Raw genomic sequence first — 57,671 nt, 5'->3', positions numbered from 1 at the left:
AAGTACCGAAGCTTTGCGGAGGAGGGTCTTTTGCAAACTCAGGTTTTCTCTCTTCCAGCTGGAATGAATCCAGTATAGTAAGCCCATCCCGGCATAAGCTCCGAATATAAGTATGATAACGTAGGCGTTTTCCTTTGCAGTTACGGCAATGGCAAGGGAGGAAGCTGTCAGGATAAGGTAAGGGTACCGCTTTGAGCTGTGAATATTGTCGAGATAGCGGAATACACCTGCAACAGCAGCCAGAGTGCAAAACACAATTATCATATCATTTCTGAAGAACCTTGAGAAGTAGACCATGCTTGGAGAAAATGCAAGCAGAAACATTGCCCAGAGCACTCCGCTTTTTCCCAATTCTTTCTTCAGCAAAAAGAGCAACAGAATAGTTGCCACTCCGAAAAAGACCGGGACCAGGCGAGCTGTTGTATCGTTTATTCCCAGGAAATGGAAGACAGCTGCAGTAGAATGGAAAAGAAAGGGGCCGTGGTAGGCTGGATTATAACTGTACTCCCCGGTTTCAAGCAGTTTGAGGGTAAAACTGCCGTGTACGCTTTCATCATGATGAAAAACCCTCTCTCCAAGCTCAAATAGTCTGAGGGCGAGGGCAAAAAAAACGATCAGAAGCCCGAAAAGCCTGTACTTTTTATCAGAGAGCTTCGGTGAATTTACGGGGTCAGAATCTGGACTTTGCTGCATTGTTTCCCAAACCTGCCGGTGATGGCTGTTCCTTATAAGGCATAGGTATATTTAAGGAATAGGATGAAATAGTCTTTCTCATGGCTGAAGTAAAAATTAAGTTATTTGCAAATCTGCGTGAGGCAGCAGGCACACCGGAACTCCTGCTTTCCGGAGAAAAGGTCATTGATGTCCTGTTATCCCTCACCGACAAACATCCGGAGTTAAAAAACCTTATTTTTGAAAAAAGCGATGACAAAAGTGATGAAAAAAGCGAGACCCCGGTCCTTTGCGGCTCAATTAATGTCCTGGTCAACGGAAACAATGTCCGGCACCTGGAAGGGCTTGATACTCTTCTAAAGGACTCGGATGAAATTGGGGTTCTACCTCCCGTTTCAGGAGGCTAATTTTTTAAGGGGTGAGTATATGGGCAGGATATTTAAAGAACGCACTTCAGTTGATGAAGCTTTACGGCTTTTCCTTGAAAGTATTTCCCCTCTCAGGCACACAGAAGAAGTACCACTTGAAGCCTGTGCAGGCAGGGTACTTGCAGAAGCTGTAGTTTCCGGAAGAGATGTACCTCATTACAGGCGTGCTGCCATGGATGGATACGCTGTCAGGGCATCCGATACTCCAGGTGCTTCCCCTGCAAATCCCGTGCTCTTACAGCTTTCTGACAGTATAGAGGAAGGGACTTCTATGTGGGTTCATACCGGAGCCGTTATGCCGGAAGGAGCCGATGCGGTTGTAATGGTTGAGGACACTGTTGCAGCAGGGGACATGGTTGAGATCAGGGCTCAGGTTTATCCGGGAAGGAACGTCGGGCAGATTGGAGAGGACATAAAAAGAGAAGATCTGGTTTTTGAGGAGGGGCATCTCCTTCGCCCCTGTGACGCTGCAGTACTTGCATCCCTCGGACTGGACAGGACGAAGGTCTTCCGAAAACCGGTGGTTGCAGTCATCCCCACTGGCGATGAGCTGGTAAGTCGTGAGACTGCCGGAGAAGTCCCTCCACCGGGAATGGTGCTTGAGACCAACGGGCTTATGACTGCCCTTTATGTGGACAGATGGGGCGGAATTCCCAGATTTACAGGGATCGTGCCTGACCGTCCTGAGAGCATAAAAGAAGCGGTGGAAGCAAACCTGGACGCCGATATGATCCTTCTCTCAGGCGGGACTTCGGTTGGTAAAAGAGACCATTCCCCTGAGGTTGTAGCGTCCCTGGGAAAACTGCTTGTGCACGGGGTCGGCCTCAGCCCTGGAAAGCCTGTAGCCCTTGGGATCATAGGTAAAACTCCTGTGGTTTGCCTTCCGGGCTACCCGGTTGCCGGGCTTGTTGCTCTATACTTTTTTGTCCGCCATGGAATCCGAAAGCTGGGTTCTATACCAGAAGTACCGGAATTTGTCCTTAGAAAGCGCCTGGCTGCAAAAATAAGTTCAAAAATAGGATATGTTAATTTCATCCGCGTCGTTTTTGAAGGGGACATGATACGCCCGCTTACGGGAAAGGCAGGAGTCCTGAGTTCGGTTGCGAAGGCTGACGGATATGTGCTCGTGCCTGAGCACGTGGAAGGCTATGAGGAAGGACAGGAAGTGAATGTTTTCCTGATCGAGTGAAATTGATATACAGAACGGATAAGGCTAGCTTTTTGTATTTTTTCACTCTCTGAAAATGAATAAAATTTTATACTACCACGGGCTATTGGGACTGGAAAAAACTGTCCCTTACTCCAATTTTTAGATAATATAAGTGAAAAAAATGCCCTCTCCAGATAAAGAAATGGATAAGATTTTTCTAATAGGAGCCGGCGGCTTTCTTGGAGCCATTTGCCGATTTTTGCTCTGCGAACTTGTGGAAGGGCAGCTTGGCATCCTATCTGTAAACGTACTTGGGAGTTTCATGCTGGGCATGATAATGTACGACACTGAGTACCTGGGTTTCATAGGTCCTAAAGGAAGGATTGCATTTGGCACAGGGTTTATGGGAGCATTTACAACTTTTTCCACATTTGCGGTCCAGTCTTTCAGCATGCCTTTCATTCCAGCCCTTGGAAATATCAGTGCCAATATCTTTCTTACCCTTACAGGCGTATTCTTCGGCAGGAGTGTTATAAAAGCCCTCTCAAGCAGGGAGATCTGAGAAATGTTTCCAGTTTCGGGTATCGGAGAACTCTTTTTAATAGGCACTGGAGGTTTTATAGGGGCATCTCTCCGCTATACGGTTTCAAGCCGCGTGCCAAAAATCCGGAATATTCCGGCAGGGACCCTGACAGTAAACCTTCTGGGCAGCATAGTGCTTGCGCTCTTAACTTTTTCCTCTGAGCCCGAATCCATGGTATATCTGTTAAACATAGGAATTCTTGGCTCCTTTACAACCTTCTCCACCTTTGCCTACGAGACTTTCAAGCTACTTGAGGATGGGCAAAACGTTTCATTTTTTCTCAATATTTGTCTAAATGTTATGCTCTGCCTTCTGGGTGTAAGCATCGCATATCTTGCCCTCAGGCTTTGATTTTGAAGATATCCCCTGGAAGAGGTTACTTAGGGCAGATTATAAAGATTGTTTTATGGTTGTTTCAGGGATTTTCTCGGCTTTAAGTTATTTGTTTAAAGCATCAGCTGTTAGAGCAGCGAATTTAAAACACCATTTAGAAATCTGGCTACCTGGAGTAAAATAGCCCGGATAAACGGATTTAAAAAAGAATATGAAGTAACTTAAAATATATAACTAAAAAAAAATGGTAAAATAGAAAAGCCCTTAAAATCACTTTACAAGGGCTTTTGCAGATCTTCTTATGAAGCGCCTTTTATGACCTGAAGAGGTGAAGCGCTGTGAAGGTCCGGGGTGTGCTTTCTGAGCTTTCGATTTCTGAACCTTAATTACTCTGCCTTTTCTGCCTTTTACCTTTACCCAATCAATGCTGCCGGTTTTGCCCATTATCATTCCTCGTTAATTTTGATTTAAATATATTCTGAATTTGCTTAAATTTATAAGTGATTTATTCACATACCATATTTGCCTTATCGCTGACCACTGCTGTTTGCCGCGGATTTTTTCCTTCAGCAGTGTTTCAGCAAAAAGGTATTTTGATTCGAGAATCTGTCAAATCGGTAATATTTCAATGATCTTAATTGGAATGTTTGATATTCCTTGAAGCCTGAAAGTAAGAAATTATGAGTTTCATCAAGCCTTGGGTTTATCATAAAGAGAAATGCTAGTAATTAAATGTTACGGACATTGGCCGAAATCCAGGCATAAAATGTGGAGATATGCGTAAGATATAAATAATTCGACCTCTGGAAAATGCGTATAGATCCATTTTATAAGTGATTTATTCACATACCACATTTGCCTTATCGCCGACCACTGCTGTTTGCCGCAGCTTTTTCCTTCCACAATGTTTCAGCAAAAAGGTATTTTGATTCGAGGATCTGTCAAATCGTAATATTTCAATGATCTTAATTGGAATGTTTGATATTCCTTAAAGCATGAAAGTAAGAAATTATGAGTTTCATCAAGCCTTGAGTTTGTTATAGAGAGAAATGCTAGTAATTAAATGTTATGGACATTGACCGAAATCCAGGCATAAAATGTGGAGATATGCGTAAGATATAAATAATTCAACCTCTGGAAAATGCGTATAGATCCACTTAAAAATGTACAGGTACCTTAGATGATACCAGAAAAAGAGTCAACTACCCCTGAACTAAAGACCCTGGGGTTTCCTGCTGAGGTTTTATGAATAGCAGGAATAGATAAATAGAAGGAATTGACGAATAAAAGGAATTGACGAATAAAAGGACAAATGCCTCATTATTCTTTTCTGAAAAGGTGATTTCCGTAAAAAATAATCCTATTGAAACCAGGCTTGCCGAAGTGCGAGAAGAACTTAGGGACTTAAAAAGCTTCCCGGACTCTGAATTTGTCGGCATAATCAAAGAACTGGGATTCAGGTGTGAACTCTGCGCCCGCTGCTGCACTAAAGAGTTTAACGACCATGTATTTCTGCTTGATTCAGACCTGGAAATAATAAAGCAAATCGATCCGGATGCCATCACTCCTGCCCCATATTACGAGTTTTGCGACCAGAACGGCAGGTTCTACGTTTCAGGCTATGCCCTGAAAACAAAACCTGATGGTTCCTGCATTTTCCTGGAAAATAAGAGGTGCAGAATTTATGAGAGCCGCCCTTCAATCTGCAGGGTATATCCCCACATGCTTCACAGGGAAGCCGATGAAACAGGAAAAGTAGACTGGCGGCAGATAAGCGGCTTAAACGAGCATGGGAGCTATAATTCAGAACTCGGCAATTTGACGTGTGAAGCAATTGGAAGGGAGACCAGGGTTTATGAAGAAGCTTATCTCAAACAGATGATTGACTTTTTCGAAGTTGTGGGAACTCATTTCAGGAAGAACCGCTTAAAACACGTCCAGAGTATATATGACCGCAGAATGCGGGAATTCCTTAAAGGGGAATGCGAACTGGAAGTTTTTGTATACTGCAGCAGCGGGCTTGAAATGAAAAAACTCAGATATGAATCGGACAGGTAACCAGCAGAACTGCTTTAATCCGGGGAACGAGCTCGTCAAGGTAATAGAATTAAAAAAGAAATTAAAATGGCTAAAAAATTCATTTTTAGATAAAAAGACAACATGTTGTTAAAATCGTAATGGAAGGGAAATAAAGGAGAGGAAAGGAAAGGAAAAATTTCAGTTTCTTTTACCTTTGACCTTCCACTTAAGAAGTATACCTTCTTCAATATTTTCAGCCGAAAGCAATTCAAGTCCAAAGAGTTCGGCTTCTGTGAAACCTTCCCCATCCGTAAAAGTCGGAGCTGTTTTTCCTCCTATGATGAGGTTTCCAACGAAAGTATAGACCTCATCAACAAGGCCTGCGGAGATCATACCCCAGTTCAGGGTCGCGCCTCCTTCGACCATGAGGGTGTTTATGCCCATTTCCTTTAATTTTGCCGCCAGCTCTCCAAGGTCAACTTTAAGGGCTCCTGTTTTAATGACCAGAGCTTTTTCTTCGAGGCTTTTGATATTATCTGCAGAGGCTGAATTTGAAACAGCAATTATCCTGAGCCCGTCTCCTTTTTTGAATATATCGGCATCCAGAGGAGTTCTTGCGGCACTGTCCACAATAATCCTTACCGGATTTTCGTTTTTTCCGGCGGTTTTTCTGGCGGCTTTCCGTTCAGGAGATTTTACAGTCAGGCTGGGGTCATCGGCAAGTACGGTTCCTATCCCTACCATGATTGCATCTGCCTGAGCTCTTAGTTCATCCACTCGCTCAAAATCGAGTTTTCCGGAGATCTTTACTTGCTTCCTCTCCTTTGTTGAGAGCTTGCCGTCGGCTGACATAGCAGAGTTTATAAAAATGAAGGGCCTGTCCATGTTATGGTTCCTGAAAAAAGTATTAAATTGAGAGGCACTTTGTCTAAAAGTAGCCTTTCCGCATTAGAATTATGGAATAGACCTGGCACTTTACTTTAAGTCTGTTTTTCTTACCGGATTTTCCAGTCTGTGTTTATTTTTTGACTGGAATAAGTTTGAGCAGGAGCTTGAACTATTTCTGACCTGGCTCAAAACTGTTTTCAGTCCGGTATTTTAACCTGGCTTATTCCGAGTCGATCAGGGGCTTCAGGAGATCGTGGTCTCTTAAGAGGCCCTGAAGCTTGCGGTTTGAATTAATGATTGGTATCTGGTCGATCCTGTTACGTTTCATTTTTCTTGCGCAGTCGCTGACAGATGCAATGTAGGTAGCTGTGATCGGTTCCCGGATCATGACATCACTTCCAATCAGATTTGGGACCTTGATCCTGGAAACGCTGTAGTAGATGCTCATGGTATCCCGCATTGACTCCCAGGTCCACGCATCATCATCCTGGCCTGCGGACATATCAGACATCTCCACACTGTCTTCAATAACGCTTGCAGAGATAACGTCCCTGTCCGAGATTATCCCTATGAGTTCCAGGGCAGCATCGAGCACCGGAACGGCTTTGACACTGGCAAGTTCCATGATCCTGGCTACAACAGGTAAAGGCGTTTCACTGTAGATTGCAACTACTTCCTTTTCCACATAGTCCTTGATAGGAATATCGATATTCATATCCGCAATTGTGCCCACGACGTCTGCAACCGTAACAAGCCCCACGAGTTTTCCATCATCGACGACCGGAAGTCTTCTGATACCGTGCTGCAGAAGCAGGCGTGCGGCAGTCTGCAGGTCCGATCCAGGGGATATGGTAATCGGATCTCGTGTCATAAGAAGGGCCAGCTGTTCTTCTTCAGGGTTTTGTAACAGGTTTGTCCGGGTCACGATTCCTACTACTTTGGAATCCTTGAGTACCGGGACTCCCGATATATGTTTATTCTTAAGAATTTTAAGAACCTCGTCCCTGGAACCTGGCAAGGTCGCGCATGCGACGTCCCTTACCATTATATCTTCTATGAAGATGTTTTTTGGCATATGATTTACACCTGTGTTGTCCTCTGAATCCTGGATTTTTTTGTTTATCACTTCTTCTTCAAAAGGCTTCCAGTTGATAGCAATATCAGCTTGTTTCTACACTACGAACGACCATTACCGGAACTTTTGAGCCTCTGACCACTTTTTCTGCAACGCTTCCCATGAGGAATCTGTCAAGCCCGGTTTTTCCAAGTGTCCCCATAATTACCAGGTCAGCATTGTTATTCTCTGCGAACTCGAGAATCGCATTACTCGGGTGCCCTTCCTCAAGTACCTCCTTTACATCCACGCCTGCAATCTCTCCTTGTCTCTTCACTTCAGAGACTGCCTTTTCCCCCTCTTTTTTCAGGATTTCGTACATTGCTTCCCATCCGGCATCCATTGGTATTGACGAAAAAGAAGATGTGTCCACTACGTAAAGTGCGTGAACCGTAGCCCCACTGAGTTTTGCAATCTCAATTCCGTAAGAAATTGCCTTCCTGGTATTCTCAGATCCGTCTGTTGCAATTACTATGTTCCGGTAAAATTCGCTCGTCATGTCTCGCTCTCCATTTGCTTTACGAATGAAGCACCGCTAATATATCGTCAGGTCTTGCCCTTTTTGTGATTCCACTTATAGGGTCCTTTATCCCGGCCAGATTATTTGAACTCCCATTCAGGACCATCAAATTAGCTTTATTCCCCTTTTCTATCGACCCCGTGGAGTCTGGCCCCATTACAAAAGAACCATTAAGTGTGCAAATTTTAAATACTTGCCTATCTTCGATCGAAAAGACTTTGGACATAAATTCCATTTCAGCAAACATATTTACAGAGTTTAACATTACATTGTCTGTACCTGCTGCCACCCGGATTCCAGCCTCGAGCATTTCAGCTATCGGTGCCATTCCTACTCCTGTTACGAAGTTTGATCTCGGGCAGACAACAACTGGAACTTCTGTCTGAGCGACTTCATCAAGGTCTTTTTTTGTGGCTTGTGTTAGATGGATCAACAAGTCGGGCTCCAGAGAGAGGGCTTTTTCAATGTCACTTCTGCTCTTTTCCCCTGCATGAATTGCAAAGAGCTTTTTTCGATCTCGTGTGCAGGCTATAATCTCCTGCAAGAGTTCCATATTGAGATCATTTGCTCCGCTCATTCCAAGCCCATCGGAATTCAATAAAACCCTTCTTACTTCGGCAAGCACCACCCCCAGAGGTAGCTGAGGTTCTGTGGGTCTACCAAATATAAGGGAATGTAATTCCAACCCCTCAAGAGCTTTATTCAGGGCTGCAACACCTACAACCCCTCCTTCTCTAAAATCCGCAAAAGCACAGGTCCCTGTCGCAATCATATCTAATAGAGACTTTCTAATGTACTCAATAAGTGTTTTATAAGAAGTTTCCCTGAGAATTCGGTGTTTTAATCCATCCGGCGGCTTTACCAGGGAATCAAGATCTCTCTTAACCCGAAAACCGGTAGTGTTTCCCAGGGGAGGGTCTTTGCAAACTGAATCTCCGAGATGGGTGTGGGCATTGACAAAACAGGGCGCTATTATATTTGCAGAATATGTGTGCTCTTCTCCAATTTCCGTGATAATCCCGTTTCGTACACAGATGTACCCAACTATGGGATCCAGTTCGGGACCTGCAATGATTGTTCCGGGAATTATCTGTTCAGTGCCGTACATATATACGCACCCCTGCTGCTCATCAAACGCCTGTGCTCAATTAATGAAAGACCAAACATATACATCATATATAACTTTTCCTTATGCGCCTTTTGTGCTGCCCGTACATTTTTCTCTGATTGGGAAATGCCAGAATATTTATTCTTATATTTTAAGCGGTTGTCCTCAATTATATATGCATGACGAGGGTCATTCTTACCGGCATATTTATAAGTTAGAAAATATATATAGTCATATGTCGCATTGTATAGGTCCTTGCATGAGATAATGGTAAATCCTAACTGTGAGTGTATAGACAACCCCAATGCGGTACATCAATAGTGTGACACTGCTCGGCACGAGGGTAACTGAAAGGGACTGCGGAAAACCAGAGGATGAACTTTCGGAGTTAGTGCGTCCGGGCTACAGCACTATTTTACACGAATCTATTTTTATAAAACTCATATTTACACAAATCCATTTTTACAAAACTCATATTTACACAAATCTATTTTTATAAAACTCATATTTACACAAATCTATTTTTATAAAACTCACTTTTGATAACTTTAATATATAATATAAGAAGGAATAATTAAAAACGATTCAAATATAATACCAAGGATTTTTGTTGCCAAGAATGATTATTTGGGGAAATGGAACTATAGAGCAATTCCCGAACTGAAAATTTGAAAATATAGTTTAATCATTCCTTAATTAGCTGATTCAGGCTGTCTTTCAGCCCGTTTTGGATTATAGCTTTATTCGTTTCGGGCTATTTTTATTGATCGATGGTTATTGCTACCATTTGTCGGTTGTCTAGTTACTCATTTATATAGATACATTCAAAATGATGACACATATGTCCTTCGAAGAGGCAATAAAAGCTCTGGATTCCGGTATTATTATTGATATTGAAGTTACCCCGGGTTCCAGGTCACTTTCCGTTCCCAGCGGCTATAATGAATGGCGCAAGAGAATCGAAGTAAAACTTACTAAAAACGCCCAGAAAGGAAAAGCAAATGAACAACTTATTGAGAGCCTCGCCAAACTCTTCGGGATCAGCAGTTCGGATATCCAGATAAACAGCGGAGCTACAAGCAGCAAGAAGTCCTTACTGATAAAAGGGGTTTCCCATCAACGGGCAGTTTCGGTTTTTGGAGACCATTTAAAAGGATAAAGACAGGACTGCGGGAAACGGCTTTCAAACTATACCTATTGTTTAACGAAAAGGGTTGCAGAGTAACGTGACTGATATTGAAATATACAGAAAACGACTGGAAAGGATAGAAGAACTGATCGCAGAACTTACAGAGCACTCTGAAAGAGGGGCAGTGATTATTGTTGAAGGAAAAAGAGATATTATTTCCATGAAGCGACTCGGTATTGAAGGCAGCTTTGAGCTTGCAACCCACCAATCTCTTTTTAATTTTTCAGAGAGAATCGCGAAACTCGGCTGCGAGGTAATCATACTCACGGACTGGGATCGGAGAGGTGACCTGCTTGCCGTCAAACTTTCAGAATACTTTGATAACTTTGGAGTAAAGCCTGAACTCCAGATCCGGAATAAACTGAAATTAATAACGCAGAAAGAAATTAAAGATGTGGAAAGCCTGTATACTTACATTTCCAAGCTAAGGTCAAAGACGGGCCCATCTTTCGATCAGGAATATGGAATATGAGACTCGAAACTAATGGACCAACTGAACACTCCAAAAGCATGAACCAATCAAAAAGGGAAAAACTGATCTAAAAGGGAAAACTGTAAAATAAAAATAATAATTAAATGGAATGGAACCTGGGCAAAAATTCTGCAAAAAATCAGCTATATAAAAAAGAGAGTTTCCTTTTTCTCCAGCTATTCCAGAAAATGAAAAAAATAAAAATTAATTTGCATTCTAGCCTTAAGAAGAGGAAGTATTATTCTTTATGCATGGGATTGGATGATTCTGCATTATCCGGAATCAGATCCATACTTTGCGGGTTTTTTTGATGATTGAATGTTCTGTCAAATTCCGGATATTTTTGAAATTTGCCAGCCAGCTCTTCAAACATTTTATGCCTTGGACTGATAATAATTATATGCGCAGGGGGGTGAATCTTCTTCAACCTGCTAATAGCCGCTCCAGCGTGATTATTCAACTCCACAAGGGCTGCAGAGTTGCATTTTGACTTGAGTGATACGCCCATTACATTTACAAGAAGCTCATCAGCATAGTTTGGTTCAATACATTTCGGAGTCGCTGAAAATTGAATATGTCCGTATCGTTCTAGGTCATGTAATGCTATTTTTACTTTATCCGAGTCGTCTGCCCGGACTAACGCGAATGATTTCATTTTTTACACACCACCAATCAACTGAAGTTATCCCCATTTCGATATAGATCTACCCCTATAATAAACTTTGTTTATGAAACGGCTTAGTGGATTACCATGATTTGTCCAGGCGGATATGGCATCCTCATCATATATAATAATGTTAAATAATAATGTTAAAAATGGCCAGTTTCGGGGCCTTAATATTTGTCCGCCTTCCTTCTTATGCAAAATATGCTCAAAAATTACAGGGGGTTCTACAATTTCTTTTTTCAAGATATCGTATGCGCCTCCATGAAATGAAGCCGCATATTTTATAGTTATATGCATCGTATATATATTCGTTTTGAAATAATATTTTGATAACAGGAGAACTTTCCTTAAATCCGATTTAGTTGAGTTATTTAAGAAATGAGTTTTTTATTTATAGTAATATAATATTCTCTTGTTGATCCTGTAAACTACATTTTTTAATTCCCAATTTCAGCATGAATGGAGATATTTCTCCGGGCTAATTATAAAATCAGGAAATATTCCAGCTTCAAGCGGATTTTTATAAACCCCATAAATATCGATATAAATTGAATAAAAGAAGAATGATATAAACATAACTATTTGATTCTGTCACAGGGACCAAAAATTACTTCGCTAAATGGTATCTTTTATTTAGAACCTTGCCATATCATATACCGAGACGGCATACAAAAATATTTATCATAGGACTCTCTTGATTCTTTTTTCATCTCCATGCATGAAAAAAAAATCAAATATTCTATTGATTTAGTTCTTCCTCTTATAATCTCAATAAATTACATTTTAAGTATTATATCTTAAGTAGATCTTTGACCCGGTAAGTCTGGTTCAATAAATTGGATTCGGTTAAAGAGCATGTTACCAGCTTATCCGGTTGAAGCGTTCAGGGTTATTACATAAAGACGGTGAATATATGGCTAAAGATATTGAAACTAAAGTGATTAAGGCAAAAAAAGCTTCAATTGAGCTTTCCGATGTAAGCGAAGAGGTAAAAAACAGGGCTCTTGAGGCTATGGCAGAAGCTCTGGATAGAGAAAGAAAATCTATCCTTGAGGCAAATGTAAAGGACCTTGAATATGCAGCCGGACTAAAAACCGCCGGGAAGCTCACCCAGGCCCTTGTAGATAGGCTTAAGGTCACTGACTCAAAGGTCGACGGGATGATCGCAGGAATCAGGGATGTAATAAGGCTCAAAGACCCTGTAGGGGATACTCTTTCCACACTCGAACTGGACAATGATCTGGTCCTCTATCAGGTTAGCTGCCCTATAGGCCTGATAGGAGTAATTTTTGAATCCCGGCCTGATGTGGTGCCTCAGGTAATGTCTCTTTGTCTGAAGAGCGGAAATGCAACTATTTTCAAAGGCGGAAGTGAAGCCAGGGAGTCAAACCGCACAATTTTCGAAATTCTTGTAAAAGCCATAGAATCCACCGAGGGTATGCCGAAAGGAGCCTTCCAGCTAATGGAAACCAGAGAAGAGATCATGAGCCTTCTAAGCCTTGATGCGTATGTAGATCTCCTGATCCCCAGAGGCTCCAATGAGTTTGTCAAGTTCATTCAGGATAATACAAAAATCCCGGTACTCGGGCACACAAGCGGGATCTGCCATATCTATGTAGATGAGTTTGCAGATCTGGACACAGCCTGGAAGGTATGTTTTGATGCTAAGGTCCAGTACCCTGCAGTATGCAACGCTATTGAAACTCTTCTTATAAACCGCGGGATTGCGGAAGCTTTCCTGCCGAAGATGGCAGAAATGTACATAGAGGCCGGAGTGCAACTGCGCTGTGACGAGGACAGCTATTCTCTGCTTGCAGAAAAGGGGCTTTCTCCTCTCTCAAAGGCTACCGAAGAGGACTGGAGTCTTGAATATAACGACCTTATCCTTTCAATAAAGCTCGTAGATACCATAAAAGAAGCAATTGGCCATATAAACACCTTCGGCTCCCACCACACCGATGGAATAATCACGGAAAATGCATCCAGGAGAAAAGAGTTCATAGGGCTTGTCGACTCTTCAAGCGTTATGGTGAACGCCTCTACCCGTTTTGCAGACGGATACCGTTATGGAAAAGGCGCAGAGGTCGGAATCAGTACAAACAAGATTCACTCCCGTGGACCTGTTGGCATGGAAGGGCTGCTGATTTACAAGTATATTCTTATGGGTAAAGGTCAGGTTGTTGCCGACTATGCAGGAGAAAACGCAAAACCCTATACTCACAGGAAGCTTGACCTTAAGTTCAAGGATGTGAATTAATACATCCTTGAATATTTATGATATGTTTATATATTTGAATTGAAATACCAGCGCAGGTTAAGTGCAAAAACCGGAAATCCCGACTGCAGCTGAGATCATCTGCAGCCATTTTCCAAATAACCTTAAGAGGCACTTCCATTGACAGATAGAGAACAATTCTTCCGTGATGTTAATAAAATCGTTATTAAGATTGGAACTTCTTCGATCACCAGAAAAGGCTGTGACCATACAAAGGAAAACTGCAACATTGACCCGGCCTTCATGGAAAGCATCGCAGCTCAGGTATCCGAGCTGCGAAAACAGGGAAAAGAAGTAATCCTTGTAAGTTCGGGAGCAATAGGCGTCGGGCTTAACGAGATGGGCATAGCCCCTAAACCCCGTGAGATCCCTATAAGACAGGCAGCTGCAGCTGTGGGGCAGAGCATACTGATGCAGGACTGGATCAAGGCTTTTTCCAGGTACGGGATGAAAGTAGCCCAGATACTTCTTACCTACGAATTCTATTCCGATCGCGTAACCTACCTTAACCTGAGAAACAGCATTTCAACCCTTCTGGAGTATGGTGTCGTCCCGATAATAAACGAAAACGACTGTACCTGTACAAACGAGATTGAAGCAATATTCGGGGACAATGACAAACTCTCTGCAATGGTTGCAAGCAAAATTGATGCCGATCTACTGATCATCCTTTCGGACATTGACGGCCTCTTTGACAAGAACCCAAAAACGCATAGTGATGCAAGACTGCTGACCCTCATAAAAAAGATCACGCCTGAAATCGAGAGCTATGGGGGTGACCCTACAAGCTTCAAGGGTGTGGGGGGAATGCGGACCAAGATAAAAGCTGCAAAGATCTGCAGCATGGCAGGCTGCTATGTCGTAATCGCAAACAGTGAAATCGAGAATATTATCCTGAAGATTCTCTCCGGAGAAGATATCGGAACTCTCTTCCTTGCTGAAAGGCATATTCAGAAAAACCGCGCCCGCTGGATTATTCTTGCCAGGGCCTCAGGAACTGTCCGTGTGGACGCCGGGGCGAAAGCTGCTGTTCTGGGAAAAAACAGCCTCCTTCCGGCAGGCATTGTGGGTATTGAGGGAACTTTTGATAGGGGAGACGTCGTGAAACTCGAGTGTGAAGGCAGGGTCTTTGCAAAAGGAATTACAGACTATAACTCCGAAGAACTTATCAAAATCAAAGGAGCCCACACAAATCAGATTGAAAATATTCTGGGCTATAATAATTATGATAATGTTATAAAGAAAGAAAATATCGGCATACTGGAAGAGTTAAACTAAATCCATCGAGCTCAGGAAGATTTCCCGGATCTCCTCTGGTCCTGGAAACCAGTATTATCGATCCAGGGAGTCTAACCGGTGCTATTGAGTTTCCGAAGCTTCAACAGGTAATAAATGCAGGCATGTTTTGAAATTAACCTCTTGCAGGTGAGCTTCGAAACCAGTTCATTTCAAATTTAAAGTTAATTTACAATTATTTTCTGGAAATAAGGAGATTTCATATATGACAGATCAAAAAATAGGATTCATAGGAGCAGGAAAAATGGGCTCTGCTCTCATGCAGGGCATCATTAAAGCCGGAATCGTAAAGCCTGAAAATATAGGTGCAAGTGATGTATACGAGCCCTTTTTGAAAGAGCTGCAGGCAAAACTGGGAATCAGGGTATCAACGAACAACGCTGATATCGTCCGGGATTCGGATATTCTTATCCTTGCAGTAAAACCCCAGACCCTTGGCTCGGTGCTCGCAAATATGAGAAATGATATAACTTCAGAAAAACTCTTAATATCAATTGCTGCAGGAGTACCTATCTCCACCTACGAAGCTGCTCTCCTCGAAGGCACCAGGGTTGTGCGCGTGATGCCAAACATAGCAGCGACAGTTTCTGAAGCCGCTTCAGGAATTTCCCCAGGAAAGAATGCCACTCCTGATGATCTGAAAGCTGCCCTTGAGATATTTTCTGCGGTTGGCACAGCAGTCCAGGTGCCGGAATCTCTGATGGATGCAGTTACAGGACTTTCGGGCAGCGGACCTGCGTTCATTTTCCCGGTTATTGAAGCAATGGCTGATGGGGCTGTCCTTGAGGGGATGGATAGAAAGAGCGCCCTTGCCCTTGCAGCCCAGACTGTGCTCGGAGCCGCAAAAATGGTGCTTGAAACAGGCATGCACCCCGGAGAACTCAAAGATATGGTTACATCTCCTGCCGGAACTACTATTCAGGGGGTTCACGCCCTTGAAGAAGCCGGAATCAGGGCTGCCTTTATGAATGCCGTTATAAGGGCAAGTGAACGCTCAAAGGAACTCGGAAAAAAATAAAATCCGATTCCTTCCTTCTTTTTAATTTTCGATCAGTATTTTTCTTTTGAATAAGTTTTCAAAACGCAAATTTATTAAGATAAAATTAGATTTAGAGCTAATTAATTCCTCTTTTCTGTCTTTGGCCTTTTTTCCTGCTTATTGCTTTTAATTTTTCAGTAATAGTTAATGATCAATTGTGATAAATGCCAGTAAATATTATATATTAGTGGATTCAATATAATCTATATCTAAGAATCAAGCTGAACATGAAAGATTGGGGCTGACGGGGGGTCATACTTCATATTTCATGTCCAGCTTTCAATTGTGATTAATTCAGTTCGCTGACGAATGTCGTTATTAATGGAAAAAATTCGCAGCCCTGGAGAACTTGAATAGAATGTTCTAAAGTTGGAATGTTTACAGGTTAGAAAATCACGATTAATTGAAACCTGAAATAAGCAAAAGCTGAATGAAAAATTGAGATAAATATGGCGAAACGGAGTTTTGGACCTTCTTCGTTCGCCAGAGGGAATCTCTTATGGGGGTAAGAGGTCCCTCTTCAAATTCATCATGTTTAATCCTCACCTAAACCCTTACCCTCTGCGAGATTACTATTGAAAAAAGGAAAAAATAATATGATTTATTGTTTTTAACTTATTTTTGACTGTCTTTTTTAAGGCATATAAACCAGTCAAGGCATGACTTGCCTTCTTCTGTTTTTCCAAGCCTTTCTTTGACTGCTTCCATTGTATTTGGAGGCGGAATGATTACGTCGTCTCCTGGCTGCCAGTTGGCAGGAGTTGCGACTTTCTCGGCTTCATTTTTCTGCAGGGCGGTCACGAGCCTCTTAATTTCCTGCATATTCCTTCCGGTTGACAGTGGATAGTAAAGCATTGCCCTGATTTTTGCATTCGGGTCTATAATAAATACGGCTCTTACAGCCTGCGTGGTTGAGGCATTTGGCTGGAGCATACCATATTTTTTGGCAACGTCCATCTTCAGGTCAGCTATCACCGGGAATTTCACTTCGAGATTTTTCATCCCTTTATATTCTATTTTTTCTTCGATCCGCTTAAGCCAGGCAATATGGGAAAAGACGCTATCTATAGAGAGCCCTATAAGTTCGGTGTTCATTTTTCGGAACTCTTCCTGCATACTGGCAAATGTCATGAATTCTGTCGTGCATACGGGCGTGAAGTCTGCAGGATGACTGAACAGGATGACCCATTTCCCTTTATAGTCCTCGGGGAAATTGAGCATTCCCTGTGTTGTCACTGCAGCAAATGAAGGAGCATCATCCCCAATAAGAGGCATACGTATCTGTTCGGACTCTGTTTCTATTATGTTCTCACCTCAGATTTTAGACAAAAATCATTTTTCGTTATCTAAAGCACGACTTCAGGCCATAGTACTGAATCCTGAAAAGAACTACCTGTTCTCTTAATCGTCCCCAGAAACTACCTTGTTATTATTTTCCATTGGTATATAGCTATTACTAGTACTGCGATTCCAAAGTATGTTCACAAACTTGGACTTTTAAATCTGCCTATAAATCACGAATTTACACTACAAAATAAGAGGCTTATTTTGGAATCGATACATTAGTGAATTACCCTCTAACATTCAGAGTTTAGACACCTATTACCTGGTTTTCGCTAATAAGTTTAAAAGAGAGTTTGTGTTGAAAATCGTGTCTATGATTGCTTATTTTTTTCATGGAGCTTTGAAAGTTTTCGTTTTGCCTTTTCACTATTTATTGAGCCTTTTTGCTTTGGGGCAACTCTTCTCTGTAGTACTTAGAGTCTTTTAAGAGAGTTTTTCAAGTGCAAAGGCCCTCAAAATAACTATGTTGAAGTTGATGCTTATATCCCATAGGCTAAACCGGAGGTTTTACACTTCGCTCCATAAATTAAAGCTCAAAGAAATCATAGATGTGTAAAAACAAACTGTAAAAAACAAAGAAAAAAGTATTGAAAGGTTCCTGTAGAAAGAATTTATTTCAGATGAGGGGAACCTTTTTCAGAGTTTCAGGATTCCCAGGTCAAGGCTCAGGGACAGGGCAATTGCTATTACTGAGAACACTGAAATTACAAGGTAATTTGCACGCTCTTTTGATACGGAAAGGCTCCATAGCAGATATTCCATTCCTTCAAGATCTTTTTCTGAAAGTTTCTGTCTGGCCCTTACCTTTTCAAGCAGACTCAGGTCTTTAACCACACTAAACCTTCGTTTTGCAATATGGTATCTGTGTGTGAAGAACCAGAGGTAACCTGCGACTCCAAGATACCATATTGCCTTTCCCCAGAAAACACTGTAGTGGTCAGCTATGATTATACCTCTTAGCAGGATTGCGGAAACCAGTCCTACCCAGAAATATAAATTAATTACAGACATGCTGTATCCGCGGGGAATCTCAAAGGTAGGAGTTTCGGATTTGAATTCGGTCATCATGGTATCTTGCCTTATTCCTTGAATCGTTTCAGTATTTGAGAATTAATGAGGTTAAAATGGAAAAAAAGAGGTGCCTGGTTAAAGAGCATCTCCATTCCGTTCTCCGGTTCTTATCCGGACTACGGTTTCAATAGGTATTACGAAGATTTTTCCATCTCCTATTTCTCCAGTATAGGCCGTGCTCTGGATCAACTGTATGATTTCTTCGACCTTATCTTCCGCCACAACTACTTCGACTTTGGTTTTTGGAAGAAGGTCCACGCAGTATTTTTTGCCTCTCCATTGCTGCACGATCCCTTTTTGCTGGCCACGCCCTTTAACATCGATAACTGTCAGGCTTGGAAAACCGGCCTCTTCCAGGGCATCCTTTACCTGATGCAGTTTCAGGGGTTTTATGATCGCTTCTACCTTGCATATTTTAGCCATGTTATTCCTCCCTCATCAGGTACTCAGGGTATGCTCTGATTCCGTGTTCGCAAATATCCAGACCCATAATTTCTTCTTCTGCAGATACCCGAAGTCCTATTACGGCATCGAGGATCTTGAAGATTATGAACGAGAGCCCGAAGCCCCAGACAATGGTTGCTATAACTGCTACCAGCTGGATCAGAAGCAAGCTGATTCCTCCTCCGTAGAAGAGTCCGGGAACTGCAGCAGCGTACGAAGCGTCTGCAAGGATTCCGTTTCCAATTCCTATAGAGAAAAGTCCGACCGAAATCAGTCCCCAGCTTCCACAGTATCCGTGTACAGCAATTGCACCTACAGGATCGTCCAGTTTTAGTCTGTTTTCATTGAACATGACACCGGTATAGATAATTACTCCGGCAATGGCTCCGATTAACAGAGCTGCCCAGTTTGAGACCGAACCACAGGGAGCAGTAATTGCTACAAGCCCGCCAAGAAGCCCGTTTGCACTCAGCGAGGGATCTGGTTTTCCGGTCGTCATCCAGGTGATAGCCATGGTCACGACTGCGCCGGCAGCACCTGCCAGGAAGGTGTTGGCTATTACAAGGTTCATGTAAGCATCGTTTCCACTAAGGGTACTTCCACCGTTGAATCCTATCCATCCGAGTGCAAGGATAAGAGTTCCCAGGAAAGCAAAGGTAAGGTTGTGACCCGGAATCGGCACAGCTTTTCCATCTCTGAATTTACCTATCCTTGCACCCACCAGAAGCACACCTGCAAGAGCTGAATATCCTCCAATTGAATGCACAACTCCGGAACCGGCAAAGTCATGATGAGCTACTCCGATTGCTTTTACGATCGGGCTTTCGGCTCCGCTCAGGAGGGCAAGGTCAGAGCCGCTCCATACCCAGTGACCATACACAGGGTAGACTACAGCTACCATCAGGATGCAATATACAAGGTATGCCTTGAAGTTAGTCCTCTCAGCCATTGCTCCAGAAACTATGGTAGCTCCAGTGGCTGCGAAAACCATCTGGAAGAACCAGGAGTTCCACGTTGCATTGTCCGCACCTGCAAGGAAGAACTGGTTCGTTCCTACAAGTCCTGCTGCGTCAGCTCCATACATTACTCCCCAGCCTACAGCCCAGTAGATCAGGATCCCGAGAATTACCGTCATGAAGTTTTTCATCAGGATATTAGCCGTATTTTTACTTCTCGTAAGCCCGGTTTCTACCAGAGAAAAACCTGCGTGCATGAAGAATACCAATCCGCTTGCCAGAAGTAGCCATACGAATGTAAGTGAAGTTTGTAATCCTTCAATAGCTTCTGCATTTTCCTCTGCCGTTGAAGCAAATGCCGGTGAGGACAGCGCTATAAGTATCATACAAGTAATTATCAGTAATTTCCCTATTTTTTGTATATTTTTCAACATACTGTTCTTTTGCCTCCCTGTGTTTTACCGGCTACCGGTAAGTGGTTGTCTACTTTTAGATATTTAAAGATTTCGCCAAGGTATTTAAGTCATAATTTGGCAACTATCCAGCCTACCAAAAATCAGTTGTTTGATATCAATTTAGACGTAACAGACACGTCTGGTAACTAACTAATGAAAAAAGAAAAACCGAATCTATCGCCAACAATTAAAGAAAATAAGCTCACTGAAATTTGCCCATTGAATCGTAATGAAGATGGCTATTGACGTTGCTTTACCCAGGCAGGATAGTTATCATTATTTTGGTAATTAAATACAAGCTGCTTATGCATCTGACTTAAAAATATAATCATAGTTGGATTTTTGGGCCGGCATGAGATTAATAATCAGGCTCTAGTTCAATTATTTCAGTACTAGAATTAGGTTACCGCATAACTATAAGTGCCTGAGTTGGTTACAAGAGAATAAGTATAAAACAAGAAGCAGATCACGATACAGGATACAATGGAATTTCGGTCTCAATTATTCTGGAACTTTCATGAACTTTAAAGTAATTGTTATCGGATTTTTTTAAGAGCAGTTTCTCAAATTTCATTCTAACTTCAGAGTCCAGAATTTATCAGTTGATTCAAAAGAAGTGTACCGGCTTTTGGCAGGTCATGATAATATATAAAGATATCTATTTCGGATTTATAATCTGCATTGAATAAAAATTGTTATGAAAAAAATTAATTTTGAAAAAACAAACTCGGGAAAGTTATTGGCCATTTAATTAACGAAAGAAAGAAAGATTAAACAGGATCTTAGGTATCTCTCAGGCATTGAAAACAGAAAACAAAGAGCTTATGAGAAGATAGTTTCGAATCTATATTTCCTAGTTATATAAGCCATCTGAGAGACAACTACTCGTGTAAAACTATCTTGATATTTATCCGAACTTAATTGATTCAACAAATATCCTGAATCACTTATCACTCAAAATTTGGGGTCAGTCAGAGTGATGGGGTACGTTCAATACAGCAGGGGGAAGGGGGTTGATTTAGAGATGACTGCAAATGTCATAGAAGTAGATAGTCTTGAGCACTCATATGGCTCTGTAAAAGCCGTTGATAATATCAGTTTTACTGTAAAAGAGGGGGAAATATTCTCATTTCTTGGTCCAAACGGAGCTGGCAAGAGTACTGTGATTAATATTCTTACAACGCTTCGGAAGATCCAGAAAGGAGAAGCCAGAGTTAACGGGTATGATGTGGCAAGGGAATCAAAATCCGTAAGAAAGTCAATAGGCATTGTTTTTCAGATGCTTTGCCTTGATCATGAAATGACTGTATGTGAAAATCTGGAATACCACGGTAAGATCTATTCGATGCCAAAAAAAGAAAGAAAAGCACGCATTGAAGAGCTTTTAAAGCTAACAGAGCTGGAGAATAAAAGGGATACCCTGGCAAAAGATCTGAGTGGTGGTATGAAGAGGAGACTTGAGCTTGCAAGGGGATTGATGACAAAACCTGCAGTCCTTTTCCTGGATGAGCCGACAATAGGGTTTGACATCCAGACAAGAATGAGGATGTGGGAGTATTTGAGAGAGATTAAGAGAGAAGGCACTACGATATTCCTGACCACCCACTATATGGAAGAAGCCGATCAGCTTAGTGACAGGATCAGCATAATTGACCACGGAAAAATAATCGTAACCGGAACTGCAAATGAATTAAAAAATAAACTCGGTAAAGACCTGATTTATCTGGAAACCGGCGATAATAAAACTGTTGCAGAGATTTTAAGGGCAATCGGGTCGGTAAAAACCGTAACAGAAGATACAAAGTCTTTGAGAGTCATGATTGGAGAAGATGTTACTCACGTACTTCCCCAAATTATAGAGAAGATCAGACAGGCAGGAATAGAGATTACAACCATAAACATTAAAAAACCTTCAATGGATGATGTTTTTGTTCACTACACAGGGCATGGCTTGAGGGAAGGAGAACCACAGGAAAAATATGAAGGAATAGAACCAATGGGGGTCTCTGAATGAATTTTGAATTTCGGGCCATATACTGGCGAGACATGCTTAAGTTTTTCAGATTTAAATCGATGCTTATCAGTTCATTAATCCAGCCTGTGATGTGGCTGGCATTTTTCGGGCTTGCAATGTCAGAGAGTTTTGACCAGCTGACCTCTATGATCCCGCCCATCGAAGGGGTACAGAATGTTGATTACCTTTCCTATATGGGAGCAGGAATAATTGCTATGGATGTGCTGTTCAGCAGCCTTTTTGGTGGGACTTCTCTTATGTTTGACAAAAAATATAGCCTGCTAAGGGAAACTCTCGCAAGTCCGACACCCAGATTTCACATCATTCTGGGGGTAGGGCTTTCCGGCGTAACAAAAGCATTTATTCAAACTGCCATGATAATAGGATTCGGAAAACTGATAGGAATGGATTTCTTTTTGGGGTATACACTTACTGAAACTCTTATTGCAATCGCAGGCATCTTTTTGCTTGTAGGGATTTTCACTTTGGGTTTCCTTTTCCTCTCCGGTTCTATTGCCATCACCATTGAGAACCCGGAAGGAATGCAGTCTATTCTTACCCTTCTCAGTATGCCCCTGTTTTTCGTAAGCAATGCGTTATATCCCGTTGATGCCTTCCCTGCTGTCCTCAGGTTTCTCTCAATGTTTAACCCGCTGACACTTCTGGCAAACGGAATCCGCTACTTTGCTTTAGGAGATAACTTCTCTGTAATGGGTATTCACTATATGTATACACCAGCTGATATCAGCATATCTTTCCTGGGTCTTCTGTTCTTCGCCCTTACAATGTTAGCCACGTCACTCTGGAGGTTCAACAAGGTGGATGTGTAAGCAAACTGCCAGAATTTATTTTTTCTTCGCTTTTTTATTCTAAATTCGGGCATTGTATGCAATCCAAATGGACTTTGATAAAAATAGCCTTCTAACTCCGTAAAACCGGGTTCAGAAATCGATGGGCTCAAACCGCACAAAATTATAAAACAGGATTTTGCGTTTTTCTCCGGTGGATTTGTATTCGGTTAACAGATAACCACAAGTCTGTGTAGCAAATAAATAGCATTATTTAATACAGTAAAAACCAGCCTGTATGTAAGAATACCAGAACAACTCCACGGTCTTGAATCCTGTTTCTCTCAGCAGCTTCAAATGTTCTTCAACAGTTAGGGGAAAATACTCAGTATCAAAACGCTCAAGATACCTCTCTACTTCTTCCTCACTCCTGCCGTGAGCTAACTGAAAGTTGCCCCAGTATCGTTTTCCTATGGTGATGCCATCTTCTGTCAGCGGCCTGATGTTCTCGAAGGTGACGTAAACTCCACTTTCTTGTAGCAGATTATAACACACGCTGATGGCTTTTGCCCTGCCCTCGCGGCTAAGGTAGTGATGGCACTGTATAGCAGTTATAACATCCGGTTTTTCTTCTAATTCCTGAGAGTCCGGAGAGAATTCCTGGGTAGGTGAAGCTCTCAGAAATTCCAGCCTTCCGGCAGGGCAGGATGATAGTTTTTCCTTTGCCTGGCCCAGCATGCCTTCCGAAGGATCAAGTAAAAGGAATTTTGTATTGGGAAATTCCTCAATTGCCTTATTTACCAGGGACCCTGTTCCACAGCCGGCATCCATCCATACCTTCGGGCTGGATGGCAGCGATTTGATGAAGTTGATAGTTTCCTGATGAAAAGACGAGTAGTAAGGAAGAATGCCGGATATCCGGGCATCGTAATCCTCTGGAAGATGAGGAATAGCGTTCTGAGTAGGTTTTGCAGGAGTCATAACAGCAGGATCCCCTTTTTTACTCACGATCTAATTGAAGATTATTTATCTACGTTTCAGAAACTAAGGTAATTAATCGTTTTCCTAAAAAGAGTACATCCAATTTTTCATCCAAATCAAATTTATATGGCACTCCATTTTCAAACCCGGATTTACCTGAATCTCTCAGGGTAAAAATAAAAAATCGCTTTCGATCTCTGAATTTAATGTTCACAGTGACAAGCAATTCCTTTTATCTGATGTTCGGTATACCTAAATCACAATCAGTTTTAACATAGCCAATTTATTGTACTTAATTATCAAATTGCAATAAACCCAATATTAAAAACAAATATAAAAAGGAGTTATTTTCATCATGCATTACAGCCTTGGGATTGATGCGGGGGGCACTTACACCGATGCGGTGCTCGTAAGGGACTCGGATGGAGAAATTATAGACTCAAATAAAGCCCTGACGACCTATCCCGATCCTCTTGCCGGCATCAAAAATGTAGTTGATGGGCTTAATCCTGGATATCTTGAAAACGTAAAGCTGGTTTCGGTCTCCACCACGCTGTCCACAAATACCATACTTGAAGGGACCGGTTTTCCCGTAGCCCTGATCCTCATAGGGGACCACCCTCTTGAAAAAGAACTGCCAACTGGGCACGTGCTCTTTGCCAGAGGGGGACACAACCACAACGGAGAAGAGGTTTTTCCCCTGGAGCTTGAAGCCATCGAGAAATTTGCGCTGAGCGTGAAGGACAAAGTATCAGCTTTTGCCATATCTTCCTATTTCAGCACACGTAACCCTGAACATGAGCTTAAAGCAAGAGACTCCATACTTAAGTTAACAGGGCTGCCTGCAGTTTGTGGGCATGAACTCTCACAGGAACTGGGAGCCTACGAAAGGGCAGTTACAGCTTTCCTGAATGCCCAGCTGATCCCCATAACAAGGCAGTTTGTACAGTCCATTATTACAGATATAAGAATACGAGGAATTAATGCACAGCTCCTTATGCTCAAATGTGACGGTTCGGTGGTGGGGATAAAAGATGCCCTGCAAAAACCAATCGAAACTATATTTTCAGGCCCTGCAGCAAGCCTCGTAGGTGCCTCTTACCTTTCATGGCTGAAGACCTGCGCGGTTGTGGATGTGGGAGGAACAAGTACCGATATCTCCTCAATCTGTATGGGAGTCCCTGACCTGAGCGATGAAGGAGCAGTTGTTGGCGGCTGGAAAACAAGGATCCGGGCAATCAGGATGGAGACAACAGCTACAGGTGGAGACAGCCATATCTGGACCGTGAACAGAGAACTTTTCCTCGGGCCAAGGAGAGTCATACCCCTCGCAGTAGCTGCAGTGAAGTATCAGGGGTTTCTGAATAACCTGAAAAGGACACCCATGCCTTCCAGAGAAGACCTGGGGGAAAACATCCAGCCCACAAAGTTTTTTGTCAGGTCAGGCTATCAGGCAGGCGAACTGAGCAAAGCCGAAGCCGAAGTGCTCGGAGCAATCGGAGAAGAACCGGTTTCCGTGCATGAAATCAAAACCTTTCTCAGAAAAGACCTTCATCCTCAGACCCTGGACTCCCTGATTAAAAAGCGCCTTGTCCAGGCAATTGGCTTTACGCCAACTGATGCTTTGCATGTGCTCGGAGATTACACCGCCTGGAATGAAGAAGCCTCCAGAATAGGGGCTGAACGACTTGCAAGGCTCATGCGCATGACTCCCGGAGAATTCTGCACTGCCGTAAAAAAGAGGGTTGCAAGGAACATGGCACTTCACCTCCTCTCATATATCCTGCAAGGAGTGCCATACACAGCCATTGAAAAAATCCTGGATGGAAACTACCCCGCAAAGTTCAAGCTTGGAACCCCGATTGTCCTGCTCGGAGGCCCGGTCCGGGCGTACCGGGAAGAGTTAAAAGAAATCATCGACGCCGAGATCCTGGTCCCCGAACACGCCGAAGTAGGAAATGCAGTAGGAGCTCTTGCAGGAAAAGGCATCAAAAGGGTGGAAATTCTGATCAGGCCTGCAAGCCTGATGTTACCTGAAACTGATTTCCTTGTATTTGCGCCCGGCAGCAGGCTGAGGTTCGATTTATATGCAGACGCCCTGAAAGCAGCAACAGAACTCGGAAAAAAGATTGTCACGGACTATATGAAAGACTGCGGCCTCAGCGGAAACCAGGTTGAAGTTTCCATTGAGAAAAAGATAATCTCACCTGATGGCTGGAATCACCCTCCAATGGAGACAAATCTGCTGGTAATGGGAGTAGGAATGAGGGGGCTGCCTATCTGAAACAAATCCTTCAGATTTCAGACTCTTCTTCCCTTCCCTTTATTTCTTATTTTGAAAACCGACAGACCAGGACCAATATACGGGATTAGCAGACAGGGTTCAGTAAACCCTAATATTTTCTAAGATCAGACCATTATTAGATAGGAGAAAAAACATGAAAATCCTGCTGATAGCCGATATCCACGCAAACCTTGAAGCCCTCCGGACAGTCCTTGATGTTCCGCATGACAGGGCAATCTGCCTGGGAGACATAGTAGACTACGGGCCTGACCCGGACAAATGTATAGATCTCCTGCAAAAAAAGAACATTCCAACCATAAGAGGAAACCACGATAATGCCGTAGCCTTTAAGATGGACTGCCAGTGCGGGTATAAGTACAAGCACCTCTCAATCGCGACCCGGGAGTATACCTGGGGAGTCCTTGACGACTCACGGATGGAGTACCTGCAGAAGCTTCCTCTCGTCATCAAGGAAGAAATCAACGGAAAGAAGCTCTTTTTAACCCACGCGAGCCCCCGCTCCATGTTCGAGTACATAAAGCCTGAGACTCCGGACGAAGATATCCTGGCAATGATTGCAGACCCAATGGAACCTGTTGATGCCGAATTCCTCGTAGTCGGACACTCCCATATTCCAATGAGCCGGAAACTGGAAGACCTGACAATTATAAACCCGGGATCAGTGGGCCAGCCGAGAGACGGGGACACCCGGGCAGGCTGTGCGGTTTTCGATACCGAAACAGGAGATGTGGAATTCTTCCGCCTAGAGTATGATATCGATGCAGTCTGCGCGAAAATAGAAGAACGGATGCCATATGCAGAAGAACTAACAGGTATTCTTAAGCGGGGATACTGAAAATCAAAAATTCAGGTATCCCTTATCGCACGTATGATTTTTTCTACGTATTCGGGCTTCACATCCGAAGGCCTGGTTTTTTCAATCCCGAGTTCCGTAACCAGCATGTAGAGATCTGCCTTCAGGCCGGCTTCATCGAGTTTTTTCGTAGCACAGCGGTCCGTGCAGCCGTCAAGGGCAAGAATTCGGAAGCCTTCGGAGGCTGCATCTTCTACCATGTCGACCCCTTTGTGAGCAGCTGCAGCCCTGTACATATCCGGCCTCCTGAAAGCGAGAGTAGAAGCTGCCTGCATTGTAAGTTTTCCGGTATTCGAAAGACCTGAACAGGCAAAAATAAGGATATTCTTCCTTCTTCCGACTGTGCTTTCCTTTTCTTTTGCCCTGTCAGGCATAAGCTCATTATTTGTCATTCTTGCAGATCCCATGCATATTACAAATTATAATAAAAAATGGTTTCAAAAAATATTGAAATTAAAATTTACGTGAGACCTGATATAATTTACGATATTTTGCCAGCCTGACAGACCCATCTGACAGTAGAATGTACTGAAAAGATAAGGAAAGATCAGGAGCGATCAATCGATCAATCGATCAACCAATCAATCAATCAATCAATCGATCTCAAGTTCCGTAATCTCAACGTTCAGGTTTGCAATCTCAAGGATTGCAACCGTGGCTTTTCCTGAAAGCACCCCTGAGCATTCCCCCGGATTTATAACCGGAGTCCCATCGATCATTTTGACGCCCGGGTCGTGGGTGTGGCCCCGGACCACCACGTCAAAATCCCCTGATCTGGCAAGGGCTTTGACCAGCGCCTCATTTGTCCCATGCAGGAGGGCGATATGCAGCCCGTCAATTGTCAGGTCCCCAAACTCCCCGCAGGGGATAGCCCCTATTTCTTCAAACCATCTTGTAAGGGTCACTTTATCTCCGTCGTTATTCCCGAAGACAAAATAGAGTTTTGGACTTAGTTCTTTAAAGGCCCTTGCCGTGAAAGGAGAGACAATATCCCCTGCGTGCAGCACCGCTTTTACCTGTTTTTTGTTGAAGAACTCCACAGCTTTCCGGATAGCTGTCAGGTTATCGTGCGAATCCGAAATGATCCCTATCAAATAATCCCACCTCTGTTAATATTAGATGTCCTAAATATTTAATACATGCCCCGGAGTTCTCCGAAAGGATGATTCTCCAGCCAGAAAGTCAGCTATTTTTAAATATAAGTTATAGGTATTATCAAGGTAATCCCTGGAGAATACTACGAGCACCCTGTGAGAGTAACAAATAAAGGGGAATTGTCCATAAAATTAGAGTTAGTGAGTCGGAATGAAAGCTATAACCCTCCTGAGCAGTGGGCTTGATTCTGTTGCAGCTCTTGCGATTGCAGCTGAGAGCCTGGAAATTGAGATGGCACTTACCTTTGATTACGGGCAGCGGGCCTGTGAGCGGGAAATCGAATACTCCCGAAAGGTCTGCGAACATTTCGGAATAGAACACAAGGTAATCAAGCTGGACTGGCTTGCAGAAATAACACACACATCCCTCGTAAACAGGGATGAAGACGTTCCTTCTCTGTCCTTTGAAGACATTGATGAAACTGCTCCTGCTACAATTACCGAAGCTTCTGCAAAGGCTGTTTGGGTCCCGAACAGGAATGGGGCCATGTTGAATATTGCAGGAAGCTTTGCCGAAAGCAGGGGTTGTGACTACCTGATAGTAGGTTTCAATGGAGAAGAAGCCGGGACCTTCCCTGATAATTCCCTGGATTACGTACAGGCAATGGACCATGCCTTTTCTTATTCTACTCAGAATGGAGTCCGGGTACTGGCTCCCCTGATCAAACTCGGAAAAACTGAGATCTTAAGAAGGGCTCTTGAAGTAAAGGCTCCCCTGGAATACAGCTGGAGCTGCTACCACGGTGGAGAAACTCCCTGTGGGGAGTGCGAAAGCTGTATGCGAAGAGCCAGAGCATTCAAAAATGCAGGTGTAAAAGACCCGCTTCTGGAAAGGCCTGGGATCTAAATCAGAAAAATCGTCCGGAGCAGGAACAGATACGATACTGAATAGAATACAATAGAATACAATAGAATACGTTAAAGAAAGAATTGAAGAGAGAGTTCCATGAAGTGCATTATACTACCCGAAAAACTTGACTATGACGGGAGCCAGATTTCTTCCCTCTGGGCATACAACAGCTTTGGAGTGAAGGAAGATTCGATTATTGTTTTAAGAGGTGTATGTGACGTAAAAATCGAGCACATGATTGACCTCGAAGACCGTAGGGCAAACGAGTCTATCTGGTCCGAAGACATGGTGAGTTTTATTATAGAACATTTCGATTCTACTGACCTGAAATTGATTTATGCACGTCAGCGCTTTTTTACCGCCCTTGTAAGGGAACACCTTGCCGGGTTGGGAGTCAACACAGCAAGAGAAGGAGATGACCTTTTCATCAAAGGTAAAAAATTGACCGTATCAATTGCCAGTACCTCGGCTGTTTCCCAGAAGATCCACTTCGGCATCAATGTCTCCCACGAAGTATATGGAAACCTGAGAGAAGCCGGAATAGGGGACGATGAAGGCATTGTGCGGTTCATGCAGGAAATCGGGGAAGCTTACGTAAGGGAATTCGAGGACATAGAAAAGGACCTCAGAAAATCCCGGCCTCTCGGAGTGGTATAAATGCCCTCTTCAGACAGGGAATCTGCTCACATAAAAGAGATTTTCTGCTCTGTGCAGGGAGAAGGCCCGTACGTTGGCACAAGGCAGGCTTTTGTCCGATTTTCAGGCTGCAACCTTAATTGCAACTACTGTGATACGGCCTTTGAAAACTCCGGGACATGCGATTATGAAAAAGTCGAGGGAAGTGGAATTTTCGAAAAGGTTCCAAATCCTGTAAGTGTAGAAAATCTGGAATCCATGCTGCAGCCTTTCAATAGACTCCATTCTGTATCTCTTACAGGAGGAGAGCCTCTCCTGCATGCAGATTTTATAGAAAAACTGAACCTCTCCGTGCCTCTGTACCTGGAATCCAATATGACTCTGCCGGAGCAGGCGAGGAAGCTGCGTGAAAACATCTCATATGTTGCAGGGGACTTTAAACTTCCGGAAGCTATCAGGGAAATTTCCCCTGAAACCCGTGAAGTGCATGTGGAAAATACGATCGAGTGTTTCAGGCTCCTGAGAAAAAACAGTTCAAGAGACTGCTTTTGCAAGATTGTTGTAGGCAGGGACACAAAACCCGAAACTGTGTTTCTGGCTGCAGAAGCAATAGCCCCCTATGTATCCTGTATAATACTCCAGCCCGAAACGCCAGTTGGCAGTGCAGTAAGGACACCAGGGTTTACACAGGCATCTGTGCAGGCCATTATAGAACTGCAGAAAACCCTGCTTGAACTGACCGATACGCGCATCATTCCCCAGACCCACAGGATGTGGGGGTGCTTATAACCAGAAATGAGGCTCAGATAAAGCATAAAATAACAGTCAAAACGTAAAATAAGAAACAATAGACAGCAAGCGATTAAATGGCAAGAGCAGTTAAATCAAAAAGGGGTGAATAAAATGACAAATATGAGATTGGGAATTATTGATTATATCGACAGCGCCCATTACCTCCCAGGGCACGGGAAATGCGGACGAGTACATGGACATACATACAAAATAGAGGTAGTGGTAGAAGGAGAAGTAAGGGAAAACGGGATGGTAATTGATTTTTATGACCTGAAAAAAGGCATCAAGGAAACCCTTCAGGAATATGACCATACCCTGTTAAACGACCTCATAGAGTTTCCCAGTTCCGAACATCTCTGCCAGCAGATCCATTCCCACCTTCTGGAAAGGTTCGGCTTTTCCCTTCTGGTAAGAGTCTGGGAAGGGGAAGGTAAGTGGTGCGAGATGGACAATTTTTCGGACTGAAAAGGTGAAATAACTTATCTCAGACTCCACAATAGTTTTAAAATAGTGTTATCGAAATTACAAAAAAATTTCACAGATATTCCTAAATGATTCCAAAATGTATATCAAGGGTCTGTATCATAGGTGCTTTAGACATTCAAAAATTCCCCTTTAATGAGATCTACTTCACTTTTAAATTCCGAACGGAGGAGAATAATTTGCCAGAAAAAAACCAATCTATAGAAGAGCCCAATAACGGTCCCATACTTGGGGAGGAGCTCCTGAGAAAGATTGCCGAGCACCCCTGTTACGACAAGAAAGCTCAGCATAAATACGGGAGAATTCACCTGGCTGTGGCCCCGAAGTGCAATATCCAGTGCAACTTCTGCGTCCGAGAATTCGACTGCGTAAACGAGAGCCGACCCGGGGTTACTAGTAAGGTCCTGACTCCGGAGGAAGCCCTTGAAAAGACAAAGCAGATCCTGGCAGAATATCCATTCATCAAGGTAGTTGCAATTGCAGGGCCGGGTGATCCTCTTGCTAATGATGCGACCTTTGAGACCTTTGAACTTATAAGAAAAGAGTTCCCTGAAGTAACCCTTTGCATGAGCACAAATGGACTCCTGCTTCCCGAAAAACTGCAGGACATGTTGCGTGTGGGAGTTTCCACACTAACGGTTACGGTAAATGCAATCGACCCCGAAATCCAGGCAAAGATAGTGGACCATATAGTTTACCACGGTGAAGTCTACAGGGGAGTTGAAGCTGCAGAGATCCAGATTAAAAACCAGCTTCAGGGAATAAAAGCAGCTGTTGATGCAGGAATTGTTGTTAAGGTCAACACCGTGCTCACCCCGGGCATCAATGACAAACACGTAGTTGAGATTGCCAGAAAACTCAATGAACTCGGGGTTTACATTATGAACGTCATGCCCCTGATCAACCAGGGAGCCTTTGTAGACATTGAGCCCCCTACAGCCGAAGAAAGAAAAGCAGTTCAGGAAGCCTGCGAGCCTTACGTTATGCAGATGCGCCACTGCAGGCAGTGCAGAGCCGATGCTTACGGGCTCCTTGCCCAGGACATGTCGCAGATGAGCGAAGAGCGCAGAAAGGTTATAAAAATCCAGACAAAAGAAGATATGGAAAAAGCAAGAGAGATTCTGGAGAAGAATGGAAAAGAAGAAGCCTGAAAAACTGGAGAACATTCAGTTCCAGGTTAAAAATCCCTGAAAACGGGAGCGAAACTGGGAGCCTAAAAGGCGGAGCTCAAGAACTCCGCTTCTCAGACTTATTTTAAAAGCGTTACTCGAGGGTGATTGCCCCATTCGGGCAGGCATCTTCACATGCACCGCAGTCAAGGCATTCATCTTCGTCTACAACTGCAATATCATCGTCATTGAGGGAGATTGCAGCTGCAGGGCATTCATCTATACAGCTTCCACAGCCTGTGCAGGCATCTGCATCGATTTTTGCTACCATGTTTTTCACTCCTTATTTCATCAATTCAGGACTTTTATAAAGCCGGAATTATATTAGGTTGACATATTAGGATATAATAATTTAATAAAAAGCTGTCGCTTCCATTCTTCGGTACAAAGAAATAAACAGATAAAGGATAACCGGAATTATGTACTGGCCATAATATATCGCATTGCCTGACTATTAAGGAAGAAATAGAGCAGGCAAGCATATAAATGTGGCATTGATTACCATTAGCTTATAATTAACTTATATATACTTACCATTAACTTACTATCAATTTATCAGTAACTTACCAGGACCTTACTAGGACCTTACCATCAACTTACCATCAATTTATCAGTAACTTATCAATACCTTACCATTAACTTACTATCAATTTATCAGTAATTTACCAGGACCTTACCATTAGTTTCTGTGATCTATCACAACCTTACCATTAGCTTATCATTAATTTATTGTTATCTTATGTTTACTGTTATCTTAGTGACAATTTTTGAAACTATCATTGATACAATTAAAAAACAAACAGGAAGCCTTTGATTGAATCTGGAAGAGCTAGCAGAAGGGATAAAGAATTTCGAAGGAGTTACCCGAAAAAAACAGATAGAGGATATAGTTTCCATCTTCGAAGCCGTCCGTCCGGAATATGGGGACGCTATCGTTGATTTCGGGGATGATGCTGCAGTGATCGATATTGGAGGAGATGATGTTATCCTCTTTGCAGCAGATGGCATCTGGGGGCGGCTGCTAGATGCAAGCCCCTGGTGGGCAGGTTACGGGGCTGTGGTCGTCAATATAAATGACATTGCGGCAATGGGTGGAAAACCCCTTGCCATGGTGGATATCGCCTCTGCAAATTCTCAGGATGCCTGCAGGGAACTGATGGAAGGGCTGGCTGAGGGGGTCAGGAAATTCGGAGTTCCTGTGGTAGGAGGGCATGTACATCCCGATACACGGTACAATTCCCTTTCCGTTGCTATTATAGGGATTGTCAAAAGAGACTGCGTAATCAGGAGTGATACTGCAAACCCCGGAGATCTGGTAATTGCAGCCTATGATATGGACGGAAAAATTGGCCCAAATTCCCCTTACAGCTGGGATACGACTTCTTTCAAAGAGCCTTCAGTGGTAAGGGAAAGCTATCTCGTAACCCAAGAAATAGCAAAGAGAAAACTTGCAACCGCTGGCAAGGACATAAGCAATCCAGGGCTAATAGGAACGCTCGGAATGCTTTGTGAGACGAGCAAGGTGGGAGCCTCAGTGGATCTGGAAAAAATTCCCAGACCGGAAGATGTGGACTTTGAACAGTGGCTGAAAGTGCATCCCGGAACAGGGTATGTATTTACTGCAGACCCGAAAAAAGCAGAAGAGTGCGTAAATGTGTTTGAAAATGCCGGGCTCACAGCTGCAGTTATAGGAAAAATAGAAGAGGGCTCAAAACTCGACATATACGATAAAACAGGCAGAGTTACTGTTTTTGACTTTTCAAAAGACAGTATTACAGGCATCGGTTCCGAATAATCGGAACCTTCTGTATGTCTTGTACTTGTTTCAAAGAAAAAATATTAGTTTGCTGAAAAGTTGTGATTTTACTTATCCAGCACCTGTTTCTATTTTTTATCCCCATTTGACCGGGCCTGTGCAGGTTTACTTATCTTCGACCCAGGCCTTCATTTCATTATAGAGAAATTCTTCTGCGGCCTGAACCTTTTCAAGAGGGCCACGAAGGACAAGAATTTCCCTTTCCTCACTGTTTACAATACCAATAGGCATCTTCCGCGTTACGGGTTCAAGACCAAATTCTTCCACGATATCGTAGATGATGGACACAACCGTTCCAGGGGGGATAATCAGGTCGTAGAGCTCTTCATACTCCAGATCGGCATCTTTCTCTACATTCTCTTTATTCTTTTTGGCGATTAAATCTTCAAGATTGAGTGTTTTGTGCATCCAGGGATCACCGTCCTCTTTTTGTTAGGATTATGGGGTATAAGTTTGTTTGCCCATCCGAATTTTGTGTGCAATTCAGTAAATTACTGATAAGTATGATCATATTTATGTTGTTTCCCAAATTTAGAGTGCCCCATACTCCTTTGAAAACCTGATTCAGAATCTAATTTTCCTCCACTTTAATAGAAGAGCATCTTTAGTATTAAATTAAAGCATGAAGTATAGCAACTAAGTGTATAAAAAAATTTAAGTACAATACTGACCAATATATTAAATATAAAATAAAAGTATATAATATAATGGTAAGAGATTTAAATTTAATACAGCAAAAATTGAAGACTTCAAATAATTGGTTTTAACTTCATTTTAAATAATAAAGGCCGTGAAACATTGCTCCACAAGATTAGAAAATCAGGCAACTGAGGGTGAAAAATGAACACTGCAAATAAATCCAACATAGAGGTACGAGACCTGGAACATGCTCTTCTTGAATCAATCCCAATTCCTGTAATAGCTGTAGATAAGGACTTTAAGATTTTGTTTATCAACCCGGCGGGTTGCGAGTGGCATAAAAAAGAATTGAAAGAAGTAATTGGAAAAAAATGTTACGAAGTTCTGGAAGCAAAGTGCTGCAGTGTCTCTAAGTGTGGGATCAAGCGAGCAATGGACAGCGGCAAAAAATATGCAGGCCACTATGAAATTCCGTGTCAGAGAGAAACAATCAACGTAGAGATAACAGCTGTGCCCTTAAAAGACGAGGATGGGAACATCGTTGGAGGGCTCGAATATATTACGGATATTACTAACAGAGTAAAGCTGGAAAATGATCTTCGTGTACAGACCCGGACGATTCTGGAGCTTGCAACCCCTGTGATCAAAATATGGGATGGGGTCCTGTTGCTGCCTCTGGTAGGAGCCATCGATACAGCACGTGCACAGCAGATTATAGAAAACCTGCTAAATTCAATTGTGGAAAATGAAGCAGAATTGGCGATTCTGGACCTCACGGGAGTGCCGGTAGTAGACACTGCAGTTGCAAGGCATATCATCAAGGCAGTAAATGCAGCAAAAATGCTCGGGGCAAAGACAATTCTAACTGGTTTCAGCCCTGAAGTCTCACAGACCCTGGTCACACTCGGAATAGACCTGAGCAATATCACGACCTGCGGTTCACTGAAAACAGGGATCTCAAAAGCCTTCGGTATAATGGGAAAGAAAGTAGTCTCCTGTGAGAGGTAATGAAAAAATGATTCCGATATTGAAAGTGAAGGACGTTTTGCTGTCATCGATACCAGGGGACCTTACAGACAACGAGGTACTTGAATACCAGTCCCAGATGCTGAAAATGCTTGAAAAAACCGAAGCAATAGGAGTTCTCATTGATATAACGGGCATGGAGATTGTCGATTCATTTATGGCGAGAGTTATCAATGAAACGGCAAATATGGCGCAAATAATGGGGGCGGAAGTGGTACTCTGCGGCATGCAGCCTATGGTTGCTCTGACCCTTGTTGAAATGGGGCGCGAACTGATAGGTGTGCAGACAGCACTTAACCTCGGCAAGGGGCTTGACAAAATACTCATTTCCACAAAATGGAATCAGACCTCATTAAACAGTTGAAGAATTAAAAATTGTATAAATTCTTACCTGCGGGGATGTATTTTCCATACTTACCTGTGCCACAGCAACAGGATAATAAGATGAGTGGAAAATTGCATACAGAGTCCGGGTATGGGTAAATTATGGGAAATACCAGATTAATGATGGGGGATAACCTGAGAGGGAATAAGCAATGAATAAGAAAATACCGATTAAAACCGAGAGTGATCTCCTGTTCGCAAGGCAGACAGCAAAGGAGACCATGAAGGAATTGGGGTTTGGTTCGGCAGATCAGACACGTATGGCCACGGCCATCTCTGAACTGGCCAGGAATGTCCTGAAATATGCAGGAGAAGGAAGCTGTTCAATTTGTGAAGAACAGGATGAAAGGGAAATGGGTATTAAAGTAGTTGTAGAAGACAACGGCCCCGGAATTGGGGATATTGAGCAGGCAATGGAAGACGGATTCACTACGAGAAATGGGCTGGGGGCAGGGCTTCCGGGAGCCAGGCGGCTTGTAAACAATTTTGACATAGCATCAGAGCCAGGATATACAAAAATTACCCTGGAGATCAAAAGAGCCCGGAAATAATTTGATGTGACGCAAAAATCCTAACATAAAAAATTCATCCTCGAAATGGGGGAACCATTTAATTTGTTGAACCGGGCGCTGTGAAGATATTAGCACCTGAATCCTGCAGAAGGTAAAGTCCGGAACCAGGATAAACTGTCAAAGAGTTGGGAAAATATAACGGCCATTTAAGGTGGAATCAGAGAGCCTGGAAAAGAGAATGAAACACATGAACATAGGTACTGCAACTCATTCTTTCTTCAACGACCCACATTGTGGAGATCAGTGTAGGTGGTGGGAAAACGAGGATAATATAACATTATGTATGGTTGACGGCCTCGGGCATGGAATAGAGGCTGAAAAGGCTGCAAAAGCAGCTATAGACTGTATATCTCGTAACCTCTGTGAACCACTGCACCGTATATTTGAGAAGTGTGACCGGGAGATAAAACATACAAGAGGGACGGCAATGAGCATAGTCATTGTTGATAAAAACAATTCAACATTGACTCATGGGGGAATAGGGAATATCAATGTAGTGATAAAGGGTAGAAAAAAAATGAATTTGAGCAGCGATTGGGGTATCGTTGGGGGTGGGTACAGGAAATTAAATACAAATACTGTAGACCTGGCTGATGGTGACCTTGTGTTCATGTGGACTGACGGCATCTCAGAACGTCTTGATATTTCCGGTTATGACGAGTTCCTCTGCAGGGATGTGCAAAAACTGGCAAATCAAATACTTCGGGATCATGCAAAAGAAACAGACGATGCTACAATTCTAATCTATAACAGATATAATGAGTGATTTACCCTATGCCACTGCAAAAATTCAAACACCGATACCACAGTCTTCTAAAAAATTATTTTGATGACCCTGATGAAAAGTACCTTTTTGAAATAGAGAAACTCGGTAGAGAGCTTGTCCGAGAAAACATACCTCCTGAGGACCTCGCAGAGATCCATGAGGAAGCAATAGCTCGCCTTGCAGAAACTTATCCAAACGCGAAACTCATCGAATCCGCACGTTATATTTCAACCCCTCTGATGGAAATGATGATGGCCTATGGCCTTGCCTTCAGAGAATGGATCGAAGCTTCCGAAAAAAGCAGGAGAGAACTACAGAGATATGCTGAAGAACTGGAGCAGACGAATAGAGAACTAAAAAAATACTCCAAAAAACTACAGCATAGCAAAAAACAATTTGCCACATTTATGGATAATTTGCCTGCTGCTGCATTCATAAAAGATGACGCAGAACTTGTTGTATATTCAAATAATTATCTGAATTCAAATAATTATCTGAAAGAATACTTCCGAATAGAGGAGTGGATCAGAGATGCGAACTCTGAAGAAAAAGACAGTATCACAAAGACAGAAACTCTTGTAGATCCGGAAGGAAAAGAACTTTTCTACCGCACCATAAGGTTTCCTATCAATCTGGACGAAGGAGCAACAGTCTACGGAGGCCTGGGGATCGATGTAACCGATCAGATGCGAGCAGAAGAGATGATGGTTCGAGCCAAACTGGCCGCTGAAGAGGCAAACAACACCAAGTCTAAGTTTCTGGCCAACGTGAGCCATGAATTGAGGACACCTCTGAACTCTATTATTGGATATTCGGATTTTTTGCTTGAGCAGGTTATCGGACCGCTGAATGAGAAGCAAAGAAAGTATGTTGGCAATATTTCCATGAACGGAAAACACCAGTTGTCTCTAATCAATGATATCCTTGACCTTTCTAGAATCGAAGCAGGAAAGATGGAGCTGCGATATACAGAGATCTCGGTACCGGAATCGATTTGTGAGGTCGTGACAACACTCCTTCCTCTGGCATCAAAAAAGAATATCCGCCTTGAGAAAGATCTCGACCCCCAGCTCCGGGTACTCCACGCAGACAGAGAAAAATTCAAAGAGGTCCTCTACAACCTTACAAGCAACGCAATCAAGTTCACGCCTTGTGAAGGTTCAGTGACCATCGGGGCCCAGATTGGCGGAGACTTTGCAGAAATCTCTGTAAGGGATAATGGTGTTGGGATCTCGCAGGAGGACCAGAAGAAGCTATTTAAGCCTTTCAGCCAGATAGACACCGAGGAGGCACGCACGTATCAGGGAAGCGGACTTGGACTCACCATTGTCCAGAAAATTGTGGAACTGCATGGTGGGAAAATAGGGATAGAGAGCGAAGTAGGAAAAGGCAGCACATTCATGTTCACATTACCGATTAAATGATTCGGGAAAAAAGTGAGCTGTGCCGGAACACAGTAGAAATGAAAAATTAGGTAAAAATTCTTATGAAATTTTTATGAGATTCTTTCCCCTGCACTCGGACCGGGGGATAAACTGTATATCTCCTCTACATGGGGAAGGTAGCTCCGTTGGGTTTAAGGTTTACTATCTTCAAAATGACCCGGTCGGCAACCTCATTCATGAGAGGAACTTCACTGATAAGTTCCACATTTCTTTTTATTGGGTAGGCTTTCATCGGAGGCATGTAAGCGCAGAGGGCAGCTTTCAGGTTTTCGTTCAGGTTTGCTCGGTCTTTTTCCGGGAAACATTTGCCATGATAAAGAGTCTCATCGTTTCTTACTTTCACCAAACCCATCAGGCATACGTTTGGAACGCCGTTTTTGTCTGCGGTTACTGAGAGGTAACCTGCTGATTTGCAAGTGCTTCTTTTACATCTGCAGGAAGTATTCCATGTCCGGTTTCCCCTTTAATTTTCAGTTCAATATTAGCGTAGAGCAAATACATAATTATAATTAAATTGATAATGATAAAACTAATATTCAAATAAATAGGAAGCGTTAATATAACCTGGAATCAATGGCGATAAACAGAAAATCGGCGTTATTAGATAGATAATTAGTGGATAGACCTGAAGCAAAAATATATGAAGAACAATTCCTGGGGAGAAATCCACCTTTCTGTACACTATATTCGACTGCTTCGGATTATCAATGCGGATTCCAGACAAAACGGCTCTGAGCAAACTTTATCTGAAATGAAAATATCTTATAAGAGGATAGCAATGCAGCAATATAAGTTAAAGCGCGGTTTTAAGCCTGAAATAGATAGAATCTACTCGGCAATGCAGGAATGCTTCCCGACTGAGATCTCACGGAACGGGGACCATATTGAAACTTCCTATGGAGCAATGTCAAAGATAACGGTCTGGATAGAAAACAAAATGCTCTTTGTGGACACTGTTTCCGATGTTACTGTCAAAGATGATGAAACGATCCTGCAGACTAACAAAGCCTACCGGGAGTTTCTCTTAAAGGCTACCGGATACACGGCAAAAGAGCGGTTGAAAAATGCAAAAAAAGAAGTCGGAGAGGAATAAACTCCTTACCTCTCATTCTTATTTCAAATTATCAATAACATCAGGCAGCCCTTACCTGGAGGTATCATTCTGGAAGTAGATTTCCTTGATAAACTGAAATGCCTCGAAATTCCCACCTGCCTTCGGGTCTGCTGTGGGACCGATGGTTCCGTAACCTTTCTCCTCGAGATCATGACCCGAAAACCGGTTAATGTAAAAACCGAGTCCCAGCACATAATCAAAGCCGATAAGGAAATGGCTGCATTTCTTGGTGTGGAAGAGGGCAGTGAGGTAAATAACAGGACAGTCCGGCTCTATGCAGGGGATACGGTATTCGTCCAGGCAAGGTCACTCTCTCCTCTGGAACGCATGCCTGCAACTATGAAGGAACAGCTAATGCGCGCAGACATCCCCATAGGCAGGATCCTGCGCAGCCACAACCTCGAGACCAGGCGCGACATGGGAGAACTCGAAGTCCTGGAAGAAGAAACCACTTTTGACGGCATTCCAGTCCTTTCCCGCTCCTATAAAATCGTCCATAACAACTATGTCCTGATGTGGATCAATGAACGCTTCCCCATCGATGAGCGCTGGAACCTTTAAAAACCTGAAATACCGGAAAACAAATGCTAAGGAGTGGGTATTTTTTCCGGAAAGTTCTCCAGATTTTCCAAAATAGATATATATATCTTCAGACAGTCAGGGGCTTTTTCCCTGTCTGCAACCTGATCAGTCGAAACCTTTATATCTCTGGTGTGATATTTTGGAGATGCTCTTACAGCAACAGTGCCTTGGTGGCTTAGGGGTATAGCGCGTCCTTGGTAAGGACGAGGTCGCGGGTTCAAATCCCGCCCGAGGCTTAAAAATATTTTTAGGGAATATGTGGGCTACAAGTCCACCTCCCACTATACTTTTCTCCTGTGTGAATAGAACAATTTCTACTGAACTTTTTTTTGAATTTTACCCAACAGAATTGTAACAGTTCAGGTGAATTTTCAGGGCTATTTTGTATTTTCACCCTGTGGCCCTCATCCTTACCAATGACGTGCTAAGCCATAGAGCTTTATGTGATGTTTGTGGAAATAATCCTTACTTTTTTTGTGCATGTTTTAGCGCAAACAGGAGTCTACAGTAGATATTTAATTGCAGTTTTTTCATCTATATCCGGATCAAAGGGTTCTTCCTCCCAAAACCACAACTCACTTTTCGATGATCATGACCCTAAAAGAGATGTTTACACTGGTTTCAAATGGGCTTACGGCTCATGGTATTGTAGTCTCGGACATAAAGATGATGCAGAACACTGCAGAATTTATCCAGTTCAGGACTGGCTTCAGCAACTGGGTAGGTCAGATTAACATCTATTCGTCCAAGAAAAATGGGTTTACCATCGACATGTCCAGGTTTGGAGATAACCCAGAATCTGCAAAAATCATAGAGATTATCCAGAACATCGACCTGAGCGAATTCAAGCATAAGATTACAATTCCTGCCATCTGCCTGCAGCGGCTGTCCGAGATAGTAGCTTCCCAGGCTTCGGAAAATGGAATCAGTAACCCAATCGTCTCGGAGAAGTTTCCCCTGTTTTGTATAGGAGCAGATGAAGTAGGAAAGGGCGGAGCATGTGAGACTCTGGTAACAGCTGCATTCTGCATCGACAATTCACTGTCTCAGGAAGCAATGTCCATCCTGAAGCACATGGTTGCGGATTCCAAGACCCTGACTGATGGCAAGATCAGGCAGGTTGCTCAGCTCATTAAGAAGCACTGTGCTGGAAAGTATGTAATCCACACGTATAACCCACGCGAGTATAATGCAATGTATGCAAAGTACGGCAACCTGAATGTTCTCCTTGCCCAGGCCCATGCACGAAACATTGCAGAAGCTGTGAAACTGATCAACATCGAGTGTCCAACTGTCGTCGTCGACCAGTTTGCAAGTAACAATGTTGTGTCTGAAGCCCTGTCTCAGAGAAATGTGTTGAACAAAGTAAACCTCATCGAGACCACCAGGGCCGAAGAGAAGTCTATGGCAGTAGCTGCAGCATCCGTACTTGCCAGAGATGCATTCCTGAGTGTCATGGACGAGAGGTCCAAAGAGATTGGAGTTACAGTTCCCAAGGGAGCAAATATGGTAGGCAGCTTCCTGGCCAGAGTGCACAACAAACACGACATAGGAGAAGTAGCAAAGCTTCACTTCACTCCCGTAAAGGAATTTATGAGGGGGAAATCTCGCCTCTTGTAAGAACAAAAGCTATCCCGTCAAACCCAGAAAGAAACAAAATCAAACAATTCAAACCCTTATTAAATATGTAAAAAATATCTTCCGTTTTATATCATCACCTGTTTCCTGGTATGGGGTTATCAAAGTCCGGTCTGCCAAAGCACGGTGGCAAAATCCGGGTTGAAAACAAAGTTGGAGAAGGTAGGATTTTCACATTTGTGCTTCCCCTTGATCCGAAAGACCATATAATGACCGGGGATAAAAGTTACAAAAACTACCCTCTCAGCGTACGTTTGTTTTATAAAAAGGTAGCTATAAAATTAAAGCCGCATATTACCCTTATACGAGTTACATTAGAAAATAGAAGTGAGAATTAATGTTGTAAAATAAATAGCTCAAATATATCCAAATAGAGGATTACAGAGTGTTAGAAGGTTTTTGAGGTTTTTCTCCGGGTTTTCTTTTTAATGAAATTTACAATATCAGCTTTGAAAAACTTGTACACTTTCAGGGTAGTGAGAAGATAGAACCAGAGGTGCCATCCAATTGCGTTTTATAGGTGATTATGAGGAGAAGAATAATTAAAAACAGCGTTATCACACAAAAGTACAAAAACCACAAAAATAAAAACGTAATTAAAAATAAAGAGTGATAAAAAGAAAAACGAAACAAAACTTGAAAAATAATAAAACTGTAAAACATCAAACTTAAAAAGTAACATCAATAAAAGAATAATAAAAATTACGAAGCAATAGAAGTTAGAAGAAAATAAAATGGGAAGAGCCTGAAAATATGTTTCAGAGGCTCATGCACTAACATCCTTTCGGAGGATGTAAGCAACCATTTCAGGGTTCAGTTTGCTTTCCCTTGAGACTTTTTCTTCAATAGCCTCAGTGGATTTACCTTCAATTTTCAGTTCCTTTATCTCCTCAATTATAGAGGTAGGAATACGGTAATATTCGTTTATGTCCTTTCTGTGACCCCAGACATCTCCTTCTATGAGCTGGATACGCTGCATTTCAAGGAACATTTCTATGGACTTTGAGACCGTGCGCCTGTAAGATTTAGGCAACTGAATAACTTCAATCTTCGGGCAGTTCTCGACCAGGGAAAAGATGTCCTTGTTCGAAGGCCTAAAAGCCAGATGAACTATTCTTTCGTTTGGATTCAATGTAAAGATTTCTTCTCTAGAACTCACAACCCTTATTTTCAAAGTTTGTCCTCCCTATCTATTGATTTTTTTTCATTTGATAGTAAAAAATTCTTCATTAAATATTTTTCTATAATTACAGGATTTATTTAGAGAGAACTAGTATTTACATTCTTTCATTTATTTTTTTAAAGTTTATAAACCGAAAAGACAAATCGGCATGAGTAGCACCTCTTAATTTAACAAATCAATAAATATTCAGTTAGACACTCTGAAAAGCATGAGGAACAAAATCAACAAAAAATAAGAATATTATCAAAACAATATTTGTTTTGCCGCAGGTCAGGGCATTTTCAATATTTTGATATGTAGCTCGATAAAGTCCAGATGAAATCTGGTATTTTATGAAAACTTTCTTTGGATTTCTCTTTTGCTGAAGTTTTCAATATAAATTTAACCCTCCAAATTGCACTTATTTACCTCTGTGAACTTACCTCACCTGTCAAGCTGATGCCCTCCGAGGAAGGGAACTTCCTGCTGTGCCTCCGAGCGCCCAGAGTTAAATATTATTGTTAATCCATACGGACCATATATGATCAAGTATCCCAATTATACAGATCTGATTTATAAAATATATTAATTCCAACCTAAAACTTCAGCGAACTCTAATGCCTCCGAGAATGTTCTAAAACCGAATTATTCTGTAATCAATTGGAGTCTCATATTTACAAAGTAAAAAAGAAAATATCTGAAGACAATGGAAAAACCAGAACATAGATAGGTTTTCTCGGAATCGACCTCCTATCTGTTATCAATAAAACAATCTGTAATAAAGTTATCCATTTAGTACTAAAGTTCTCCATCTAGTACAATCATCCAGAAAAAATACAGAGTCAGAAAGAGATACAGGACCTGTAAAATGGAGAAAAGATACGTAGCAAGAGACTGACTTAGAAAGAGATACCTGTGCAGGGAGTGACTGAAAAAACTGACCCTGAAACTGGAAGAAACCGGAGTCCAAAAGAATTAATCAACGAACCAGAATGTAAGGAAAATCCACGTAAAATAGTGTGGTACTTCTTCGGGAAGAAATTGAAACACTTCACCGAAGAAAACCAGAACCTTTTTCAGTCAAATTGAAGAACTTCAAGACAGCATGGGCACAACAAATTTAGCGACTCCATACAGAAGTAACAGAAGCAAAAGCTGAATGAAGATCACATCAAGATAGTAACCTTTGGACTTCAGTCCTTTTGGACTATCCCCCTCATTATCAGGATCTTGTTTTCTTTTTTTCGCGTTATTGTCGCCGATCTGAGATTTCATTCCTTCCGTCACTTGAAACCACCTTTTAATCCTATTTTACAATCATTTTTGAGTATAAACAACCCTTTAGCCTGATATTTATTTCCCCTTAATTCAACCCGGGACTATTACTGGCACGATAAAAACGTAGACTATATACAGGATCGCAATGAACAAAATGTGCATAAAAACCAGGTCAATGACCCAGGATTTTACCCTGAAATTAACCAAATTATTTTCCCTCCGATTGAATTATCCTGTAAGTGTCTAATACCTTCCTCTCGCAAGTAAATACTGATAAGAATTAAAGTTATTTTAGCCAATCGGCGATACTATCATAGCACAGAGGCAGTAAAAGGTTGTCAAAGCATGAATATAGTGAGATTACATCCAGGTAAATAAGCGTTTGTATGAATAAATTTAAAATAATTTCCCCTGAACACTTAGCTTTAAGCCGATATCATTATTCAGCCTCAAACTTAGACCATTATACATTAAGCTAATATCATTTATTCAGTTTTGTGTAATACTGACTTCAAAGCGGGGCTTTATTTCAAGCTCTGTGATTTTATCTACTCAGGAGGGTATTATAAATTGATATATAAAAGAATCCTGCATAGATGAATGTAGCTAGATTAATAATTCTTTGTGAAGCAACTATATAACAGCTTCGATTATGTCGAAGAAGCAAAGAAGTAAATTAATGAATAATCATTATGAAAAATGTTGATGAAACGGCTTCAAAATATAAGAAGTATAAAGGAATGATAAAAATATAACTTCAAAATTTCAGTTCGGGAATTACTCTATAACTCCATCTCCCCAAATAATCATTCTCGGCAACAAAAATCCTTGATATTATATTTGAATCATTCCTGAATAAAGAGAAATCTACAGCTAAAAAGAAAAAATTAGGAAAAAAAGTTAGAATTTATTGGCTTTTGTGATATTATAACCAGTAAACTCCATTTTCCCGGAGTCAGGGTCAATATAGACCATATTTGAAATGCTGGAGTAATAAGTGAAAAGTTCCCTTCCCCATTTGAGGGCGCTCTCCTCAGAACTTATAAGCATAGTCCCATCAAACCGTCCATTCTTGTCAAAGAGCCAGAGAGCCATAAAGGTGTTCGTTACAACAAGAGTAAGAGGGCCAATATGTCCGTTGCGCATGGAAATATTCATGTTTTCGTGGCCGAGGAAACATTTAAATTGATCCGGGAAATCGTCGAAAAACTTATCAAAAACCTGTTCCGTAAGTACGAAAGAGACCTTTGCGTTCTTCTGGAGAAGCTTTGAAAAGATGCTGACTGTTTGAGGCTGAAAGGCGGAGCTTGCCATCATAACATATTTTGAGGCAAGAACATTTTCGACAACGTTCGGATGGAACTCAAAGAGGCAATCTCTGTCTGCCTCCAGAAGCTCACAATGCTTCAGGTTTCCAATCCTCTTTCTCATATGATACGGGATCTCACTAAGGTCACGGGTTTCCCAGTACTCATGGTTTTCTGCATAAATGTTGATAATATTCAGAAATTCCTCTATTTTTTCTACAATAAGAACCCCCATATCAGACAACTTATACATGTCTTCAATGGGATCATAGGTTACGAGATCCCATTTAAGAAGTTTCTTAATCTGGGGCATAAGAGCACTTGAATTGACATCAAGAACCTCTTTTATTTCATCGATGTTCTTGGGTCCTTCTTTCAACAGAAGAACCAGTACGTTTTTTCTTTTTTCAGATAAGAAGATTGTTTTTATCAGGCACGATGGGTCCAATCTCAATCACCAGGAACTTATAACCGCCTTCAGGGCAAAACGACAGCATGAAAGGAACAACACTATCGAATATTAACAGAAGAGAATAAGGGAACATTTATTGAAATTTATAAACAACCTAATATAGGGATCTTGATATTAAAAAGTTATTATTTTTAAAGTATCAAAAGGTTATTAAACCCCAATTAGACAGACCCTACCAACTAATACATTATTTCCCCACATAAAACGCATTGTAGCGGATAATGTTGATAAAAAAGGAAAAGGTAAACAGTCAAAAAAACACGATGTAACTTTGAATTTTACGAAGAAAACAGAATCATGAAGCCCATTAATACATTAAAAAATGTATTATTATGTAAAATTATGGTTAAACGATTATCCTTGTCCCGTATTATTCGGATAGTTTTTCAAATATTAAAGAAAATCAGCCATGAAAAACCTCAGAAACGAAGATTTTGCAGAGAAATAAGCCTGCGCAAGCAAATTAAAATGGAAAATCTGTGCCTGCGCAGAGAGAGTACTGCAGGTCTTAATGCCTATTTGGGGGATATATGATGACAGTATATCTCGGAGAAGCTTAAGAAGTATACTACCATCAGCGTGAAACACGGTACAACCTGACTGGCTCTTGCCAGGAAGTATGTAAATGAAGCTCTTCGCCTTTTTGCAGGTTTTTACTGCAAACTTACTGGACACATTTCAGTGTCTGAAACCACTCTGCTTTTCTAAAAGCCTATGCACATTTTTGGAAACTAACTGCTCCCGCAAAATGCGCGAAGAACCATTTACCTTGATTTCTGAATGAATACGGGTATTTTCTGGAAGACTGAGGATTTTCAGATACCCTGGAAACTCTTTCTATATCTTCTGGAAAATATGCGTGTTTTTTGACTCTGGAGGTTTTACACTTCTGAAGTTTAATCTCAATCATGGGGCAAACTTTTGAATTTCGTTATTAAAAGGTTGAGGAGTAAGGTTATGAGAATAACATCAATCCCACTCCCCAACTGGCTAGCCTGAACACATAATTAACTATTGTTTACAGGCCAGCCCGGTCTCTGATACCTTCCTTTTTCTCGATTCCTTGTTTATCCATACCTTATCTTCAAGACCTCATCTTCAAGACCTTATCTTCAAGACCTCATCTTCAAGACCTCATCTTCAAGACCTCATCTATGAGATCCAACCGGCGAATCTCCGGCTTCTGTGATATTTACAGGAGCTGCAGCATTTTCTGCGCCTTTTTCTTTGGAAACCAGAAGGCAGAGGAAGGAGAAAATCATGCATGCGAACATGAGGAGCCAGACAGATTTGTACTGGGCTACGGAAGCAACAGCTCCATCAGAGACATCCATCATCTTCCCGGTTATTGTCATGAAAATGGCTCCGCCAAGGAAGGGAAAGATATTATACGCACCTGTTGCAGTCCCCATGATCGATGGAGGGAACCATTCTTTTATCTGGGCATAGGATACGACGAAGAAACCCCCGAAGAACCCGAAGAGGAAGTGGATGAGGGTGTATGCGGCAGTACTGGTAATGTTTCCTGCCTGGGACCAGATGATTCCCCAGAGCACTATATATACTGCAGTGCCTGCAATAAGGACTTTCTTTCTGGACTTGAGCACTTTGTCAGAGAGGTAACCTGCAATCGGACAGCCGAAAATCATACCTATTGCTATGAAGGAAAGGACACCTGCATAGGTTCCCTTGTCCCAGCCGAGAACATCCCTGAAAAAGGGACCTCCCCATAATCCCTGATAGACCATCAGGCTTCCGTACATGAAGAAGAACCAGATGGACAGAGGCCAGAACTTCATTCCGGAGCTGAAAGTCTGCTTGAGGGCTTCTCCCATCGGAATCTTTGCAACGGCTTTCGGGGGAATGTATTTTTCACCCTTTTCGTAGGCTTCGATTTCTGCAATAGTCGGACAGCCCATATCTTCGGGTTTGTCCTTAACCAGTAAAAAGATAGCTAATGCGAGCAGCCCTGAAAATACACCCAGCATCAGGAAGACCTTTTGCCAGTCTCCAAAGAACGCTGCTATTACAGCAAGGGGACCGGCGGCGCTCAGGGCTCCTATGTTTCCAATTGCTAGCAGGACTCCGGACATTGAAGCAAACTCATTCTTTTTGAACCAGATGGCAAGCACCTTCATTACAGGAATGTAGACCATTGCCACCCCTATCCCTATTAGAACCCTTCCGATAAGGACCATAGTGAAGTTGGTAGCAACTCCGGTAAGAACAGCTCCAGCTGCAGCGAGCAGTGTGAAGACCCAGGCAGTCTTTTTTACACCCCAACTGTCACTTAAAATCCCACTTGGAAGTTGCATTGCCGTGTAAGCATAGAAGTAAGCTGAACCGAGCAGCCCTATAGATGCAGCGCCCACTCCGAATGTATTCATTATGTCAGTCGCAACTATTGCGGTAGACACGCGGTGGAAATACACAAAGAAATATGCAAGGGCGAGAATAATAAACACCACCCAGCGATATTTCATTACTTTGCTTATTTTATTCGGATCAATTTCCATAGCTATCGCTCCCGATAATAATAATAATAATAATAATTTAGAACATAGAGAACAAAGTTGTAAATTGGGTACTGGAATCAGGCACCCTTAAAAGGATTAGCCTGAAACCTGATACCTCAGTTTCTGATCTCAGAAAGATACTAAAAAATCCATTATTCTTGAGATAGATCTCTTCCTGAGACAGCTTTCTTCTTCAAACAGGTCTATTCGTGTTTTTTACAATGAGCTTCTCAAAGATTTTCTGCGGACCAGTCAGCTGCAGCTTTTACCCAGGTCCTTATCCTGTCTGAAGTGCTCAAGGGTGGGGTTCCGCATCCGAGCATGCTGCCTTTTGCTCCGCTGTCGAGCCCTTTTCTTGTTTCGTCAATAATCTGCTCTTCCGTGCCCTCAACCATCAGGAGAGGAGTCACATTTCCGACAATAGGCACATCCCCGGCAATCTTGGTTGCTTCCTTCATATTAACAGCCTGTTCCACACTGAGGCAGTCTGCGCCTGTGGAAGCCATCCCTTCAATGATCGGGACAGTATCTCCGCAGATGTGAAGTTCCCAGGGGCATCCAAGGTGGTGCACAAAGTCACCGATCTCTTTTTCAGCAGGGACAGCTACCTGGTAGTAGAACTCAGGCATCACCAGGTTAGGAGATGCTGATGCATCCGAATAGTATAGTATGTCAGCTCCGGCTTCGACACAGGCCTCGGCATAGATCCTGTTAATCTCCAGGGCTTTCGAAAGCCAGTCCTGCATTTTTTGCATTTGTTTTTCTTTCTGGAGGCACTTGATGCTGAGCATGGAAAGGTTCTCTGCACCCATGAGGTCTCCTGTAAGAGTTATGGGAGCAACGAGGAAAGCAGTAATTGCTGCATCGGGATACTTTTCCTTTGAGAGTTTGATGGCTTCAAGTGTGGTTTTTACATATTTATTTTCAAGGAAGTTGTCATAGTTTACCTCTTCAGGCTTGCTGAAAAAGCTCCTTACCGAAGGCTGAATATCAATCCTTCCCATCTTCACTTCAAGGCCAAGAGCTGCGGATTCTATGAACATACCAAAAGGCAGCACAATATTATCAAGCCCGGCATCAGTATGCATCAGGCTTACAGTATTGACCATCATCTCTGCATCGCAGTGATAGTCCGGCCAGGAACTCCCGCTCTTCTCGATATATTCCTTGACCATAGCAGAACCAGTCATCACCGGGACCCTGTCAACAGGTTTTCTGTCGAGCATTGCAAGGACCCTTTCTTTTGAGGTCATCTCAGATACCATGTTTTTTCTCCTTTTTTTACTCCGTTTATGCGTTTTTAACTCTCAGGTAAATTCTCAAACACCTGTTTAAAGCTCAATCCCATCTCACGCTTTCAGATGGGAAATTAACAATTGATTCTTTCAGCCAGGTGGCTGCACTGGCTGCATCGTGAGGAGAGACATTTGCCCCTATCTGGGCTGCATACCCGGCTGTGATCGGAGCGCCGCCCACCATCACCAGTAGTTTGTCCCTGATGCCTTCATTTTCAAGTAGATTGAGCACTTTTGGCATTTCGGCCATGGTTGTGGTCATCAGAGTGCTCATGGAAATTGCTGTTGCCTTATTCTCCTTTGCAGCTTCAATGAACCTGGAGGCAGGTACGTCGTTTCCAAGGTCCACGCAGTTGAAACCGTTTGCACTGAGGAGGGTCTTTACAAGGCTCTTCCCGATATCATGGACATCACCTTCAACCGTTCCTATGACGACTGTTACGGGCTTTGAATTGCTGTTTTCATCCTGCTTCATATAGGGAGCAAGAAGGTCCATCCCACTGTACATTGCAGCCGAAGCGATAAGAAGCTGGGGCACAAAAGCTTCTCCCTGTTCATATTTTTTCCCGATCAGACTCATACCCGCTGCGAGACCCTCTATAAGAGTCTTGAAAGGGTCTATGCCGATCTGAATTGCCACCTCTGTCCAGCCCCGGGTCATTTCCTCCTCGCCGTCCATTACCAGGATAGAGAGTTTTTTGAGGGTAATTGCTTCCACATCAGCCCCGGTCTCCAGAAGCTTCTGAGTCAGCTCTTTGATTGTATCTTCGTCCTCATCTTCTGCTGCCTCATCAAGTTCTTCAATTAATTCCTGTACTTCTTCTGGTAGATCATCCATTTTTATACCTCTGGTTAGATTTGCTCATTAATATCCCGAATTTGACAGAATAATACATATTATAATGTATTAATGGGCTTCATGATTCTGTTTTCCTCTTACAATTCAAAGTTCGACCTGATGTTTTTTGACTATTGGCATTGTTCATTATTCTAACAGCATTACGCCGTTACAATGCATTTTTTGTGAGGAAATACAGCATTAGTTAGTAGGATCTGTCAAACGTGGGTAATATTCCACAACAAATAATATTCCACAATTATTGATACTCCATATTGCATCTGAAGATGTACAGGGTAAAGGTCCGGATCTTTTCCTTCTTCCAACAGAAAGCAATTAAGTATTGTTTCAAAAATAGATATACTAACCGTCATCAGAAAAACTGATAACTTTGCTGGAAAGGTGGCCCTGATAAAAAAATCACTGTGTATATTAAAAATATATTTATTCAATATAATAAACACTATTATAAAAAACAAAGAGCCTCTGAAAAATAAACATGTAAATTCTTGAAGTATCCCCCTATAAAACCTTCAAGCTTTGATAAATTAACAGCCCCGTTTATAGTATCAACGACGTTGATTTTCCAGCATGGTGTTGATTTTCGGTCTGATATTGAATTCCAAATTTAACTATAAATATAAATTCCAGATTTATATTTAGTAACTGACCTCCCACACAGTTACAAAGTATATATAAGTATCGAGGGGATAATAGAGATCCGGCCCTCAGCCTACTGTTTTAAGTAATATCATTCAATTTGAGAACCTTTTATTGGGCATTTGAGCACCATTTATTATGCCCCTGAGTTTTCGGCAGTGCAGGTGATCCTCCAAACTAAAACTTCCTTACAGATAATAACCTGGCATGCCGGAGAATACATCTGATGTTTGCAAATCACTTACTCTCTGCTCTATAAAATTAATAGAGAATAACATAACTTTTATTAAATGTTATACTTATTATATCTCAGAAACTAAGACTGTTGTGAGGCCCATGCATGGAAGACCCTGTTGTTGCAAAAATAAAAAACAAGTTTGATAAAAAAGGAAATCCGGTAAAGATTCCACTCATGAACGGGAAGCAGTTTTTCGAAGCCCGGGCTGAAGAAGATGGAATCTACGTTGATAACCTGAAAAATCAGCCATTTCTCCCCTGGAAAACATTTTCCGAAGCCGTTAATTTTTTGCAGGAAAATGGAGGCCAGGCGAAAAAAGGAAATGCAACAAACTCCAGGCTGGGAGATCCGAACCTTGATCTGAATACCATGGAAGGTTATATTGCCAGTAAAGTCTACGGCTGCAAGATAGGAGATAGCGTATTTAAGAGGATGACGCCAATAGCATCAATTCTTGCCTGGGCTGAAATCTGTGAAAACACAAGAGGACAGATCAGCCTTCTTTCGGAAAAAAAAGAACTTCAAGCCTCTGAGTCCAAAACAGATCTTCCTGAAACAGATCTTTCTTTTACTCCATCAGTGGAGGAAAGTAAAGAAAAAGCCGAGATAACTTCTCTTTACCTCCAGCTCTCAAACAGGGATACCGAGTTAAAAAACCTGGAAATAAAGCTTGAAGAAAGCCTGCAGAAAATAAAAGGGTTTGATGAACAGTTCACAGTCAAGACAGTCGAACTCAAAGAACTTGAAAAGCTTGTCTTCGAAAAGGAAGGGAACCTGGGGGAACTTGAGAAGGGGATCGTTGAAAAGAACGAACAAATAAAAAACCTTGAGGACAATATTGCTAAAAAAGATGAAGCTGTAAAGAATCTGGAGAATCAGCTTATTCAAAAAGATGAAGCAATAAAAGGACTCGAAGGTCGGATCACTCAAAACAGCAGCATTGTTGAAGGACTTAAACTCAGACTGAACGAAAAAGAAGAAGCTATAAGTGTTTTTGAAACGGGGATTCAGGAAAAGGACTCAAAGCTTCAGGAATTCGTTGAAAAACTTGCCGATAAGGATACGGAAATCGGAAAACTTGAGTCAGAGTTGAGTGAAAAAGAAAATGAAAGAAATAGCCTTGATAGAGCACTCAAACTAAAAGCTGAGGAAATAAGAGCACTTCATGAAAAATTCCAGGAAAAAGAAAGGACCATGGAAAAACTTGAAGAAAGCATCTCAGTAAAGGATAAGGACCTTAAGATTCTTGCCGAAGAGGTTATTGCAAAGAGTGGGGAAGTAAAGAGTATTGAAGAGAAATTCACCGGAAAAGAGAGAACGATAAACACATTAGAAGCCATGCTTGCCGCAAGCAACGAGAAAGTCAAAAAGCTTGAAAAACAACTCTCAGGATATGAAGGAGAAGAAAAACTGGCAGGGCAGCTCAGGGAAAAAGACGAGTTAATAAAACAGATTAAAGGAACACTTGTAAGCAAAGAAGAAGAAGTTTCCAGGCTCAATGACGAAAACAGAAAGTACAGAATGCAGCAGAAATATGAAGCTGAAGGATTAAGACAGATAGAAGAACAGAAAGCCTCAAAGAAATGGTGGAAACGCCTGTAAGCCCGAAATAAAAATACTTCCTTTACAAAAATACTTCCTTTACATAAAATTTGTTTAAAATCGGTTAAATTTTGTTCAGTCCAGGCCTTTCGGGACATGTAGTAAGAAAAGAACTATGAAGCAGGTGAAGAACCATATCAGGGCTGATTTTCCTGAGACTTGTTATCTCCCCGATTATTTCTTCTTCAGTTCTCCCCTGAACCTCCAGTTCCTTTATCTTTTCAAGCACATAAGAAGGTATTACAAAATAATTATTAAGGTCATGCCAGTGCCCGCTGACATCACCCTTTACCAGGTGAATTCCTGAAGATGTAAGGTACATTTTAATAAATTTAGAAAGTCCATCATAGGAAGATGCGGGAAGCTGAAGAATTTCAATTCCAGGACAGGTCTTGACCAGACTGAAAAGATCCCTGTCCGAGGGCCTAAAAGCAAGATGCACTGCATTCTCCCCGTGTTCCAGGTTAAGGATTTCATCCCTGCTGGTTACCACTCTAATCCGTATACTACCTAACCCCATTTATGCTCCCACTCCTATGTAAGCATGGATCATTTATTTAATTTTGTATTTCTGTTTTTCGGATCAAATTTCAGTATGTTGAATTAGTAAGCTCCAGATAGGAACCATCATAAGGGCGAAAATAAATTTCCTGTCGGCGGAATTAAGTGCTTCTGACATCATTGAGTTCCTTCGGAATCTGTTCTAAGCCCGGCTGCTAGAGCCTGCCCAAAGGAAATGCAACCGTCTCCGCACGGGACATAACGGTGCGTGAGAAATTCAAAACCTGCTTCTTTCACAATTCCTGCAATGCATGAGGTGATATGGTCGTTGTAGGCAACCCCTCCGCTCAGACCGACCTTTTCAAAACCGTTTTTCGCAGCGAGGGAGATGGCAATTTCCGAGATTCCTTCTGCAAGGTTCTCTTCAACGGCAAACGCAAGATCAGCAGGGGAATACTTTCCCCCGGAGAGTTCATAAACCCCCAGCAGGAGCTCAGTCGTATCAAGTACATGGGCTCCGGATTCTCCCCCTTTTCTGAAAACCAGAGGGAGATCTAGCCTGTGAATACTTTTCTTTGCTGCAGACTCAAGCTTCATTGCCGGCTCTCCCTCATAAGTCCTCATTCTGCATATGCCCAGAAGCGCTGCAGCCGCATCCAGCACTCTCCCTACGCTGCTGCTCATAGTAACATTTAGATTTCTTTGAAGCTGCTGCATAACTGCAGAAAATTCCTGCCTGCCCCTGGGGAAGTAAAGAGGAAGTTTTTCCAGTTCTGCCTCTCCAAGCCTCCCGGAAAGCATACCAAGAACCATACGGGAAGGGGTTTTTACTGCAAGGTCTCCCCCGGGCATAGGCTGAGGCAGCAGATTTCCCAGGCGTTCATATCCGAAATACGAGGACCCCAAAAATTCCCCTCCCCAGACTGTGCCATCTCTACCGTACCCGGCTCCATCAAGGGCAATTCCCAGGATCCTGGAGTCTTCTGGCAGAGAATTGTCCGCCATGAGGGCAAGGATATGGGCGTAATGGTGCTGGACCTGAAGTGTTTTTTTACCACCCCTGCTTATTGCAAGACGGGTTGTACTAAAAGCAGGGTGAAGGTCACAACCCCAGTTGAGAGGGTCTATACCCGTAAGCCGGGCCAGGTGCTGGAAAACCTCAGAATGGTACCTGAAGGTCTCCACATAGCTGGTATTTCCGATATACTGGGAGATGTAAGCCAATTTTCCTTTTGCAAGGGTTACTGTCGAGTTCATTTCAGCTCCTACTCCCGCAGAAGCTCCAACTTCGAAAGGCAACTCCACAGGTTCAGGAACAAACCCTCTGGAACGCCGGATAAAAGCCTTTTTTCCGTTTACAACCCGGATAACCGTATCATCATTCCTGTTTGCAATAACCCTGTTATGCAGCAGGTGAAAATCCACAATCCCTTTGAGTTTATCAAGTGCTTCTTCATTTTCAACAACCATGGGCCTTCCAGGAAGGTTTGCCGAGGTCATAACGTATACAGAATCCGGCATGAGGTCAAAAAGCAGGTTCTGTGTGCCTGTATAGGGGAGCATGACCCCAATGTTATGCAGGTTCGGAGAAACTGATTCTGCCAGTTTGAACTCCTTTGATTTGGGAAGCACGGTTATAGGGCGGCGGAAAGATGTGAGGCATTTCCGACCTGAATCCCCGGGTTCTGCAAAGGACTCTACAACCGTTGTATCTTTTGCCATTACCGCGAAAGGCTGCTCCGAACGCCCTAGTCGCCTTCTAAGCTCCTGCACGGGCTCTTCTTTTCGGGCATTGCAAACGATATGAAAACCTCCGAACCCCTTGACAGAAAGAATTGAGCCCTGCTGAAGAAGGGCAGAAGCTTTTGCAATTGCTTCATAACTCTTTGCGAGCACTTTTCCCTGAGAATCCGAAAGCCAGAGTTCAGGCCCGCATTTCGGACAACAGACAGGCTGGGCATGATGCCTCCGGTTGAAAGGATCAGTATATTCTACTTCACATTCCCTGCAAAGAGGAAAATCTGCCATTGTAGTATTTTCCCGGTCATAGGGAAGGGTACGAACTGTTGTATAGCGAGGGCCGCAGTTTGTACAGACGGTAAAAGGATAATGATAGTACCTGGAAGAGGGATCAAAGATCTCCAGCCTGCATTCCTCACAGATAGCCGTATCAGGAGGAATTATGGAATTTTCAAACGTTCCGGGTTCACTCTGAATGATAACGAACTCCGGACAGCCAGAAAAGGAGACAGTATTTATTTCTATATTCGTAATTCTGGCAAGTGGAGGTTTTTTTTCAGGAAGGTCATTAAGGAAACTTTCAAGGTTTGCCTTTTTTCCCTCGATAAGGATCTCCACATGGTTTCCAAGATTTTTCACGTGTCCTGAAAGCCTGTGGAGTTTTGCAAGCTGATATATGAAGGGGCGAAAGCCGACACCCTGCACTGTGCCGGTCACATGAAGAAGTCTGGCTTCGTTTTGCATAAGGAAATTAGGATTGATATTCGTCGTTAAAATAGCTTTCTAATATAGGGTCCTCTTAAACTCACTCCTTAACTGGAACTTATTTTCCATTTTTTCTGCCAATTAAGCCAGAGAATAGTTTCCCCAAAAAAAGTACATCTTATTTTTGATCTAAAATCTAATTAAGACCTTAAAAAACCGTAAATTTTATTGAGGAGGACGTACAATCCTCCTCTGGCGATATATTATGAAAGCTCCGCTTATACCACTAAACGAAGATTTCAAATGGAAATTGTTATCCGAAATATTAAACGTTTTTGATCTGAGATCTTGCAGGCAAATTCTCACAAGGAGGGGCATTCTGCCCCTCCAGAAATCAGTGCCTGCTATTAAAATTGTACTCCTGAGCATGTTTTTTTCCTGTGAAATCTCCTATTCTATCAGAGAATTAAAAGAAAGGGAAAGCTTGAGAAACTTTTTAAAAATCAGTTCAGTACCAACTGAAAATGAAATTTATGGCGTTCTGAGTAAATATGAACCAAACCAGTTTACTTATTTTGTTTTTGAACTCTTGAACGAATTATGCCCTGAGAGAAAAAACGGATCAAGAGGCATTATCATTGACAGTACTGACATAAATCTTAACCTGAATTGGCATGCAAAAAAGATTACCAAAAAAAGCCTGGAAAATAAAGAATACAAGTGGGGTCACTCAACACACAGAGGATTCTTCATTGGCATGAAACTGACTCTTGCACTTGAATACCAAACATTGAAACCTTTAGCGTTTCTGATTAATGAAGCAAATGTACCAGAAACTAAAATTTATCCCGAAATACTTAAAGAACTCAAAAGACGGAGAATATTAAAAGCAGGAGACATTGTTTATGCTGATAGAGGATACTATTCTTACGAAAACTACGTTATATCTGTCAGAGAGTTCAAAGTGGTACCTTTAATTTTCCCAAGGAAAAACTGTAATTTTAAGAAACTTTTCAATATGCTGAGATATCCTCTGAAAATATTTGATTCAAGAAGAGACACTGAAAAAGAAATAAAAATCTACAAAGAAATAATTGCAAAATTTAAAGAGTTAATTAGCAAATGGAAAGAGTTCAGACCTGTGAGATCAATCATAGAAGATATATTCAAATTGGCGAAGAAAGCATACTCTATGGAGGATTTGCACAGATATACAAGGAGTTCTGTCCAAAAGTACTGCTCTTTAGCTGTACTTTTAGTGGGGATAACTGTAAATTACGGCATTAAAGAAAGGAAGGAATTACAAGCTTTCTCTGAGTAACGAAGT

58 protein-coding genes, 1 tRNA gene and 1 pseudogene (1 of these 60 running past the window's edge) are annotated in these 57,671 nt (G+C 42.2%); 32 read left to right on the top strand and 28 right to left on the bottom strand.

Annotated features, from left to right (window positions below):
- A protein-coding gene (locus tag EO98_RS01040; protein WP_048140860.1) for a flippase activity-associated protein Agl23 crosses the window boundary here: on the bottom strand, positions 1-693 show its 5' portion. The gene continues 942 nt to the left of window position 1, outside the view; 693 of the gene's 1,635 nt are visible here — the first part of the coding sequence; the start codon lies at positions 691-693; the stop codon falls past the left edge of the window.
- Between the two features lie 80 nt (positions 694-773).
- Between EO98_RS01040 and EO98_RS01035 the strand changes: the two genes are divergently transcribed.
- The 4 genes from EO98_RS01035 to crcB (EO98_RS01020) all read left to right on the top strand — a co-directional run bounded on the left by EO98_RS01035 (position 774) and on the right by crcB (EO98_RS01020) (position 3,184).
- Complete coding sequence (locus EO98_RS01035; RefSeq protein WP_048140858.1) at positions 774-1,079, top strand: ubiquitin-like small modifier protein 1; 306 nt, start codon at positions 774-776, stop codon at positions 1,077-1,079.
- 19 nt (positions 1,080-1,098) lie between these two features.
- Positions 1,099-2,289 (top strand): gephyrin-like molybdotransferase Glp, encoded by a 1,191-nt coding sequence (gene glp, locus EO98_RS01030; protein WP_048140856.1) that lies wholly within the window; start codon positions 1,099-1,101, stop codon positions 2,287-2,289.
- Positions 2,290-2,431: 142 nt separating this feature from the next.
- Positions 2,432-2,812: a fluoride efflux transporter CrcB gene (gene crcB / locus EO98_RS01025; RefSeq protein WP_048140899.1), complete on the top strand. Its 381-nt coding sequence runs from the start codon at positions 2,432-2,434 to the stop codon at positions 2,810-2,812.
- A 3-nt stretch (positions 2,813-2,815) separates the two neighbouring features.
- Complete coding sequence (crcB, locus tag EO98_RS01020; RefSeq protein ID WP_048140854.1) at positions 2,816-3,184, top strand: fluoride efflux transporter CrcB; 369 nt, start codon at positions 2,816-2,818, stop codon at positions 3,182-3,184.
- 252 nt (positions 3,185-3,436) lie between these two features.
- Here the strand turns inward: crcB (EO98_RS01020) and EO98_RS18665 are convergent, their stop codons facing one another.
- Complete coding sequence (locus EO98_RS18665) at positions 3,437-3,610, bottom strand: DUF5350 domain-containing protein (RefSeq protein ID WP_162197365.1); 174 nt, start codon at positions 3,608-3,610, stop codon at positions 3,437-3,439.
- A gap of 894 nt (positions 3,611-4,504) precedes the next feature.
- Between EO98_RS18665 and EO98_RS01015 the strand changes: the two genes are divergently transcribed.
- Positions 4,505-5,224 (top strand): YkgJ family cysteine cluster protein, encoded by a 720-nt coding sequence (locus tag EO98_RS01015; RefSeq protein WP_048140897.1) that lies wholly within the window; start codon positions 4,505-4,507, stop codon positions 5,222-5,224.
- Positions 5,225-5,383: 159 nt separating this feature from the next.
- Here the strand turns inward: EO98_RS01015 and EO98_RS01010 are convergent, their stop codons facing one another.
- The 4 genes from EO98_RS01010 to EO98_RS00995 all read right to left on the bottom strand — a co-directional run bounded on the left by EO98_RS01010 (position 5,384) and on the right by EO98_RS00995 (position 8,815).
- The gene (locus EO98_RS01010) at positions 5,384-6,070 is read right to left on the bottom strand and encodes a 2,5-diamino-6-(ribosylamino)-4(3H)-pyrimidinone 5'-phosphate reductase (RefSeq protein ID WP_048140852.1); all 687 of its coding nucleotides are present in this window, start codon (positions 6,068-6,070) and stop codon (positions 5,384-5,386) included.
- A gap of 223 nt (positions 6,071-6,293) precedes the next feature.
- Complete coding sequence (locus tag EO98_RS01005) at positions 6,294-7,148, bottom strand: CBS domain-containing protein (protein WP_048136067.1); 855 nt, start codon at positions 7,146-7,148, stop codon at positions 6,294-6,296.
- An 85-nt stretch (positions 7,149-7,233) separates the two neighbouring features.
- Positions 7,234-7,686: a universal stress protein gene (locus EO98_RS01000; protein ID WP_048140849.1), complete on the bottom strand. Its 453-nt coding sequence runs from the start codon at positions 7,684-7,686 to the stop codon at positions 7,234-7,236.
- A gap of 19 nt (positions 7,687-7,705) precedes the next feature.
- Positions 7,706-8,815 (bottom strand): amidohydrolase family protein, encoded by a 1,110-nt coding sequence (locus EO98_RS00995; RefSeq protein WP_048140847.1) that lies wholly within the window; start codon positions 8,813-8,815, stop codon positions 7,706-7,708.
- Positions 8,816-9,647: 832 nt separating this feature from the next.
- Between EO98_RS00995 and EO98_RS00990 the strand changes: the two genes are divergently transcribed.
- Positions 9,648-9,974 carry a DUF167 domain-containing protein gene (locus EO98_RS00990; protein ID WP_048140894.1) on the top strand — a complete coding sequence of 109 codons (327 nt, stop codon included), beginning with the start codon at positions 9,648-9,650 and terminating at the stop codon, positions 9,972-9,974.
- A 67-nt stretch (positions 9,975-10,041) separates the two neighbouring features.
- Positions 10,042-10,476 (top strand): toprim domain-containing protein, encoded by a 435-nt coding sequence (locus EO98_RS00985; RefSeq protein WP_048140845.1) that lies wholly within the window; start codon positions 10,042-10,044, stop codon positions 10,474-10,476.
- 238 nt (positions 10,477-10,714) lie between these two features.
- Here the strand turns inward: EO98_RS00985 and EO98_RS00980 are convergent, their stop codons facing one another.
- Both EO98_RS00980 and EO98_RS00975 read right to left on the bottom strand, forming a co-directional pair.
- Positions 10,715-11,131: a DUF356 domain-containing protein gene (locus EO98_RS00980; protein WP_048135917.1), complete on the bottom strand. Its 417-nt coding sequence runs from the start codon at positions 11,129-11,131 to the stop codon at positions 10,715-10,717.
- A gap of 27 nt (positions 11,132-11,158) precedes the next feature.
- Entirely contained in the window at positions 11,159-11,386 is a 228-nt protein-coding gene (locus EO98_RS00975; protein ID WP_162198116.1) for a hypothetical protein, read from the bottom strand.
- A gap of 670 nt (positions 11,387-12,056) precedes the next feature.
- Here EO98_RS00975 and EO98_RS00970 point away from each other — a divergent pair.
- The 3 genes from EO98_RS00970 (at position 12,057) to proC (ending at position 15,732) form a co-directional block, all read left to right on the top strand.
- The gene (locus EO98_RS00970; RefSeq protein WP_048140842.1) at positions 12,057-13,400 is read left to right on the top strand and encodes a glutamate-5-semialdehyde dehydrogenase; all 1,344 of its coding nucleotides are present in this window, start codon (positions 12,057-12,059) and stop codon (positions 13,398-13,400) included.
- 138 nt (positions 13,401-13,538) lie between these two features.
- The gene (gene proB, locus EO98_RS00965) at positions 13,539-14,696 is read left to right on the top strand and encodes a glutamate 5-kinase (RefSeq protein ID WP_048140840.1); all 1,158 of its coding nucleotides are present in this window, start codon (positions 13,539-13,541) and stop codon (positions 14,694-14,696) included.
- 223 nt (positions 14,697-14,919) lie between these two features.
- A complete protein-coding gene (proC, locus tag EO98_RS00960; protein WP_048140838.1) occupies positions 14,920-15,732 on the top strand; it encodes a pyrroline-5-carboxylate reductase in 813 nt (270 codons plus the stop codon).
- Between the two features lie 636 nt (positions 15,733-16,368).
- On the opposite strand, the gene EO98_RS00955 is transcribed toward proC, so the two are convergent.
- The 5 genes and pseudogenes from EO98_RS00955 to EO98_RS00940 all read right to left on the bottom strand — a co-directional run bounded on the left by EO98_RS00955 (position 16,369) and on the right by EO98_RS00940 (position 20,002).
- Entirely contained in the window at positions 16,369-17,034 is a 666-nt protein-coding gene (locus EO98_RS00955) for a peroxiredoxin (protein WP_255350249.1), read from the bottom strand.
- 313 nt (positions 17,035-17,347) lie between these two features.
- A pseudogene (locus tag EO98_RS18970) lies at positions 17,348-17,546 on the bottom strand (transposase); the annotation flags it as partial.
- 187 nt (positions 17,547-17,733) lie between these two features.
- Positions 17,734-18,165 carry a hypothetical protein gene (locus EO98_RS00950; protein WP_235283622.1) on the bottom strand — a complete coding sequence of 144 codons (432 nt, stop codon included), beginning with the start codon at positions 18,163-18,165 and terminating at the stop codon, positions 17,734-17,736.
- A 78-nt stretch (positions 18,166-18,243) separates the two neighbouring features.
- Complete coding sequence (locus EO98_RS00945; protein ID WP_048135925.1) at positions 18,244-18,591, bottom strand: P-II family nitrogen regulator; 348 nt, start codon at positions 18,589-18,591, stop codon at positions 18,244-18,246.
- Between the two features lies 1 nt (position 18,592).
- On the bottom strand, positions 18,593-20,002 hold the full coding sequence (locus tag EO98_RS00940; protein WP_048140831.1) for an ammonium transporter: 1,410 nt from the start codon (positions 20,000-20,002) through the stop codon (positions 18,593-18,595).
- 1,045 nt (positions 20,003-21,047) lie between these two features.
- Here EO98_RS00940 and EO98_RS00935 point away from each other — a divergent pair.
- Complete coding sequence (locus EO98_RS00935; RefSeq protein WP_048140893.1) at positions 21,048-22,037, top strand: ATP-binding cassette domain-containing protein; 990 nt, start codon at positions 21,048-21,050, stop codon at positions 22,035-22,037.
- Positions 22,034-22,867, top strand: a complete 834-nt coding sequence (locus tag EO98_RS00930) for an ABC transporter permease (protein WP_048140828.1) — start codon at positions 22,034-22,036, stop codon at positions 22,865-22,867. The genes EO98_RS00935 and EO98_RS00930 overlap by 4 nt, the downstream gene beginning before the upstream one ends.
- Positions 22,868-23,095: 228 nt before the next feature.
- Here the strand turns inward: EO98_RS00930 and EO98_RS00925 are convergent, their stop codons facing one another.
- Complete coding sequence (locus EO98_RS00925; protein WP_048140826.1) at positions 23,096-23,806, bottom strand: class I SAM-dependent methyltransferase; 711 nt, start codon at positions 23,804-23,806, stop codon at positions 23,096-23,098.
- Positions 23,807-24,161: 355 nt separating this feature from the next.
- On the opposite strand from EO98_RS00925, the gene EO98_RS00920 reads away from it, so the two are divergent.
- Both EO98_RS00920 and EO98_RS00915 read left to right on the top strand, forming a co-directional pair.
- Positions 24,162-26,090: a hydantoinase/oxoprolinase family protein gene (locus tag EO98_RS00920; RefSeq protein ID WP_048140824.1), complete on the top strand. Its 1,929-nt coding sequence runs from the start codon at positions 24,162-24,164 to the stop codon at positions 26,088-26,090.
- A 154-nt stretch (positions 26,091-26,244) separates the two neighbouring features.
- Positions 26,245-26,946, top strand: coding sequence for a metallophosphoesterase (locus tag EO98_RS00915; RefSeq protein WP_048140822.1), 702 nt, complete (start codon positions 26,245-26,247; stop codon positions 26,944-26,946).
- Positions 26,947-26,957: 11 nt separating this feature from the next.
- On the opposite strand, the gene EO98_RS00910 is transcribed toward EO98_RS00915, so the two are convergent.
- Both EO98_RS00910 and EO98_RS00905 read right to left on the bottom strand, forming a co-directional pair.
- Complete coding sequence (locus EO98_RS00910) at positions 26,958-27,356, bottom strand: putative zinc-binding protein (RefSeq protein ID WP_235283621.1); 399 nt, start codon at positions 27,354-27,356, stop codon at positions 26,958-26,960.
- A 201-nt stretch (positions 27,357-27,557) separates the two neighbouring features.
- Positions 27,558-28,058, bottom strand: coding sequence for a metallophosphoesterase (locus EO98_RS00905; protein WP_048140818.1), 501 nt, complete (start codon positions 28,056-28,058; stop codon positions 27,558-27,560).
- 211 nt (positions 28,059-28,269) lie between these two features.
- Here EO98_RS00905 and queC point away from each other — a divergent pair, with 211 nt between their 5' ends.
- The 5 genes from queC (at position 28,270) to nifB (ending at position 32,030) form a co-directional block, all read left to right on the top strand.
- Positions 28,270-28,965, top strand: coding sequence for a 7-cyano-7-deazaguanine synthase QueC (queC, locus tag EO98_RS00900; protein ID WP_048135938.1), 696 nt, complete (start codon positions 28,270-28,272; stop codon positions 28,963-28,965).
- Between the two features lie 99 nt (positions 28,966-29,064).
- A complete protein-coding gene (locus EO98_RS00895; RefSeq protein ID WP_048140816.1) occupies positions 29,065-29,625 on the top strand; it encodes a DUF366 family protein in 561 nt (186 codons plus the stop codon).
- A complete protein-coding gene (locus EO98_RS00890) occupies positions 29,626-30,393 on the top strand; it encodes a 7-carboxy-7-deazaguanine synthase QueE (protein ID WP_048140814.1) in 768 nt (255 codons plus the stop codon).
- Between the two features lie 114 nt (positions 30,394-30,507).
- On the top strand, positions 30,508-30,861 hold the full coding sequence (gene queD / locus EO98_RS00885; RefSeq protein ID WP_048140812.1) for a 6-carboxytetrahydropterin synthase QueD: 354 nt from the start codon (positions 30,508-30,510) through the stop codon (positions 30,859-30,861).
- Between the two features lie 197 nt (positions 30,862-31,058).
- Positions 31,059-32,030, top strand: coding sequence for a nitrogenase cofactor biosynthesis protein NifB (gene nifB / locus EO98_RS00880; RefSeq protein ID WP_048140810.1), 972 nt, complete (start codon positions 31,059-31,061; stop codon positions 32,028-32,030).
- Between the two features lie 112 nt (positions 32,031-32,142).
- Here the strand turns inward: nifB and EO98_RS00875 are convergent, their stop codons facing one another.
- Positions 32,143-32,319 carry a 4Fe-4S binding protein gene (locus tag EO98_RS00875; RefSeq protein WP_048135948.1) on the bottom strand — a complete coding sequence of 59 codons (177 nt, stop codon included), beginning with the start codon at positions 32,317-32,319 and terminating at the stop codon, positions 32,143-32,145.
- A gap of 543 nt (positions 32,320-32,862) precedes the next feature.
- Between EO98_RS00875 and EO98_RS00870 the strand changes: the two genes are divergently transcribed.
- Positions 32,863-33,843, top strand: coding sequence for a methanogenesis marker 2 protein (locus EO98_RS00870; RefSeq protein WP_048140809.1), 981 nt, complete (start codon positions 32,863-32,865; stop codon positions 33,841-33,843).
- Positions 33,844-33,969: 126 nt separating this feature from the next.
- Here the strand turns inward: EO98_RS00870 and EO98_RS00865 are convergent, their stop codons facing one another.
- The gene (locus EO98_RS00865) at positions 33,970-34,272 is read right to left on the bottom strand and encodes a hypothetical protein (RefSeq protein ID WP_048135952.1); all 303 of its coding nucleotides are present in this window, start codon (positions 34,270-34,272) and stop codon (positions 33,970-33,972) included.
- 432 nt (positions 34,273-34,704) lie between these two features.
- On the opposite strand from EO98_RS00865, the gene EO98_RS00860 reads away from it, so the two are divergent.
- The 5 genes from EO98_RS00860 to EO98_RS17345 all read left to right on the top strand — a co-directional run bounded on the left by EO98_RS00860 (position 34,705) and on the right by EO98_RS17345 (position 38,675).
- Positions 34,705-35,511, top strand: coding sequence for a PAS domain-containing protein (locus tag EO98_RS00860; RefSeq protein ID WP_048140807.1), 807 nt, complete (start codon positions 34,705-34,707; stop codon positions 35,509-35,511).
- A 7-nt stretch (positions 35,512-35,518) separates the two neighbouring features.
- Positions 35,519-35,893, top strand: coding sequence for an STAS domain-containing protein (locus EO98_RS00855; RefSeq protein WP_048140891.1), 375 nt, complete (start codon positions 35,519-35,521; stop codon positions 35,891-35,893).
- A 172-nt stretch (positions 35,894-36,065) separates the two neighbouring features.
- The gene (locus EO98_RS00850; RefSeq protein ID WP_048140805.1) at positions 36,066-36,464 is read left to right on the top strand and encodes an anti-sigma regulatory factor; all 399 of its coding nucleotides are present in this window, start codon (positions 36,066-36,068) and stop codon (positions 36,462-36,464) included.
- Positions 36,465-36,672: 208 nt separating this feature from the next.
- A complete protein-coding gene (locus EO98_RS00845) occupies positions 36,673-37,251 on the top strand; it encodes a SpoIIE family protein phosphatase (protein ID WP_162197910.1) in 579 nt (192 codons plus the stop codon).
- Positions 37,252-37,259: 8 nt separating this feature from the next.
- The gene (locus EO98_RS17345; RefSeq protein WP_156160975.1) at positions 37,260-38,675 is read left to right on the top strand and encodes an ATP-binding protein; all 1,416 of its coding nucleotides are present in this window, start codon (positions 37,260-37,262) and stop codon (positions 38,673-38,675) included.
- 124 nt (positions 38,676-38,799) lie between these two features.
- On the opposite strand, the gene EO98_RS18965 is transcribed toward EO98_RS17345, so the two are convergent.
- Entirely contained in the window at positions 38,800-39,039 is a 240-nt protein-coding gene (locus EO98_RS18965; RefSeq protein ID WP_235283620.1) for a hypothetical protein, read from the bottom strand.
- Positions 39,040-39,474: 435 nt separating this feature from the next.
- Here EO98_RS18965 and EO98_RS00830 point away from each other — a divergent pair, with 435 nt between their 5' ends.
- From EO98_RS00830 to EO98_RS17340, 4 genes are all read left to right on the top strand, one after another.
- Positions 39,475-39,789 (top strand): DUF5611 family protein, encoded by a 315-nt coding sequence (locus EO98_RS00830; protein ID WP_048140888.1) that lies wholly within the window; start codon positions 39,475-39,477, stop codon positions 39,787-39,789.
- A gap of 27 nt (positions 39,790-39,816) precedes the next feature.
- Complete coding sequence (locus tag EO98_RS00825) at positions 39,817-40,371, top strand: chorismate pyruvate-lyase family protein (protein ID WP_327037297.1); 555 nt, start codon at positions 39,817-39,819, stop codon at positions 40,369-40,371.
- A 185-nt stretch (positions 40,372-40,556) separates the two neighbouring features.
- Positions 40,557-40,628 (top strand) — tRNA-Thr (locus EO98_RS00820).
- A gap of 355 nt (positions 40,629-40,983) precedes the next feature.
- Positions 40,984-42,012 (top strand): ribonuclease HIII, encoded by a 1,029-nt coding sequence (locus tag EO98_RS17340; protein ID WP_162197911.1) that lies wholly within the window; start codon positions 40,984-40,986, stop codon positions 42,010-42,012.
- A gap of 784 nt (positions 42,013-42,796) precedes the next feature.
- Here the strand turns inward: EO98_RS17340 and EO98_RS00810 are convergent.
- Positions 42,797-43,204: a DUF1699 family protein gene (locus EO98_RS00810; protein WP_048135963.1), complete on the bottom strand. Its 408-nt coding sequence runs from the start codon at positions 43,202-43,204 to the stop codon at positions 42,797-42,799.
- Positions 43,205-44,116: 912 nt separating this feature from the next.
- Here EO98_RS00810 and EO98_RS18090 point away from each other — a divergent pair.
- On the top strand, positions 44,117-44,281 hold the full coding sequence (locus tag EO98_RS18090; RefSeq protein ID WP_156160974.1) for a hypothetical protein: 165 nt from the start codon (positions 44,117-44,119) through the stop codon (positions 44,279-44,281).
- A gap of 6 nt (positions 44,282-44,287) precedes the next feature.
- Here the strand turns inward: EO98_RS18090 and EO98_RS00805 are convergent, their stop codons facing one another.
- The 6 genes from EO98_RS00805 to EO98_RS00785 form a co-directional block, all read right to left on the bottom strand.
- Positions 44,288-44,479: a hypothetical protein gene (locus EO98_RS00805; protein ID WP_048140801.1), complete on the bottom strand. Its 192-nt coding sequence runs from the start codon at positions 44,477-44,479 to the stop codon at positions 44,288-44,290.
- Between the two features lie 891 nt (positions 44,480-45,370).
- Entirely contained in the window at positions 45,371-46,156 is a 786-nt protein-coding gene (locus tag EO98_RS00800) for a winged helix-turn-helix domain-containing protein (protein WP_156160973.1), read from the bottom strand.
- 28 nt (positions 46,157-46,184) lie between these two features.
- Positions 46,185-46,322, bottom strand: coding sequence for a hypothetical protein (locus EO98_RS18085; protein WP_156160972.1), 138 nt, complete (start codon positions 46,320-46,322; stop codon positions 46,185-46,187).
- A 1,075-nt stretch (positions 46,323-47,397) separates the two neighbouring features.
- Entirely contained in the window at positions 47,398-48,765 is a 1,368-nt protein-coding gene (locus tag EO98_RS00795) for an MFS transporter (protein WP_235283619.1), read from the bottom strand.
- A gap of 230 nt (positions 48,766-48,995) precedes the next feature.
- Positions 48,996-50,030 (bottom strand): uroporphyrinogen decarboxylase family protein, encoded by a 1,035-nt coding sequence (locus tag EO98_RS00790; RefSeq protein WP_048140797.1) that lies wholly within the window; start codon positions 50,028-50,030, stop codon positions 48,996-48,998.
- 73 nt (positions 50,031-50,103) lie between these two features.
- Positions 50,104-50,898 carry a corrinoid protein gene (locus EO98_RS00785; RefSeq protein ID WP_048140795.1) on the bottom strand — a complete coding sequence of 265 codons (795 nt, stop codon included), beginning with the start codon at positions 50,896-50,898 and terminating at the stop codon, positions 50,104-50,106.
- A gap of 1,000 nt (positions 50,899-51,898) precedes the next feature.
- On the opposite strand from EO98_RS00785, the gene EO98_RS00775 reads away from it, so the two are divergent.
- Positions 51,899-53,398, top strand: a complete 1,500-nt coding sequence (locus tag EO98_RS00775; protein ID WP_048140791.1) for a hypothetical protein — start codon at positions 51,899-51,901, stop codon at positions 53,396-53,398.
- Between the two features lie 64 nt (positions 53,399-53,462).
- On the opposite strand, the gene EO98_RS00770 is transcribed toward EO98_RS00775, so the two are convergent.
- On the bottom strand, positions 53,463-53,918 hold the full coding sequence (locus EO98_RS00770) for a DUF1699 family protein (RefSeq protein ID WP_048140788.1): 456 nt from the start codon (positions 53,916-53,918) through the stop codon (positions 53,463-53,465).
- Between the two features lie 158 nt (positions 53,919-54,076).
- The gene (gene hypF, locus EO98_RS00765) at positions 54,077-56,383 is read right to left on the bottom strand and encodes a carbamoyltransferase HypF (protein ID WP_048160021.1); all 2,307 of its coding nucleotides are present in this window, start codon (positions 56,381-56,383) and stop codon (positions 54,077-54,079) included.
- A gap of 226 nt (positions 56,384-56,609) precedes the next feature.
- Between hypF and EO98_RS00760 the strand changes: the two genes are divergently transcribed.
- Complete coding sequence (locus EO98_RS00760) at positions 56,610-57,665, top strand: IS5-like element ISMets1 family transposase (protein WP_048138658.1); 1,056 nt, start codon at positions 56,610-56,612, stop codon at positions 57,663-57,665.
- The last annotated feature ends 6 nt before the right edge of the window (positions 57,666-57,671 follow it).

This window comes from Methanosarcina sp. 2.H.T.1A.6 (genome assembly GCF_000979455.1).
Taxonomy (GTDB): Archaea; Halobacteriota; Methanosarcinia; order Methanosarcinales; family Methanosarcinaceae; genus Methanosarcina.
Note: the sequence above shows the minus strand (reverse complement) of the source record. Positions and strands in the feature narration are given on the sequence as shown.

Bases quoted from the DNA above. Each gene is read 5' to 3' on its own strand.
- EO98_RS01035 (WP_048140858.1), top strand. From the start codon at position 774: ATGGCTGAAGTAAAAATTAAGTTATTTGCAAATCTGCGTGAGGCAGCA.
- glp (WP_048140856.1), top strand. From the start codon at position 1,099: ATGGGCAGGATATTTAAAGAACGCACTTCAGTTGATGAAGCTTTACGG.
- crcB (WP_048140899.1), top strand. From the start codon at position 2,432: ATGCCCTCTCCAGATAAAGAAATGGATAAGATTTTTCTAATAGGAGCC.
- crcB (WP_048140854.1), top strand. From the start codon at position 2,816: ATGTTTCCAGTTTCGGGTATCGGAGAACTCTTTTTAATAGGCACTGGA.
- EO98_RS18665 (WP_162197365.1), bottom strand. From the start codon at position 3,610: ATGGGCAAAACCGGCAGCATTGATTGGGTAAAGGTAAAAGGCAGAAAA.
- EO98_RS01010 (WP_048140852.1), bottom strand. From the start codon at position 6,070: ATGGACAGGCCCTTCATTTTTATAAACTCTGCTATGTCAGCCGACGGC.
- EO98_RS01005 (WP_048136067.1), bottom strand. From the start codon at position 7,148: ATGCCAAAAAACATCTTCATAGAAGATATAATGGTAAGGGACGTCGCA.
- EO98_RS01000 (WP_048140849.1), bottom strand. From the start codon at position 7,686: ATGACGAGCGAATTTTACCGGAACATAGTAATTGCAACAGACGGATCT.
- EO98_RS00995 (WP_048140847.1), bottom strand. From the start codon at position 8,815: ATGTACGGCACTGAACAGATAATTCCCGGAACAATCATTGCAGGTCCC.
- EO98_RS00990 (WP_048140894.1), top strand. From the start codon at position 9,648: ATGACACATATGTCCTTCGAAGAGGCAATAAAAGCTCTGGATTCCGGT.
- EO98_RS00980 (WP_048135917.1), bottom strand. From the start codon at position 11,131: ATGAAATCATTCGCGTTAGTCCGGGCAGACGACTCGGATAAAGTAAAA.
- EO98_RS00970 (WP_048140842.1), top strand. From the start codon at position 12,057: ATGGCTAAAGATATTGAAACTAAAGTGATTAAGGCAAAAAAAGCTTCA.
- proC (WP_048140838.1), top strand. From the start codon at position 14,920: ATGACAGATCAAAAAATAGGATTCATAGGAGCAGGAAAAATGGGCTCT.
- EO98_RS00950 (WP_235283622.1), bottom strand. From the start codon at position 18,165: ATGATGACCGAATTCAAATCCGAAACTCCTACCTTTGAGATTCCCCGC.
- EO98_RS00945 (WP_048135925.1), bottom strand. From the start codon at position 18,591: ATGGCTAAAATATGCAAGGTAGAAGCGATCATAAAACCCCTGAAACTG.
- EO98_RS00940 (WP_048140831.1), bottom strand. From the start codon at position 20,002: ATGTTGAAAAATATACAAAAAATAGGGAAATTACTGATAATTACTTGT.
- EO98_RS00935 (WP_048140893.1), top strand. From the start codon at position 21,048: ATGACTGCAAATGTCATAGAAGTAGATAGTCTTGAGCACTCATATGGC.
- EO98_RS00930 (WP_048140828.1), top strand. From the start codon at position 22,034: ATGAATTTTGAATTTCGGGCCATATACTGGCGAGACATGCTTAAGTTT.
- EO98_RS00925 (WP_048140826.1), bottom strand. From the start codon at position 23,806: ATGACTCCTGCAAAACCTACTCAGAACGCTATTCCTCATCTTCCAGAG.
- EO98_RS00920 (WP_048140824.1), top strand. From the start codon at position 24,162: ATGCATTACAGCCTTGGGATTGATGCGGGGGGCACTTACACCGATGCG.
- EO98_RS00915 (WP_048140822.1), top strand. From the start codon at position 26,245: ATGAAAATCCTGCTGATAGCCGATATCCACGCAAACCTTGAAGCCCTC.
- EO98_RS00910 (WP_235283621.1), bottom strand. From the start codon at position 27,356: ATGACAAATAATGAGCTTATGCCTGACAGGGCAAAAGAAAAGGAAAGC.
- queC (WP_048135938.1), top strand. From the start codon at position 28,270: ATGAAAGCTATAACCCTCCTGAGCAGTGGGCTTGATTCTGTTGCAGCT.
- EO98_RS00895 (WP_048140816.1), top strand. From the start codon at position 29,065: ATGAAGTGCATTATACTACCCGAAAAACTTGACTATGACGGGAGCCAG.
- EO98_RS00890 (WP_048140814.1), top strand. From the start codon at position 29,626: ATGCCCTCTTCAGACAGGGAATCTGCTCACATAAAAGAGATTTTCTGC.
- queD (WP_048140812.1), top strand. From the start codon at position 30,508: ATGACAAATATGAGATTGGGAATTATTGATTATATCGACAGCGCCCAT.
- EO98_RS00875 (WP_048135948.1), bottom strand. From the start codon at position 32,319: ATGGTAGCAAAAATCGATGCAGATGCCTGCACAGGCTGTGGAAGCTGT.
- EO98_RS00865 (WP_048135952.1), bottom strand. From the start codon at position 34,272: ATGCACAAAACACTCAATCTTGAAGATTTAATCGCCAAAAAGAATAAA.
- EO98_RS00860 (WP_048140807.1), top strand. From the start codon at position 34,705: ATGAACACTGCAAATAAATCCAACATAGAGGTACGAGACCTGGAACAT.
- EO98_RS00855 (WP_048140891.1), top strand. From the start codon at position 35,519: ATGATTCCGATATTGAAAGTGAAGGACGTTTTGCTGTCATCGATACCA.
- EO98_RS00850 (WP_048140805.1), top strand. From the start codon at position 36,066: ATGAATAAGAAAATACCGATTAAAACCGAGAGTGATCTCCTGTTCGCA.
- EO98_RS00845 (WP_162197910.1), top strand. From the start codon at position 36,673: ATGAACATAGGTACTGCAACTCATTCTTTCTTCAACGACCCACATTGT.
- EO98_RS17345 (WP_156160975.1), top strand. From the start codon at position 37,260: ATGCCACTGCAAAAATTCAAACACCGATACCACAGTCTTCTAAAAAAT.
- EO98_RS00830 (WP_048140888.1), top strand. From the start codon at position 39,475: ATGCAGCAATATAAGTTAAAGCGCGGTTTTAAGCCTGAAATAGATAGA.
- EO98_RS17340 (WP_162197911.1), top strand. From the start codon at position 40,984: ATGACCCTAAAAGAGATGTTTACACTGGTTTCAAATGGGCTTACGGCT.
- EO98_RS18085 (WP_156160972.1), bottom strand. From the start codon at position 46,322: ATGTTCCCTTATTCTCTTCTGTTAATATTCGATAGTGTTGTTCCTTTC.
- EO98_RS00795 (WP_235283619.1), bottom strand. From the start codon at position 48,765: ATGGAAATTGATCCGAATAAAATAAGCAAAGTAATGAAATATCGCTGG.
- EO98_RS00790 (WP_048140797.1), bottom strand. From the start codon at position 50,030: ATGGTATCTGAGATGACCTCAAAAGAAAGGGTCCTTGCAATGCTCGAC.
- EO98_RS00785 (WP_048140795.1), bottom strand. From the start codon at position 50,898: ATGGATGATCTACCAGAAGAAGTACAGGAATTAATTGAAGAACTTGAT.
- EO98_RS00775 (WP_048140791.1), top strand. From the start codon at position 51,899: ATGGAAGACCCTGTTGTTGCAAAAATAAAAAACAAGTTTGATAAAAAA.
- EO98_RS00770 (WP_048140788.1), bottom strand. From the start codon at position 53,918: ATGGGGTTAGGTAGTATACGGATTAGAGTGGTAACCAGCAGGGATGAA.
- hypF (WP_048160021.1), bottom strand. From the start codon at position 56,383: ATGCAAAACGAAGCCAGACTTCTTCATGTGACCGGCACAGTGCAGGGT.
- EO98_RS00760 (WP_048138658.1), top strand. From the start codon at position 56,610: ATGAAAGCTCCGCTTATACCACTAAACGAAGATTTCAAATGGAAATTG.